The organism is Micromonospora sp. NPDC048905, assembly GCF_040649655.1.
In the GTDB taxonomy this organism is placed as follows: Bacteria; Actinomycetota; Actinomycetes; order Mycobacteriales; family Micromonosporaceae; genus Micromonospora.
In genome coordinates, this window is record NZ_JBEZFV010000004.1 from 322,595 (window position 1) to 379,265 (window position 56,671).

Annotated in this window: 54 protein-coding genes (2 of these 54 cut by a window edge); 28 read left to right on the forward strand and 26 right to left on the reverse strand. The window is 70.9% G+C overall.

Annotated features, from left to right (window positions below; translation table 11 throughout):
• The 6 genes from AB0C01_RS12815 to AB0C01_RS12840 all read right to left on the reverse strand — a co-directional run.
• Window positions 1-177: the start of an aldehyde dehydrogenase (NADP(+)) gene (locus AB0C01_RS12815; protein ID WP_357571334.1), read on the reverse strand. Its footprint begins 1,347 nt before the window's first position; the window shows 177 of its 1,524 coding nt (coding positions 1-177); it begins with the start codon at window positions 175-177; the stop codon falls past the left edge of the window.
• Between the two features lie 2 nt (window positions 178-179).
• Window positions 180-1,391, reverse strand: a complete 1,212-nt coding sequence (locus AB0C01_RS12820; RefSeq protein ID WP_357255323.1) for a fumarylacetoacetate hydrolase family protein — start codon at window positions 1,389-1,391, stop codon at window positions 180-182.
• Window positions 1,388-2,572, reverse strand: a complete 1,185-nt coding sequence (locus AB0C01_RS12825; RefSeq protein WP_357255326.1) for a mandelate racemase/muconate lactonizing enzyme family protein — start codon at window positions 2,570-2,572, stop codon at window positions 1,388-1,390. The genes AB0C01_RS12820 and AB0C01_RS12825 overlap by 4 nt, the downstream gene beginning before the upstream one ends.
• Before the next feature lie 8 nt (window positions 2,573-2,580).
• On the reverse strand, window positions 2,581-3,411 hold the full coding sequence (locus AB0C01_RS12830) for a carbohydrate ABC transporter permease (RefSeq protein ID WP_355033267.1): 831 nt from the start codon (window positions 3,409-3,411) through the stop codon (window positions 2,581-2,583).
• A complete protein-coding gene (locus tag AB0C01_RS12835) occupies window positions 3,408-4,355 on the reverse strand; it encodes a sugar ABC transporter permease (protein WP_357255329.1) in 948 nt (315 codons plus the stop codon). Before AB0C01_RS12835 ends, AB0C01_RS12830 begins: the two co-directional genes overlap by 4 nt.
• 74 nt (window positions 4,356-4,429) lie before the next feature.
• Complete coding sequence (locus tag AB0C01_RS12840; RefSeq protein ID WP_357571151.1) at window positions 4,430-5,677, reverse strand: sugar ABC transporter substrate-binding protein; 1,248 nt, start codon at window positions 5,675-5,677, stop codon at window positions 4,430-4,432.
• 164 nt (window positions 5,678-5,841) lie between these two features.
• Here AB0C01_RS12840 and AB0C01_RS12845 point away from each other — a divergent pair, with 164 nt between their 5' ends.
• Window positions 5,842-6,642, forward strand: coding sequence for an IclR family transcriptional regulator (locus tag AB0C01_RS12845; protein ID WP_357571152.1), 801 nt, complete (start codon window positions 5,842-5,844; stop codon window positions 6,640-6,642).
• Between the two features lie 34 nt (window positions 6,643-6,676).
• Here AB0C01_RS12845 and AB0C01_RS12850 read toward each other — a convergent pair whose 3' ends face one another.
• A complete protein-coding gene (locus tag AB0C01_RS12850; protein WP_357571335.1) occupies window positions 6,677-7,669 on the reverse strand; it encodes a GNAT family N-acetyltransferase in 993 nt (330 codons plus the stop codon).
• Window positions 7,670-7,675: 6 nt separating this feature from the next.
• On the opposite strand from AB0C01_RS12850, the gene AB0C01_RS12855 reads away from it, so the two are divergent.
• Window positions 7,676-8,497: a hypothetical protein gene (locus AB0C01_RS12855; protein ID WP_357571154.1), complete on the forward strand. Its 822-nt coding sequence runs from the start codon at window positions 7,676-7,678 to the stop codon at window positions 8,495-8,497.
• 52 nt (window positions 8,498-8,549) lie between these two features.
• Here AB0C01_RS12855 and AB0C01_RS12860 read toward each other — a convergent pair whose 3' ends face one another.
• Both AB0C01_RS12860 and AB0C01_RS12865 read right to left on the reverse strand, forming a co-directional pair.
• Window positions 8,550-8,768 (reverse strand): hypothetical protein, encoded by a 219-nt coding sequence (locus AB0C01_RS12860; RefSeq protein WP_357255345.1) that lies wholly within the window; start codon window positions 8,766-8,768, stop codon window positions 8,550-8,552.
• 77 nt (window positions 8,769-8,845) lie between these two features.
• Entirely contained in the window at window positions 8,846-9,142 is a 297-nt protein-coding gene (locus AB0C01_RS12865) for a chorismate mutase (protein WP_357255348.1), read from the reverse strand.
• 100 nt (window positions 9,143-9,242) lie between these two features.
• On the opposite strand from AB0C01_RS12865, the gene AB0C01_RS12870 reads away from it, so the two are divergent.
• The gene (locus AB0C01_RS12870; RefSeq protein ID WP_357571155.1) at window positions 9,243-9,845 is read left to right on the forward strand and encodes a methyltransferase domain-containing protein; all 603 of its coding nucleotides are present in this window, start codon (window positions 9,243-9,245) and stop codon (window positions 9,843-9,845) included.
• Between the two features lie 40 nt (window positions 9,846-9,885).
• On the opposite strand, the gene AB0C01_RS12875 is transcribed toward AB0C01_RS12870, so the two are convergent.
• A complete protein-coding gene (locus AB0C01_RS12875) occupies window positions 9,886-10,632 on the reverse strand; it encodes a tetratricopeptide repeat protein (RefSeq protein WP_357571156.1) in 747 nt (248 codons plus the stop codon).
• Between the two features lie 142 nt (window positions 10,633-10,774).
• Window positions 10,775-11,374, reverse strand: a complete 600-nt coding sequence (wrbA, locus tag AB0C01_RS12880) for an NAD(P)H:quinone oxidoreductase (protein ID WP_357255357.1) — start codon at window positions 11,372-11,374, stop codon at window positions 10,775-10,777.
• Between the two features lie 221 nt (window positions 11,375-11,595).
• On the opposite strand from wrbA, the gene AB0C01_RS12885 reads away from it, so the two are divergent.
• On the forward strand, window positions 11,596-12,540 hold the full coding sequence (locus tag AB0C01_RS12885) for an acyltransferase domain-containing protein (protein ID WP_357571157.1): 945 nt from the start codon (window positions 11,596-11,598) through the stop codon (window positions 12,538-12,540).
• A gap of 20 nt (window positions 12,541-12,560) precedes the next feature.
• Here the strand turns inward: AB0C01_RS12885 and AB0C01_RS12890 are convergent, their stop codons facing one another.
• Together AB0C01_RS12890 and rph are read right to left on the reverse strand one after the other, a co-directional pair.
• Complete coding sequence (locus AB0C01_RS12890; protein WP_357255363.1) at window positions 12,561-12,893, reverse strand: VOC family protein; 333 nt, start codon at window positions 12,891-12,893, stop codon at window positions 12,561-12,563.
• Window positions 12,894-12,915: 22 nt separating this feature from the next.
• Window positions 12,916-15,513 carry a rifamycin-inactivating phosphotransferase gene (gene rph, locus AB0C01_RS12895; RefSeq protein ID WP_357571158.1) on the reverse strand — a complete coding sequence of 866 codons (2,598 nt, stop codon included), beginning with the start codon at window positions 15,511-15,513 and terminating at the stop codon, window positions 12,916-12,918.
• Between the two features lie 395 nt (window positions 15,514-15,908).
• Between rph and AB0C01_RS12900 the strand changes: the two genes are divergently transcribed.
• The 3 genes from AB0C01_RS12900 (at window position 15,909) to AB0C01_RS12910 (ending at window position 18,842) form a co-directional block, all read left to right on the forward strand.
• Window positions 15,909-16,535: a TetR/AcrR family transcriptional regulator gene (locus AB0C01_RS12900; protein ID WP_357571159.1), complete on the forward strand. Its 627-nt coding sequence runs from the start codon at window positions 15,909-15,911 to the stop codon at window positions 16,533-16,535.
• 26 nt (window positions 16,536-16,561) lie between these two features.
• Window positions 16,562-17,974: an acyl-CoA synthetase gene (locus AB0C01_RS12905; RefSeq protein ID WP_357571160.1), complete on the forward strand. Its 1,413-nt coding sequence runs from the start codon at window positions 16,562-16,564 to the stop codon at window positions 17,972-17,974.
• A 112-nt stretch (window positions 17,975-18,086) separates the two neighbouring features.
• Window positions 18,087-18,842 carry an MBL fold metallo-hydrolase gene (locus AB0C01_RS12910; protein WP_357255374.1) on the forward strand — a complete coding sequence of 252 codons (756 nt, stop codon included), beginning with the start codon at window positions 18,087-18,089 and terminating at the stop codon, window positions 18,840-18,842.
• 64 nt (window positions 18,843-18,906) lie between these two features.
• Here AB0C01_RS12910 and AB0C01_RS12915 read toward each other — a convergent pair whose 3' ends face one another.
• Window positions 18,907-21,279, reverse strand: a complete 2,373-nt coding sequence (locus AB0C01_RS12915) for an FtsX-like permease family protein (RefSeq protein WP_357571162.1) — start codon at window positions 21,277-21,279, stop codon at window positions 18,907-18,909.
• Entirely contained in the window at window positions 21,276-21,968 is a 693-nt protein-coding gene (locus tag AB0C01_RS12920; protein WP_357571163.1) for an ABC transporter ATP-binding protein, read from the reverse strand. The genes AB0C01_RS12915 and AB0C01_RS12920 overlap by 4 nt, the downstream gene beginning before the upstream one ends.
• A 205-nt stretch (window positions 21,969-22,173) precedes the next feature.
• On the opposite strand from AB0C01_RS12920, the gene AB0C01_RS12925 reads away from it, so the two are divergent.
• The 5 genes from AB0C01_RS12925 to AB0C01_RS12945 all read left to right on the forward strand — a co-directional run bounded on the left by AB0C01_RS12925 (window position 22,174) and on the right by AB0C01_RS12945 (window position 27,642).
• A complete protein-coding gene (locus AB0C01_RS12925; protein ID WP_357571164.1) occupies window positions 22,174-22,509 on the forward strand; it encodes a hypothetical protein in 336 nt (111 codons plus the stop codon).
• Window positions 22,510-22,530: 21 nt separating this feature from the next.
• Window positions 22,531-23,550: a histidine kinase gene (locus tag AB0C01_RS12930; protein WP_357571166.1), complete on the forward strand. Its 1,020-nt coding sequence runs from the start codon at window positions 22,531-22,533 to the stop codon at window positions 23,548-23,550.
• Window positions 23,547-24,206: a response regulator transcription factor gene (locus tag AB0C01_RS12935; protein ID WP_357255386.1), complete on the forward strand. Its 660-nt coding sequence runs from the start codon at window positions 23,547-23,549 to the stop codon at window positions 24,204-24,206. The genes AB0C01_RS12930 and AB0C01_RS12935 overlap by 4 nt, the downstream gene beginning before the upstream one ends.
• Window positions 24,207-24,403: 197 nt before the next feature.
• On the forward strand, window positions 24,404-25,918 hold the full coding sequence (locus tag AB0C01_RS12940; protein ID WP_357571167.1) for a family 43 glycosylhydrolase: 1,515 nt from the start codon (window positions 24,404-24,406) through the stop codon (window positions 25,916-25,918).
• Window positions 25,919-26,073: 155 nt separating this feature from the next.
• Entirely contained in the window at window positions 26,074-27,642 is a 1,569-nt protein-coding gene (locus AB0C01_RS12945; RefSeq protein ID WP_357255476.1) for an RICIN domain-containing protein, read from the forward strand.
• Window positions 27,643-27,690: 48 nt separating this feature from the next.
• On the opposite strand, the gene AB0C01_RS12950 is transcribed toward AB0C01_RS12945, so the two are convergent.
• Both AB0C01_RS12950 and AB0C01_RS12955 read right to left on the reverse strand, forming a co-directional pair.
• Window positions 27,691-28,956, reverse strand: a complete 1,266-nt coding sequence (locus AB0C01_RS12950) for a PHB depolymerase family esterase (protein ID WP_357571168.1) — start codon at window positions 28,954-28,956, stop codon at window positions 27,691-27,693.
• Between the two features lie 151 nt (window positions 28,957-29,107).
• Complete coding sequence (locus AB0C01_RS12955; protein ID WP_357571169.1) at window positions 29,108-30,016, reverse strand: oxidoreductase; 909 nt, start codon at window positions 30,014-30,016, stop codon at window positions 29,108-29,110.
• A gap of 78 nt (window positions 30,017-30,094) precedes the next feature.
• Between AB0C01_RS12955 and AB0C01_RS12960 the strand changes: the two genes are divergently transcribed.
• From AB0C01_RS12960 to AB0C01_RS12975, 4 genes are all read left to right on the forward strand, one after another.
• The gene (locus tag AB0C01_RS12960; protein WP_357571170.1) at window positions 30,095-30,595 is read left to right on the forward strand and encodes a helix-turn-helix domain-containing protein; all 501 of its coding nucleotides are present in this window, start codon (window positions 30,095-30,097) and stop codon (window positions 30,593-30,595) included.
• A gap of 124 nt (window positions 30,596-30,719) precedes the next feature.
• A complete protein-coding gene (locus tag AB0C01_RS12965) occupies window positions 30,720-31,958 on the forward strand; it encodes an MFS transporter (RefSeq protein WP_357571171.1) in 1,239 nt (412 codons plus the stop codon).
• Window positions 31,959-32,180: 222 nt separating this feature from the next.
• Entirely contained in the window at window positions 32,181-32,999 is an 819-nt protein-coding gene (locus AB0C01_RS12970) for a hypothetical protein (protein WP_357571172.1), read from the forward strand.
• A 13-nt stretch (window positions 33,000-33,012) separates the two neighbouring features.
• Window positions 33,013-33,291, forward strand: coding sequence for a hypothetical protein (locus AB0C01_RS12975; RefSeq protein ID WP_357255405.1), 279 nt, complete (start codon window positions 33,013-33,015; stop codon window positions 33,289-33,291).
• Between the two features lie 88 nt (window positions 33,292-33,379).
• Here the strand turns inward: AB0C01_RS12975 and AB0C01_RS12980 are convergent, their stop codons facing one another.
• On the reverse strand, window positions 33,380-34,384 hold the full coding sequence (locus tag AB0C01_RS12980; protein WP_357571173.1) for a hypothetical protein: 1,005 nt from the start codon (window positions 34,382-34,384) through the stop codon (window positions 33,380-33,382).
• 72 nt (window positions 34,385-34,456) lie between these two features.
• Entirely contained in the window at window positions 34,457-35,350 is an 894-nt protein-coding gene (murQ, locus tag AB0C01_RS12985) for an N-acetylmuramic acid 6-phosphate etherase (RefSeq protein ID WP_357255410.1), read from the reverse strand.
• 264 nt (window positions 35,351-35,614) lie between these two features.
• Here murQ and AB0C01_RS12990 point away from each other — a divergent pair, with 264 nt between their 5' ends.
• From AB0C01_RS12990 to AB0C01_RS13000, 3 genes are read left to right on the forward strand one after another with little or no spacing between them, the layout of a single operon-like run.
• Window positions 35,615-37,174, forward strand: a complete 1,560-nt coding sequence (locus tag AB0C01_RS12990) for a sodium:solute symporter (protein ID WP_357255411.1) — start codon at window positions 35,615-35,617, stop codon at window positions 37,172-37,174.
• Window positions 37,175-37,185: 11 nt separating this feature from the next.
• On the forward strand, window positions 37,186-38,355 hold the full coding sequence (locus AB0C01_RS12995) for an anhydro-N-acetylmuramic acid kinase (RefSeq protein WP_357255413.1): 1,170 nt from the start codon (window positions 37,186-37,188) through the stop codon (window positions 38,353-38,355).
• Window positions 38,356-38,380: 25 nt separating this feature from the next.
• On the forward strand, window positions 38,381-41,254 hold the full coding sequence (locus AB0C01_RS13000) for an FAD-binding and (Fe-S)-binding domain-containing protein (protein WP_357571174.1): 2,874 nt from the start codon (window positions 38,381-38,383) through the stop codon (window positions 41,252-41,254).
• Between the two features lie 11 nt (window positions 41,255-41,265).
• Here the strand turns inward: AB0C01_RS13000 and AB0C01_RS13005 are convergent, their stop codons facing one another.
• The 4 genes from AB0C01_RS13005 to AB0C01_RS13020 form a co-directional block, all read right to left on the reverse strand.
• Entirely contained in the window at window positions 41,266-41,982 is a 717-nt protein-coding gene (locus AB0C01_RS13005; protein WP_357571175.1) for an alpha/beta hydrolase, read from the reverse strand.
• A gap of 94 nt (window positions 41,983-42,076) precedes the next feature.
• On the reverse strand, window positions 42,077-42,427 hold the full coding sequence (locus AB0C01_RS13010; RefSeq protein WP_357255422.1) for a DNA polymerase ligase N-terminal domain-containing protein: 351 nt from the start codon (window positions 42,425-42,427) through the stop codon (window positions 42,077-42,079).
• A gap of 117 nt (window positions 42,428-42,544) precedes the next feature.
• On the reverse strand, window positions 42,545-43,222 hold the full coding sequence (locus AB0C01_RS13015) for a response regulator transcription factor (protein ID WP_357571176.1): 678 nt from the start codon (window positions 43,220-43,222) through the stop codon (window positions 42,545-42,547).
• Window positions 43,210-44,349 (reverse strand): histidine kinase, encoded by a 1,140-nt coding sequence (locus AB0C01_RS13020; protein ID WP_357571177.1) that lies wholly within the window; start codon window positions 44,347-44,349, stop codon window positions 43,210-43,212. Before AB0C01_RS13020 ends, AB0C01_RS13015 begins: the two co-directional genes overlap by 13 nt.
• 280 nt (window positions 44,350-44,629) lie before the next feature.
• Between AB0C01_RS13020 and AB0C01_RS13025 the strand changes: the two genes are divergently transcribed.
• Window positions 44,630-45,442 carry an ABC transporter ATP-binding protein gene (locus AB0C01_RS13025; RefSeq protein WP_357571178.1) on the forward strand — a complete coding sequence of 271 codons (813 nt, stop codon included), beginning with the start codon at window positions 44,630-44,632 and terminating at the stop codon, window positions 45,440-45,442.
• The gene (locus AB0C01_RS13030) at window positions 45,439-47,964 is read left to right on the forward strand and encodes an FtsX-like permease family protein (protein WP_357571179.1); all 2,526 of its coding nucleotides are present in this window, start codon (window positions 45,439-45,441) and stop codon (window positions 47,962-47,964) included. The genes AB0C01_RS13025 and AB0C01_RS13030 overlap by 4 nt, the downstream gene beginning before the upstream one ends.
• 115 nt (window positions 47,965-48,079) lie before the next feature.
• Here AB0C01_RS13030 and AB0C01_RS13035 read toward each other — a convergent pair whose 3' ends face one another.
• Together AB0C01_RS13035 and AB0C01_RS13040 are read right to left on the reverse strand one after the other, a co-directional pair.
• Window positions 48,080-49,261 carry a MalY/PatB family protein gene (locus AB0C01_RS13035; protein ID WP_357571180.1) on the reverse strand — a complete coding sequence of 394 codons (1,182 nt, stop codon included), beginning with the start codon at window positions 49,259-49,261 and terminating at the stop codon, window positions 48,080-48,082.
• Between the two features lie 9 nt (window positions 49,262-49,270).
• Window positions 49,271-50,068, reverse strand: coding sequence for an antibiotic biosynthesis monooxygenase (locus tag AB0C01_RS13040; protein WP_357571181.1), 798 nt, complete (start codon window positions 50,066-50,068; stop codon window positions 49,271-49,273).
• Window positions 50,069-50,141: 73 nt separating this feature from the next.
• Here AB0C01_RS13040 and AB0C01_RS13045 point away from each other — a divergent pair, with 73 nt between their 5' ends.
• A complete protein-coding gene (locus AB0C01_RS13045) occupies window positions 50,142-50,498 on the forward strand; it encodes a helix-turn-helix domain-containing protein (RefSeq protein WP_357255431.1) in 357 nt (118 codons plus the stop codon).
• Here AB0C01_RS13045 and AB0C01_RS13050 read toward each other — a convergent pair.
• Entirely contained in the window at window positions 50,488-50,985 is a 498-nt protein-coding gene (locus AB0C01_RS13050) for a hypothetical protein (RefSeq protein WP_357571182.1), read from the reverse strand. The two genes, AB0C01_RS13045 and AB0C01_RS13050, sit on opposite strands and share 11 nt — an antisense overlap.
• A gap of 151 nt (window positions 50,986-51,136) precedes the next feature.
• Between AB0C01_RS13050 and AB0C01_RS13055 the strand changes: the two genes are divergently transcribed.
• From AB0C01_RS13055 to AB0C01_RS13080, 6 genes are all read left to right on the forward strand, one after another.
• Window positions 51,137-52,327 (forward strand): amidohydrolase family protein, encoded by a 1,191-nt coding sequence (locus tag AB0C01_RS13055; RefSeq protein ID WP_357571183.1) that lies wholly within the window; start codon window positions 51,137-51,139, stop codon window positions 52,325-52,327.
• Between the two features lie 270 nt (window positions 52,328-52,597).
• On the forward strand, window positions 52,598-52,771 hold the full coding sequence (locus AB0C01_RS13060) for a hypothetical protein (protein ID WP_357255439.1): 174 nt from the start codon (window positions 52,598-52,600) through the stop codon (window positions 52,769-52,771).
• Window positions 52,768-53,832 carry an ABC transporter substrate-binding protein gene (locus AB0C01_RS13065; protein WP_357255441.1) on the forward strand — a complete coding sequence of 355 codons (1,065 nt, stop codon included), beginning with the start codon at window positions 52,768-52,770 and terminating at the stop codon, window positions 53,830-53,832. The genes AB0C01_RS13060 and AB0C01_RS13065 overlap by 4 nt, the downstream gene beginning before the upstream one ends.
• Window positions 53,829-54,665 (forward strand): ABC transporter permease, encoded by an 837-nt coding sequence (locus tag AB0C01_RS13070; protein ID WP_357571184.1) that lies wholly within the window; start codon window positions 53,829-53,831, stop codon window positions 54,663-54,665. Before AB0C01_RS13065 ends, AB0C01_RS13070 begins: the two co-directional genes overlap by 4 nt.
• Before the next feature lie 29 nt (window positions 54,666-54,694).
• A complete protein-coding gene (locus AB0C01_RS13075; protein ID WP_357255478.1) occupies window positions 54,695-55,378 on the forward strand; it encodes an ABC transporter ATP-binding protein in 684 nt (227 codons plus the stop codon).
• Window positions 55,375-56,671: the 5' portion of an LLM class flavin-dependent oxidoreductase gene (locus tag AB0C01_RS13080; RefSeq protein ID WP_357255447.1), read on the forward strand. It continues 41 nt past the right edge of the window; the window shows 1,297 of its 1,338 coding nt (coding positions 1-1,297); its start codon is at window positions 55,375-55,377; the stop codon falls past the right edge of the window. Before AB0C01_RS13075 ends, AB0C01_RS13080 begins: the two co-directional genes overlap by 4 nt.

The window sequence follows — 56,671 nt, forward strand, 5'->3', positions numbered from 1 at the left end:
CTCCAGGGACGCGGCGATGGCGTCCAGCAGGTCCGCTCGGCCGAGTCTGCCCAGGCCGGACAACCACTGCGTGGCGTTGACCGCCTGGCTGGTGATCGCCTCCAGCCGCGGCTCGTCGGTCTCGCGGAGATCCGTCGTACGAGTGTGACCGTCGCGCGGGTCGACCGTGCTGACCATGTTCACAGCAGTCCTCTCCTCACCAGATTGCCCATCAGATCCCGGACGCCGAACTGCCAGGGCTCACACTCCTGGGCGTGTCGCACCCGGTTGACCAGGGTGCCCAGAGCCGGGCAGCCGATCCGTACCACATCATCGATCTTGTGGGTGAAGCCCTCGTCGGGGCGGTCCCGGTCCTGGGTGGGCGCGAACATCGTGCCGAGCATCAGGGCGGCGCCGTCGGGATAGCGGTGGTGCGGCCCGATCAACTGCCGCACCAGTTCCGCCGGGTCGCGCGACATCCGCGTCATCTCCGAGACCGCCTCCAGGTGGAAGCCGTCCACGCCCTCGATGTCCAGGCTCACCTCAAGCTCGCGCACCCGGTCCAGGTCGAACCGTTCGTCGAACAGCCGGATCAGGGGACCGAGGGCGCACGAGGCGTTGTTGTCCTTCGCCAGGGGAAGCAGAAGTGCCGAGCGGCCCTCGACGTCCCGCAGGTTCACGTCGTTGCCGAGGGTGGCGCCGACGATCCGGCCGCTGGACTGGATGATCAGCGTGACCTCGGGTTCCGGGTTGTTCCAGGTCGACGAGGCGAGCACCCCCACCGGGACGGCGGTGCCGACGGCGGAGAGGACCTGGCCCTTGGTGAAGATCTCCGCGTCCGGCCCGATCCCCACCTCCAGGTACTGGCTCCAGATGCCCTCGGCGACGAGCAGGCTCTTGAGCCGGTCGGCCTCGGCCGAACCCGGGGTCAGGCTGTGCAGGTCGGCACCGATGTCGGCGAGCATTCGTTGCCGGATGTCCGCCGCGAGCGCCAGGTCTCCACGGGCCCGTTCCTCGATGACGCGCTCGATGAGCGAGACGGCGAAGGTCACGCCGGCGGCCTTGAGCGCCTGAAGGTCGACCGGGGCGAGCAACCAGGGTCGGCTGTGGTCGCGGGTCGTGGCCGCCGTGTTGGCGAGTATCTCGCCGAAGTCGCCCAGCCGCGGCCCGTCGAGCCCGGCCACCGTCGCGGCGGGGTCGGGCAGCTCGCAGATGTCCCGGACGGTGGGGAACCGCTGGCTGAGGTCGATGACCTGACCGTCTCGGACGGTAACGGGTGACGGGCCGTCGCCGGCCGGATCCCAGATCCGGCCGATGAGGACACTGTCGTCGACGTCGTCGGGCAGCGCCTCGGCGGCGGTCCCGAACCAGTCCGCGCCGTCGGGCTGTCGCCGGGGCTGGGGCACCGTCATGAGCCGCTCTCCAGGTTGAAGAAGGATCGCTCGTCTCGCGGACGGATGTCGTACACGGCGTCCTGGAACATGCGCAGCGGGTGCGGTGTGAACGGGTGCCGCTCGATCGCGGCGAGATCCAACTCGATGCCGAGTCCGACGATGCCGGTCGGGATGAGCACGTCGCCGTCGGCGGTCAGCACCAGCCGTTCGTTGGTGATCTCGGGTCGCCACGGCACGTCCGTCGCCATGATCTCCAGGTAGCGGAAGCTGGGCAGTGTCGCACCGAGTTGCAGCGTGGCGGCCGTACTGAGGGGGCCGCTCGGGTTGTGCGGCGCGAACCCCACGTAACTTGTCGCCGCGAGCGTCGCGATGAAGGCCAGCTCGGCGATCCCGCCGGCATGGGTCACATCGGGTTGGACGAAGTCGACGGCCTGCCGGGCGAGGGCGGGCGCGAAGCCCTGGCGGCCGTACCACCGCTCCCCCGCCGCGATGGGCACCGGCGACGCGCGGCGGATGTCCACAAGCGCGTCGAGGTTGTCCGGCGGGCACGGCTCCTCGAACCACACCGGGTCGAACTGGGCGATCTCCTTCGCGACCTTGATCGCGTGGCGGACGTCGAAGCGACCGTGGCCCTCGACGAACAGCTCGACGTCCCGGCCCACCGCGCCCCGGACAGCGTCGATCTGGGCGAGCACCCGATCCAACTGCGCGGTGGTGATGGTCAGGTCGTAGTTCTCGAACGGATCCCACTTGAGGCCGCGGAAGCCGGACTCCACAGTCCGGCGCGCCGCCGCCGCGTAGTCCTCCGGCGTGACGGCACCGGAGAACCAGCCGTTGGCGTACGCGCGCACCCGGTCCCGGGTCGCACCGCCGAGGAGCCGCGAGACGGGGACGCCGAGGTCGCGCGCCGAGATGTCCCACAGGGCCATCTCCAGCGAGCTCAACGCGGTCATGATGACCGGCCCGCCACGCCAGTACCAGTCCCGCGCCAGGTCGTAGAGGATCTTCGAGATGCGTGTGGGGTCCAGGCCCACGACCGCCTCGGCCAGCTCGGCGATGGCCCCCTGGACGGCCCGTTCCTTGCCCTCCAGGGTGGCCTCACCGAGCCCGATGATCCCCGCGTCGGTGTGCACGCGCACGATGACGAGGTTCGTACGGTAGAAGTCGACGACGAGCGTGTCGATGGAGACGATCTTCATTCTTCGGCTCAACCCTTCACCGCGCCGGCGGTCATGCCGGACACCACGTACTTCTGCACCAGCAGGTAGAAGGCGACGGCGGGCAGCGTGAACAGGAATGCGACGGCCATCACCGTCTGGATCGGCGTACCCAGCTCACCGATGAAGTTCGCGATGCCCACGGAGGCCGGTTGCAGGTCCGGGTTGAAGATGAACGTCACCGCGAACACGTACTCGTTCCAGGCGTGGAAGAAGGCGATGACCGCGGTCGCCGCGATCGACGGCGCGATCAGCGGCACGTTGATCCGGGTCAGGGTGGTGAAGGGCCGCGCTCCGTCGGCGCGCGCCGCCTCCTCCAGCTCCTTCGGGATGCCGTCGATCGCGCCCTTGAGGATCAGCGCCACGATCGGCAGGACGAACGCGGAGTTCACCAGGATGAGACCGGTCAGCGAGTCGAGCAACTCGAATCGGCGGAACAGCGCGAACAGCGGCACGACCATGAGCGCCTCGGGAAGCATCTGCGTGAACAGCAGCACGACGGTCAGCACGGCCTTGCCCCCGAACGAGAACCGGGACAGCGCATAACCGAGCGGGATGCCCAGGCCGACCGAGAGGACCATCGTGCCCACGGCGATGATCAGGCTGTTCAGCAGCCACCCGGCTGCCTTGCCCTCGGCCAGCGCGTCGACGAACACCCCGAACTGGCCGAGGTCCGGCGTGAGGCGGGGCTGGTCGGCGAAGAGGTCGCTGTTGCTCGACAGCGCCGTGACGAACATCCAGTACAGCGGGAACACCGCGACACCGAGTACGACGAGCACGGCGACGATCCGTGCGGTGACACCGAAACGGAAGCGCCTCATCGGGCGTGCTCCTTCTCCACGGCACGGGCGACCAGTCGGCTGCCGATGACGACGATGAGTGAGATGACGACGCCGACCATCCCGATGGCCGCCGCCGATCCGAGTTCCTTCGAGTCGAACGCCTGCGAGTAGAGGTCGATGACGAGCGTCTCGGTGGCGCCGACCGGCCCACCCTTGGTCATCAACCAGATCAGCTCGAACCGCCGCAGCGACCAGATCGTCATGAGCAGCGCCAGGAGCCCCACGGTGGGCTTGATGACCTGCCAGGTGACGGCCCGGAAGGTGGCCCATCGCCCCGCGCCGTCCACGGTCGCGGCCTCGTTGAGGTCCTGCGGGACGGACTGCAACGCGGAGAGCAGCACCACCGAGGTGAACGGGAACAGCTGCCAGATGGTCGTGGCGAGCACCGCCGGGAGCGCGTAGCGCGAGCTGTCCAGGATCGCGCCGCCCGGCACACCGAGTCCCACCGCGTCGAGGAACCGGTTCACGATCCCGTACTGGGCGTTGAGCATCCAGGTGGCGATGAGCGCGACCGCGATGCCAGGAGCGGCCCACGGGACGGTGATCAGCGCCCGCGCCACACCGCGGCCCCGGAACTTCCCGTTGAGCAGGAGCGCGACGCCGAGCCCGGCGCCGATCGCGACGACGACGCAGGTGATCACGTAGACGACGGTGATCAGCAGGGTGTGGCGGAATTCCGGATCGCCGAAGATCCGGTTGAAGTTGTCGAACCCGACCCACTCGCTTCTGGTCGGGTTGAGCAGTCTCGTCCGGGTGAAGCTGAGGTACACCTCCTGGACGAGAGGCACCGCCTGGAAGACGAGGATGAACAGTGCGGCGGGTGCCAGGAACAGGTACGGCGTCCACTTGCTCCCCAGTGGGCTGGGTCGACGCCGCGCTCGGGGTGTTGTCTTCGGTGCTCCGGTCTGCTCGACCACAGTCATCGGGTTCGATCCTTCTGAGGAAGGACGCTGCCGGCGCATGTCCGTCGCGCCGGCAGCGTCGCCGTGTCGAGCGGTCAGCGGACCAGGTCGGTCGCCTGCTGCTGGGCGCGGTCCAGTGCCGACCTCAGGTCGGTCTTACCCTGTAGGGCCGCGACCACGTTCTGCACGACCACCTTGCGGATGTCCGGCGTCTTGGCTTCGAACCCGAGGACGATCTGCGGCAGGCTGGTCTCGGTGAGCCCGTCGAAGACGGGCAGGAACGGGGTCGCCTTGAGCGTCTCCGGGCTGCGCTGCGTGGTGGTGGCGACGCTGCTCGCGCCGAGGATCTCCTGCAACTTGACCTGGTTCTGCGGCTCCAGCGCCCACGTGATGAAGGTGCCGGCCTCGTCCTTGCCCTCGCTCGCCTCGTTGATCACGATCGGCGCGAGGATCGCGCCCTGCTTGCGGACCGGGAACGGGATGGGCGCGACGCTGAAATTCAGCTTGGCGTTCTGGCCGCGCGTGGCGGTCACGTACCCCCCGTTGTTCAGCTCCATCCCGACCTTGCCCTCGGCGAACATCCGCCGGAACGTCGCCGCGTCCGCGCCGCGCGGGATCACGTTCGCGTCGTACAGGTCCTTGAACGCCTGGAGGCCCTTGAGGTTCTCCGGCGAGTTGATCGTCAGGTTCTTGCCGTCGGACCACGCGCCGCCGAAGCCGTAGACGTAGTTGAAGATGTCCTGCCACACGCCGGCCTCCTCGGCCTCCGTCTGGCGGAACGCCAGACCGAAGACGTCGCCCTTGGTCAGCGACTTCGCGGTGGAGGTGAACTGCTCGTACGTCGTCGGCGGAGTCGGGATCAGGTCCGCGTTGTAGAACATCGCGTAGTTCGACGCCTCGAAGATGACGCCGTGCCGGACACCGTCGTGGACCATGAACTGGTCCGGCTGCTTGAGCAAGTCGTACTTGCCGGCGTCGATCACCTTGTCCAGTGGTGCGACCAGACCGGCGTCCGAGGCGGCCTCGAACTCGGGCATGTCGAAACGGACCAGGTCGGGCCCCTTGCCACTGCCCATCTGCGTGAGCACCGTCTGACCGAAGGTCGGGTACGGGACCGCGGCGGCGGTGACCTGGACCTTGGTCTGGCTCTGGTTGAACTCGTCGAGCCACTTGGTCAGCAGAGGCCCGCGGCCCGGGTCGCCGAAGGTCGAGGCGGCGAACGTCAGTTTGGTGACGCCGTCGCCCGAATCGCCGTCGGAGCCACAGCCGGCCAGAAGAGCGGCGACCACGCCGAAGGCACATGTCGCCCTGGCGATGCCGAAGCGAGCGCGCTGGTTACCCATCGTTACTCCAGTGTTACGAGTCAGAGTCTTCGGGATGAAATTGCAACGATCGTAGCGCCATGCGCAACGGTGTCAAGTGGCGGTTGCGCATGGCGTCGTCTACATTGCACATATTGCAACGCTAGCGACGGGCTCCCCGTCGCTTCGAGGGGGAAGGCACAGCCTTGGCGCAATCGATTCGCCGTGCGATCGACCTCATCCGTCGATCGGCGGAGCACCCGCTGTCGCTCACCGAGGCGGCGGACGTGCTCGGCGTGCACAAGTCCACGGCCCTGCGGATCCTGCAGACGCTGGAATCCGCGCGCTTCGTCCGCCGGACCGGCGCGGGCACCTACGTGCTCGGTAGCGGACTGATCGAGCTGTCCGAACTCGCGCTCGGCTCGATGGACCTGCGTCAGTTCGCGGCCGCGCACCTACGCGCACTCCAGCGCGAGACCAGCCACACCGTGCACCTGGCACAGCTGACCGGCGACGAGATCATCTACATCGACAAGGTCGACAGTCCGGCGTTCGATGCCGTCAAGCTGCCCTCACGGGTGGGGCGGGCCGTGTCGATCTACGCGAGCGCCGTCGGCAAGACGATCCTGGCGTACCTGCCGTCCGAGGAACGCGACCGCCTGCTCTCCCCCGTCGTCTTCGAGAGATTCACCGACACCACCTTCGCCGACCACGAGTCTCTCGAAGCCGAACTCGTGCGGATTCGCGAAAACGGCTGGGCCACGGACAACGGCGAGCACGACGCCTACGTGATGTGCGTCGCCGCGCCGATCAGGGACTCCCGGGGCCAGGTCATCGCCGCCGTCTCGATCACGGCGATCGAGGTCATCGCCAACCTCGACCAACTGAGGAGCAACCTGCCGCGCCTGCTGGAGACCGCGAACCAGATCTCGCGCGAACTTGGCTACACACCGCCGTCCGTCCCGAGCCCGGCCGCGCCGGAGGACGGCCGATCGCTCGACGAGTGAGCCATGGACAACCGGGGGCGTCGGACCGCGTCGGTCAGCGTCCGGTCGCCCCGGGCGCGGTCCACCACCACGTCTCGAGCAGCTTCGACTCCCCCAGCCCGTTCACCCTCTCGACCAGGGCGTCGTCGCCGCGGACGTATCCGGCGGACCGGGCGACCCCCTGCGAGGGCACATTGCTCCGCACGATGGCGAGGCGCAGCCGGGAAAGACCGAGATCTTCGTGGCAGAACTCGGTCATCCGGCGCAGCGACCGCGACGCCAGACCCTGACCACGATGCGCCGGGCCGACGGCGTACCCCAGGACACCGCCTGCCACGTGCAGGGCGACGAGGCCGAGCGGCTCCCCGCCGTCGCGCGTCACGGCCAGGTCGACGATGCGCTGCGTGCGACGCCGCCGGATCCTGGCCAGGAAGGCATCCGCGTCGAACGGAGAGGGAATGTCGGTGTTCGCGGCCACGTCGGCCGCGTCGAAGAGCCCGCGAAGGTACGGCAGATCGGAGTCGGCCCATTCCCGTAACACCACCTCCTCCCCGGTCAGCAGGAGAGGAGAACCGGTCGGATCGACGGCGGACGAAATTGTCGATGCGCAGGTCACACGACATCCTGGCACGGGTGCGACCGCATCCGGCAACGGGTCGGCTCCGTCGATGACTCCGCGCGAGCTTTCGCCAGTGGTGTCTTTTTCCAGCACTGCGTAGAGGTCGCCGACGATGCGGAGGCTCGCCGACAGTGGGATCTTGTACGGGTGATGGAGGCCGCGCGACGTGAACTCGAACGGGCACGACGCTCCTCGGCCGTGTGGCACGAGCTTCGCTACGAGCGCGGCACCGACGCCGACGGCCAGGCCTGCGACACGAATGCGGGCCGGCGGGCGAGCGTGTTGTGGGCACTGCAGTACGGCCGCCGGGCCACGGACCTTCCGCTGGTGCGGTGGCTGGCCAGGCAGGAGGCCCAGTGTCGACGCGAGGCGCCGTTTCAGGGCCTGACTGACGAGACCGAACTGGCTGGCTTTCTGCTCGCAGAGCATCACCAGGTGGAGGACGTGTGGCTGCACTGGGAACTCAAGCGGGCCAACTTCGACACCTGGTGCGGCTACGACGGTGAGCACCTGTTCGCCGCCGGCGCGCCGACCACCGTTGCCTACGTGCGGGACAGCGGGCACGCCGAGCGGGACGACGTGCTGGCGTACCTGTTGGACGAGGAGGGCCAGCCGTGGGTCTCCGAGGAAACGCTTGCGGAATGGTGGCGCGGGAAACGATCGTTCTTCCCGGGTGACCCGAGCGCCGAGGACCCGCTCACCTGGATCGCACGCGCCAAACTGGTCGGTGATCAGGGGCTGGCACGCGAGTGGTTGGACCGGTGGGCGGTGGACCGGCCTCGGGACAAGGCCACCCTGAGCCGGCTGCGATATGAGTTGGCCGATCTCGGGGCGTTCACTGAGGCCGCTTCGGCTCAGCGGGAGAGCCTCGTGTTCGCCGACAACGCGTGGGATGCGGCGTCGGCCTGGCAGTCCCTTGCCGGGCTGGAACGCCAGGCCGGCAACCACGGCGCCGCCTGGGAGGCGTTACGTGAGTGTCGCCGAGCCCTGCACGACGTGTCCGGCTGGACCGAGGTCGGCCTGGGTCGGATGTATGTGGAGGAGCTTTTCCTCCTGGCCGGTTCCGCCGGCGCCGAGCTTGCCGCCGTGGTGTTCGCCGAGGCCGACCGGCAGGCGCGCCAGGTCCCCCGGTTGCCCCTGGTGGTGCTGCGAGTCGCCGCCGAGGCGGCGGACCGGGTCGGTGACCAGGATGCGGCGAGGCTCTACCGGCGACTGCGCGATGCCGAACAGCGGCGCATCGACGGCGAGCGGGGTTAGGGCCGGACACCCCGCGCCCTCGTGCGGGAGCCGGTGGCGCCGCTGTGGAGGGTCACGCGGGGCCGCGTTCTCTCCGACCCGCTCGGCCGAGGTCTGGCGACCGCTTGAGCAGGACGACACCGCCCACGACGAAGATGATGCTGAGGACCAGCCCGGTGACGTTGCCCTGGGCCAGGGTCGCGAAGAGGCCCAGCAGGCCCACGATGACCGCCACCCCGCCGACAAGCCGCATGAAGTAGCCGCCGACGGACTTGACTCGTTCATTCGCCATGGTGATTCTGTGCCCGACGGGCCGGCGCCACAAACACGGGTCGCCGTGGCCTGCACCAAACCTCGCGGCCGGAGCGCTCAGGCGCCGTTGAGCCGATGGTGTTCGTCGGTCTCCATGTCGATGAAGGCCTGGATCATGCCGCGGTAGATCCGCTCGATCAGGTCCGGGTCCGCGCCGGCGTCGTCCGCCAGCGTGCGGACCCTGGCCACCACCTGTGCCACCCGGTCCGGGGCACGGACCGCCTGCCTGTCGCTCTTGAGCGGGGCCGCCCGCCGGACCAGGGCCTCCCGGCGGGCGAGCAGCCCGACGAGCGCCGCGTCCAACTCGTCGATCTGGGCGCGGATGTCGGTGAGCGCCGATGCGGTGTCTGTCATGCCGGAGATCGTCGCACGGTGGGGCCGGCTGCTCGGACCGTCGACATCCGAGCCCGCTCGCCGCTGCGTGGCGACGCCCGGGCCTCGTATAGTCCCGACGGTGCAGAGCGAGACGGTTCGGCAGGCGTACGGGTCCATCGCAGGTCTCTACATCGACCTGTTCGGCACGACCCGAAAGATGAATCCCGAAGACCCGGCCTTCATCGGTCGACACCTGGCCGGTCATCTCGGCCCGGTGCTCGACCTGGGCTGCGGCCCTGGCCACCTCACCGGTTACCTCCGTTCGCTGGGCCTCGACGTCAGGGGGATCGACCTGGTCCCCGAGTTCGTCACCCATGCGCGGGCCGCCTACCCGGACGTCGAGTTCCACCTCGGGTCGTTCGAACACCTCGATGTCGCCACCGGCTCCGTCGACGGCATCCTGGCCTGGTACTCGCTGATCCACCTGCCGCCGGAGGAGTTCGACGGCGTACTCGGTGAGTTCCGCCGGGCAATGGCCCCGGGCGGAAGGCTGGTGCTGGGGTTCTTCGACGCCGACGAGGTCGGTCCCTTCGCGCACAAGGTGGTGACCGCCTACCGTTGGCCACCCGACGAGGTCTCCGAGCGACTCCGCCGGGCCGGCTTCCGAGAGGTCGAACGCGTACAGCGGCCCAGGGAAGGCAGTCAGCGGCCACACGCCGCCATGGCGGCGGTCGCGGAGTAGCGGCGAGCCGGGGCCGTCCGCGCCATGGGTGCCGATCGCGTCAGTCGGCGTCCTCGACGAATGCCGCACGCGGTTCGAGATGCTGGCCCCGCGCGTACTGCGCGGCGAAGCCGGTCGCGCCGAGCGCCTCGACCGCGGCCGCCCGCACGGCGGCCAGGTCGGCCGCGTCATCGGGATCGGGCACCTGGCCCAGCGCCGCGAACGCGGCGTCCGTGACGGCCACCATTCGACCGGCCCGCGCGTGGTCACCGTTGGCCGAGGCGAGCGCGGCGCCCGCCAGGCAGACGTACGGGACGAACTCCGCCCAATCCTCGCGGAAAACCCTCTCCCGACTCGCGGCGAACAACGCCCGCGCCGCGTCGAGGTTGCCGAGACCCAACTCGCAGAACCCGAGGTTGTGGGTCTCCGAGTTGACGAGCTTGGGCTGGCCCAGGGCCTCGTTCAGCGCGATGCTCTCCCGGTAGAGCTGCCGAGCCCGGGTCAGGTCGCCGGACATCCGGGCCACCGCGGCCAGCACGTGGCGGGGCCGCTCCTCCAGACTCCGGTCGCCGGAGCGAAGGGCGACCGCGAGCGCTTCTTGGGCGCGCGCCTCCCCGCCCGGGAGGTCACCGCCACGGATGGCGACCCGGGCGAGGCTGTACCGGGCCTCCACCTCGCCCGACGGATCGCCGGCCGCCCGTGCCCTGTCGATCTCGGCCTCGCTCATGCGCACCACCGCGTCGGTCTCGCCCCGGCGGAAGGCCGCGCGAACGTCGTCGCTGAAACCCACCTCTGTCGTCCCCTCCACTCCCCCAGCAATTATCACGTGGAAGGCCGCAGCCATCGCCCCCGTGGCGGTCGAGCAGACCTGGGCCGGTTTCCACAGCCGGGAAACCGGCCCCAGGTCTGTCGCTCGTGTTCGCTCGGCCCGGTCAAGGCCTCGCGCGTGGTCAGGCGGCGAGCTTGCCGGCGATCGTGACCACCCGCTGAGCCAGGTGGTCGAGGGCGTTGAGCTGCGCGTCACCCAGCGGCGCGTCGTTGCTTCCGCCGGTGACGTGCGAGACGCCGTACGGGTTGCCGTCGGCGAACTTCACCGGGTCGGTGTAGCCGGGGGCGGCGACCAGGCCGCCGAAGTGGTGGATCGTGTTGTAGAGCGCCAGGAGCGTCGACTCCTGCCCACCGTGGGCGGTCATGGTTGCGGTGAAGCCGGCGTACACCTTGTCGGCCAGCAGGCCCTGCCCCCACTGCGGGCCGAGGGTGTCGATGAACTGCTTGAGCTGGCTGGCGACGTTGCCGAACCGGGTGGGGGTGCCGAACAGCACCGCGTCGGCCCAGACGACGTCGTCGGCTGTCGCCTTCGCCTCGTTCTTCGTGGCGTCGAAGTGCTGGCTCCAGGCGGCGTTGGAGGCGATGGCCTCCTGCGGGGCAAGCTCCGGAACCTGGCGCAGCCGTACCTCGGCGCCGGCCTTCTCGCCGGCCTCGGCGAGCCGCTTGGCCATGGCGTGGATGGTGCCGGTCGAGGAGTAGTAGATGACGGCGAGCTTGGTCATCGGAGGGGTCCTTTCGTCGAAGTAGTTGCTGGCGATAAATTTGCGGCAGCAACAATCTGACTCTAGCAACAGCGGCGAGCAGCTGCCACCGGGGCCGTGAGCGCGGCTCGGAACCCGACAAACGGTGCTGCGGGGCGCAGAACCACCGAGGGATTGGTGTTGCCCCGGACCGGGACAGCTCACACCGGACCGGACGTGCCATCGCCGGTACGATCGGCCGCGTGGATCTGGACGCCATCGCCGACCGGCTCGGGGTGCCCGTCGAGGACATCGATCGCGTACACCTCCTGGCGGACGGCAGGCCGTCGACTCCGCTACCCGCCAAGGCCGACGCGCCCGCGATCCTCGACCGGCTCCAGGTACGGCCGGACGACGCCGCCGAGGTCATGGCGGGCTGGCCCGACCCCGACTCACCTCTGTGGACCGCCGAGCTGCGCTGGCTGCTCGACCGCTCGACCGCTCTGGTCCTCGCCGATCTCGGGGGCCACGGCTGGCTGCCGCCCGGCCCGGAGCTGCCGCGCGACCGAGGCCCCGCCTGGCGGCACCTCTACGTGTACGCGTACCTGGCCCTGGTCGACCGCGTCCGGAGCTACCACCGCGACCACGGCATCACCGACGAGGTGTCCTGGGCAACCCTCGCGGACCTGGGCCGCAACCTCGCGATCGACAGGCGGATGCACCGCGAGGGTTGGCCGGTCATGCAGAGCTGGCTGACGCTGCACGCGCGCGGCGGCCTCTACGAGTTGGGCCGATTGCAGTACCAGCGCGGCGGCACCGCCATCGACCTGCACATCCCCGAGGCGGGGCCGCTCACCCCGGAGGCCGTCGACGCATCGCTCGACGAGGCCCGCGCGTTCTTCCCACGCCACTTTCCCGACGAGCACTACACCGCGTTCGCCTGCGGCTCCTGGCTGCTGGATCCGCAGTTGCGGGAGTACCTGCCCGCGGATTCCAACATCATCAAGTTCCAGCAGCGCTTCGAGTTGGACCCCTACGAGGAACCGGAAGGGGTGGACGCCGATGTCGAGGTGCGGCGATTCGCGTTCCGCACCCTGACCACACCGCTCGACGAGTTGCCGCGCGGCACCGTGCTCCAGCGTGCGATCGTCGACCACCTGAAGGCCGGCCGGCACTGGCGCTGGCGCCGGGGCCGATTCCCGACCTAGGACGACGGTCGCGTGGCACCTCAGTCGAGGTCGAACTCGTTGCCCTCCACGTCCTGCATCACGAGGCAGGACTCGTTGTCCTCGTCGGCGGTCAGCAGCCGCACGCGGGTCGCACCGAGCGCGACCAGTCGCGTGCATTCGGCCTCCAACGCGGCCAGTCGCTCATCACCCACGAGCCCGGTGCCGACCCGCACGTCGAGGTGCAGCCGGTTCTTGACGACCTTGCCTTCGGGCACGCGCTGGAAGAACAGACGCGGTCCCACCCCGGTGGGATCGGCGCAGGCGAACGCCGAACCCCGTTGCTCAGGCGGCCGGGCCGACTCGAAATCGTCCCAGGTGGCGAAGCCCTCCACCCGCCGGCGGGCGACCGCTCAGTCAGGGCAGTATCTCGACGTAGCCGTCGCTGCCGTGCACGAGGATCCGCTGTCCGTCGGCGATCAGCCGGGTGGCGTCCACCACGCTGACGACGGCCGGCAGGCCGTACTCCCGGGCGATCACCGCGCCGTGTGTCATCGATCCGCCGACCTCCGTCACCAGGCCTGCGATGCCGACGAAGAGCGGCGTCCAGCTCGGATCCGTGTGCGCCGTGACGAGGATGTCACCCGGTTCGAGGTGAGCCTGTGCCAGGTCGAGGATGACGCGGGCGCGCCCTTCGATGGTCCCGGCGGAGACCGGTAGGCCGACCAGAGCACCGGCCGGCACGTCGTCGCGTCGGTACGCCCCGTTGATGGCGTCGCCCTCGGAGGTCAACACCCGGGGCGGCGTGAGCCCCTGGTACGACCGGAACGCGTCCTTGCGTCGCTGGATCAGCGTGTCGTCCACCCGGTTCGCGCGCACGACGTCGTGCAACTCCTGGAACGTCAGGTAGAAGGCGTCCTCCCGTTCGCGGAGCACGTTGGCCCGCACGAGGCGCTCGGCCTCTCCGAGCAGGGCCTGCTTGTAGAGGAAGTAGCGGCTGATGATGCCGTACTTCGGGTACTCCCGGTAGCCGATGAAGGTCCGGACCCGGTCGATCATGCGCTCGGTCTCGTCGGCCTTCTGCTCCCCGTCCGGCAGTGCCCGCAGGCGCGTCAACACCTCGTGCGCCTTGCGCTGCGCCTCCTGCTGCCCCTGATCGAAGCGCCGCCGGGCGGCACCCGGCGCGAAGTTCGCGACGTTGTCGAGGAGCACGGGCAGGAGCGTGGCGGGTCGCTCGCGCCACCGCGGTCTCGTGATGTCGATCTCGCCGACGCAGCGCATGCCGTACCGGTCGAGGTAGGCCTCGATGGCGTCGCGCGCCTCGGCCCCACCCGCGATCTTCGGCAGCTCGTCCAGGAAGCCGTCGTCCTCGACGCCCCGCAGGAACGCCACCACCTCCGGATGCGGACGGATCACGTCCGCGACGTCGAGCAGCGCGAGCCCCATCTCCGACGTGACGTTGCCGGGGGCGGACAGCGTGAGGGTGTCGGCGGCGTTCGTCTCGCCGAGCCACTCCCCCAGTCGGTCGTTGAGCCACCAGGTGGCCTGCATCCCCGCCATGATCGCCTGCATGCTCAACGGATCACCGAGATCCCGCTTGTGCTGCGCGAAGGCCTCCAGCAGGAAGTCGAACAGCGCTGGTCCGGCCAACGGGGCGATGTCGCGTCGCAGGGCGGCGATGGACGCCTCGCTGCGCTCGATCAGTTGGGTGACGATGGCCGGATCGGTCTCGATCGGGGTGGGCGCGGCACCGCCCGGCGGCCCAACGGGGCCGCTGTCCGGCAGCGCCGGGACGAAGCCGGGGCGGTCGAGGACGGTCTGCAGCGCGTCCCGGGTCAACGGATCGGTCCGGCCGGCCATCTCCAGGAAGCGGGCGCGGCTCGCCGGCGCGGCCAGCATCCGGGTCGCGTCGACGAAGAGTCTGCCGCCGGCCTCGTGCATCGGCGCCATGGCCGTCAGCTGCCACATGGAGAGACCCAGTGGCCGCATGGCGTCGGTCATCATCTGCTGGTGGCCGACGGAGAGGTAGACGTGGTTCTCCGGGTCGTGGGCCGTGGGGATGGGGAAGAGCGTGGTGATCGGCCGGCTCTGCACGATCTGGAAGTCATCGTCGACCAGGCACCACTCGATGTCCTGCGGGCAGCCGAACCGCGCCTCGATCTGTCGCCCGAGTCGCACGAGCCGGACGACCTGCGCGTCCGTCAGCGCCGGCTGCTCCCGCCGCGGCGAGTCGATCACCACCTCGTGCGTTCCGCCACCGGGGAGGGCGTGCACGGCGAGCTGTTTTGCGGCGACCGCCCGGCCGACGACCACACCGTCACGCACCGTGAAGACGTCCGGGTTCACCCGGCCGGAGACCAGGGCCTCGCCGAGGCCGAAGCTGGCGTCCACGGTGGCGACCTTGCGGTTGCCGGTGACGGGGTCGGCCGTGAACAGGACGCCCGCCGACCGCGGGAAGACCATCTGCTGTACGACCACGGCCATGCCGACCTTCCGGTGGTCGATACCGTTGCGGAGGCGGTAGGTCACGGCCCGCTCGGTGAACAGCGACGCCCAGCACCGGCTGACGTGGGCCAGGACCGCCGCCGGACCCACGACGTTCAGGTAGGTGTCCTGCTGGCCCGCGAAGGAGGCCGTCGGCAGGTCCTCCGCTGTCGCGCTGGACCGTACGGCGTAGGCGGACTGCTCGCCGCGCACGAGGAGCGCGCGGGTGATCGCGGCCGCGACATCGCCCGGGATGGCGGCCCCCTCGATGCGCTGGCGGACCTCGGCGCTGAGCGCGCGGATCGCCTCCCGGTCCTCCGGACCCGGGCGCGACAGCCGGTCGAGCAGATCGCCGATCGCCGGCCCTTCCGTCACCACCCGCCGGAAGGCGGCCGTCGTGACGCAGAAGCCGGCCGGCACGCGGAGGCCGTCGATCCGGAACAGCCCGCCCAGGTTCGCGCCCTTGCCGCCGACGAGTGCGACCTGGGTCTGGTCCACCTCTCGAAGATCTACGACGTACTGCTCGATCATCGCCCCACCTCTCCGGCAGCCGCGCTCCGGCGCACCGCTGACCCCACCCGCGGATCGCGGTGGACCCGCCCCCCGTACAACGACCACACACCCACGTCCCGCCCCCGATTTGTCGTCGCCGCCGCGTCCGGCCGCCGATTCTGCGGCACGACCCGGGTCTTGCCGCAAGCCCCCCGGTACGGTATAAGTTAGAAGTGGCAGGGAGTCTGATCTCCCTGCCTTTTGTTGTACTCGCCCGTCGCAGACCCAGGGTCCCGGGCCACACCAACACAGCCATCGACGCCGGGCCCTCGACCGCGAATGCACAACGCCTCGCCGTGCACGAAGAGTCCGAAGAGGACGACAGCGAACGTAAGATTGCATTGGCTGCAACGTCCAGGTTGTAAGATGCAGCGATGACGGGCAACATGGGCCTTCGCGAGCGGAAGAAGGCGCGCACCAGACAGGCGCTCGTCGACGCGGCGATCGCCCTGTTCGCCAGCAGGGGATACGACGAGACCACCATCGCCGACGTGACGGCCGCCGCCGACGTCTCGCCCCGCACCTTCTTCGTCCACTTCGCCAGCAAAGAGGACGTGCTGTTCGACGACCCCCCGCTCAAGCTGGAGCTGCTCACCACCGTGCTGGCGCACCCCGGTCCGGACGAGACCCCCGCGCAACTGCTGATCCGGGCGTTCCACTCGGTGCTGCACTCCGACAGCGACCTCATGCGCCAGTCCGAGCGCGTTCGCGCCGACCTGATCCTCCAGACGCCGGCACTGCGGGCCGGTGCCGTACGCAAGGTGTTGGAGGGTCAACACGAGATCGTCCGGGCGCTGCTCGACGCCTATCCCGACACACTGGACCCGGTAGCCGCCTCGGCGCTTGTCGGCGCCATGGTGGGCACCCTGATCGGCGCGGTCACCATGCTCTACTCCGATGCCACGGTCGCGGCCCGGCTGGCCGCCGATCCGCAGCAGATGCGCGCCGAGCTGGAAACCGCCATCACGTCGACCTGGCGACACATCGGCGCCACCGGCTGACCCGCGAGGTACGACGAGAAGGGTCCATGCTTGTGCTGCTGCGGTGGTTGCTCTCGTCCGGCGACGAGCGTCCGGATGCGATCCGGATCGACGACCAGGCGACGTCGTGGGTCCGGTTGCGGCGGCTCGCCGCCGCGGTGGCCGACGACCTGCGCGGGGTGGACCGTGTCGCCATCGACGCGACCGCCAGCCTGCACACGGTGGTCGGTGTCGTCGGCGCGCTGCTGGCCGGGTCGGCGGTGATACCGGTGCCGCCGGACGCCGGCCCGATGGAACGTGAGCACATCCTGCGTGACTCGGCGCCCGGAGCGATGCTCGTGCCGGCTCCTGGTGAGCGCCGGGACCCACCCGGCGGGCTACCGACCATTCCAATCGACCTGGGACGAGGCTCGGACACCGCCCATCCGGAGCCGGATCCGGCCGGCATCGCGCTGATTCTCTACACCAGCGGCACCACCGGCGCACCGAAGGGCGTGACGCTCTCCCGCCGCGCCATTGCCGCCTGCCTCGACGGGCTCGCCGCGGCCTGGCAGTGGACACCCGACGACCTGCTCGTGCACGGCCTGCCGCTGTTCCACGTACACGGTCTGGTGCTCGGGGTGCTCGGCCCCCTGCGGGTGGGCAGCCGACTGCACCACGTGGGCCAACCCCGCCCCCAGCGGTACGCGGCGGCGGGCGGCTCCCTCTATTTCGGCGTCCCCACCATCTGGTCCCGGATCGCCGCCGACGAGACCTCGGCCCGAGCCCTACGCGGCGCGCGGCTGCTGGTGTCGGGCAGCGCCGCCCTGCCAGCGACCGTCTTCGCCGACCTGACCAGGCTCACCGGCCACCAGATCGTCGAGCGCTACGGGATGACCGAAACGTTGATCACGGTGAGCGCCACCGCCGACGGCCCCCGTCGCCCCGGCGCCGTCGGTCTGCCGTTGCCGGGAGTACGCACCCGGATCGTGGACGAGCAGGGCCGCTCCCTGCCCACCGACGGGGTGGCGATGGGCGAGCTGGAGGTGTGCGGCCCGACCCTCTTCGACGGGTACCTGAACCGGCCCGACGCGGATGCCGCCACCCGTACCGCGGACGGCTGGTTCCGCACCGGCGACGTGGCCACGATCGGTCCGGACGGCTGGCATCGCATCGTCGGCCGGGCGGCCACCGACCTGATCAAGAGCGGCGGCTACCGGATCGGCGCCGGGGAGGTGGAGGACGCGCTGCTGGCGCATCCGGGGGTCCGGGAGGCCGCGGTGGTGGGCACTCCGCACCCCGACCTCGGCCAACAGGTGACGGCGTACGTCGTGGGTGACGGGATCGACGAGGCGCAACTGATCGAGTTCGTGGCCCGCCAGCTGTCGACCCACAAGCGTCCCCGGCAGGTGCGGGTGGTCGAGGCCCTGCCCCGCAACGCGCTCGGCAAGGTGCAGAAGAGCCGGCTCCGGGCGGACTGATCCCCCACCGGCCGCCGCGAGATCGAGGCGTTCCCGGCCGAAAAGTGGGAACGCCGAGTCGCGCACCTCGCGCGGACGACCGCGGGTGCCACCGGAGACCAGGGAGAGCACCATGAACGAGCTGACCGTACGCGCCATTGGCGGGCCGACGGCCGTCCTCGACTACGCGGGCTCGCGCGTCGTGCTGGATCCGACCTTCGACGATCCGCAGACGTACCACTACGGGACGGTCACCGCGACCAAGCTTGTCGGCCCGAGCGTCTCGCCCGCGGACCTCGGCCAGGCCGACCTGGTGCTCGTGTCGCACGAGCACCACCTCGACAACCTCGACATCTCCGGCCGGGAGTACGCGCGGCAGGCCCGCCGGGTGCTCACCACGGCCGCGGGGGCGCCGAAGCTCGGCCCCGACGCGGTCGGTCTTCGGCCGTTCGAGCACGCCGACGTCGGCGACCTGCGCGTCACGGCGGTTCCGGCGCTGCACGGCACGCCGGAGATCGGTGTGGTCAACGGCCCGGTGATCGGCTTCGTGCTGGAGGCGAGTGGCTGGCCGACGGTCTACGTCAGCGGTGACAACGCGTCGGTGGACGTCGTGGCGGTGATCGCGGAGCGGTTCCCGGCGATCGAGGTCGCGATCCTCAACCTGGGCGCGGCCTACATCGCGGCCCGCGGCGAGGGGTTCCTCACCCTGACCGCGGAACTGGCGGCCCGGGCGGCGGCCCTGCTCGGTGTGCGGGCGGTGGTCCCGGTCCACCAGCACGGCTGGGCGCACTACACCCAGGGCGCCGACGACGTGGTGCGTGCCTTCGAGGAGGCGGGGTCGCGCCAACTGCTCGTCGACCTGCGACCCGGCGACACGGCCACCATCTGAGTTCCCGGCGTGGGCGGGTGACCGCCGCTCACGGACGGGTTCCGTGAGCGGCGGCTTGTTTCCGTCACTCGGTCCGCAGCGCCACCGCGACCCGGGTCCTCGCCGCCCAGCCGGCCGGCAGCAGGGCACCGATCACGGCGATGACCAGCCCGCCGAGCCCGAAGAGCAGCAGGTCGACCGACCCGTACACGTCCAGGACCGCGCCCGGCAGGCGGAAGCCCACGCTGCTCGCCATCTCGGTGATGACCGTGCGTTGCAGCAGCACGCCGACCCCCGCACCGACCGCGCCGCCGACCAGGCCGGTGACCACGACCGAGGCGATGACCATCGCCGTGGTCTGCCGGGGCGTCATCCCGAGCGCCTTGTGTACGCCCAGGTCGTGGACGCGTTCCCGGGTCTCCAGGACGACCGTGTTCAGCACGCCGAGACCGGCGACGACCATCAGTAGGAGGCTGAGCAGTCCGGTCAACGCGTTGATGATGATGATCATCTCGTCGGGCTCGTGGCTGAGGCCGTCCGCCACCGCGCCGAGCGGCTCCAGAGCCGCCGTCAACGCCGTGGCGTACGCCCGGGCGTCGGTGCCGGACGTCACCGTGACGTAGTACATCGACGGCGCCAGCTCCGGCTCGGCCGCCCACAGGGTGGCGATATCGGTGACGACCTGCATACCGTCGTCGTCGATGTTGAACGCCTCACCGACGATCGTGACGGGGATGTCGACGCCCTTGTCGGTCAGCACGATGCGGTCACCCACCTGTTTGCCGGCAGCGGTCAGGAACGGCGTCGAGACGACGATCTGCGCCGGGCCGGTCAGCCAGGTGCCCGACACCATCCGGTAGTAGCGCGCCGCGTCCGGCCCGGTGACGGCGACCGCCTCCAGCTCACCGGTGATCCCCCCGGCGGTGATGTCGCTGCGGGCCATGCCCAGGTACCCGTCGGTGCCCGTCTGGTCGGTGATCACCCGCTCGATGGCGGCCGGGTCGCCGAACGACTGCGGCTGCACCGGACCCCGCGGTTGCCCCGGACCCGGCGGCCCTCCCCTCGGCCCTTGGTGCGGCTGCCCGACCTGGACGTCGGCGATGTCCTCGACCTCCTGGATCCGGTTGAGCGACGTACCGAGACCGACCGCGAAGGTGACCGCGGCCGCGCCGAACGCGATCGCGGCGACGATGCTCACCGCCCGTACCGGTCGGGCGAAGGGGTGGGCCAGGCCGAGTGACACCGGCCGGGAGATCGGCAGCCGGCTGGTCAGGCGGGCCGCCCATCGACCGCGGCCGGGCCGGGGGGTACGCCCGACGGCGAGCGCGTCGACGCTGCGCAACCGGCCGGCCCGCGCCGCGGCGGCCAGGGCGGTCACCGCCACGAGGGCGAGCGCGCCGCCGGCCACGACCGCGTCGACCCAGAGCGCGACCCCGTTGTCGCTCGTGCCGTAGATCTGATTGGTCTGGGCGAGGATCGGCACGGTCAGGAGGTTGCCGGCGACCACACCGAGCGCCGCACCGACCGTGGCCGGAATGAGCGCCTGCCCCACGTACGCCCGGACCACCTGGGCTGGCGTGAAGCCGAGCGCCTTGAGGATGCCGATCCGGCGGGTGGCGGTGGAGACCGCGCCGGCGATGACGTTGCCGATGATCAGCACCGCCATGACCACGCCCAGCATGCCGAAGGCGATCAGGAACGGCACCAGCAGGACGGTCTCGCCGGTCGCCTCCCGGCGGATGTCGAGCCACGACACGGCGCTGTCGAGCGCGGCGGCCGGGACGGACGCCTGCACCGCGGTCCGACCGGCCTGGACCTGTGCCGCCGTGCCGGCCTCGGTGAAGCGGTAGAGCATCTGGTAGGCGCGGGGGCCGTCGGGACCGGTCCAGGCCGCCAGCTGCGCCGGGGTGGTCCAGGCGTCGGCGGTCTGGCTGGCCGACCGGGCGAGCCCGACGACGGTCACCGTCGGGCTGCCCGGCGCGTCGGACACCGTCCACCGCTGGCCGAGCACCTGCGGTGGCAACCGCAGGCGCTCCCCCGTGGCCAGCACGATCTCCCCCGGCCCGGTCGCCCACCGGCCGTCGATGACGTCGACCCGGTCGACCGCGCCGCCCGGCTCGGCACGCCCGACGACGGTCAGCGGCGGCACCGGGTTACCCATCGGGCTGCTCAGGTTCAGCTCCGCGTTCGGGAACGGTCCCGCCGACCCGGCGACCCCGGCGGCGCTCGCGGAGGCGGCCAACTGCGCCTCGGTGACCGCGTCCGCGTCGAACTGGGCGGCGAGGTGCGCCCCCTGCTGCTGGCTGAAGGCCCGGTCGAAGGGTCCCCGGGAGGCCACCATCAGCGAACCGCCGAGGACGGCCGAGGTCACCGCGATCATCACCACCAGACCGATCACGACCGTCTGTACGCGTCGCCGCCCAACCCCGGCGCGGACCACCCGAGCCAGCGCGCTCATCGGGTCCGCTCCAGCGCGGTGTCGGCGGCGACCTGCCCGTCGAGGAGCTGGACGGTCCGGGTGGCGCACCTCTCGGCGAGGACCAGGTCGTGGGTGACCAGGATGATGGTCTGGCCGTCGGCGTGCAGTTCGGTCAGCAGCCGCATGACCTCCTCGCCGGAGGCGGTGTCCAACGCCCCGGTCGGCTCGTCGGCCAGCAGCAGCGGCGGCCGGTTCATCAGCGCGCGGGCGACGGCGACGCGCTGCCGTTCACCGCCGGAGAGCCTCCCGGGGTACGCCCCGGCGTGTCGGTCGACGCCGAGCCGGCCGAGCAGCTCGGTCGCCCGACGCTGGGCGGTGCCACGGCCCATTCCGGCGAGCTGTGCCGGCAGCACGACGTTGTCGGCGACGGTCAGGTCGTCGAGGAGGTTGAAGAACTGGAACACCAGGCCGATCCGGGTCCTCCGGTACCGGGCGGAGGCCGCCTCGCCGAGCTGGTCGACGCGCACCCCGTCGACGGTGACCGTGCCGGCGCTCGGCCGGTCCAGCCCGGCCACCAGGTTCAACATCGTCGACTTGCCGCTGCCGGACGGGCCGAGGATCGCCACCGCCTCGCCGGGCGCGACGCTCAACGACACCTCGCGCAGCGCCGGTGGCCCTTCGTCGTACCGGCGTGTCACCTCGTGCAACTCGATAAGCGGTGTGGTCATGTCCCCGTCTCCTCAGGTGATGGTGAGCTGGCGAGGCTGACGCTAGGGGCGGGGACGAGTCGGACACATCGGCAGCGAGAGGCATCTTCGGTACCGCGTCGGGATGAGCGGCGGCGGCGTCATCCCTGCGACGTAGGCGTGCGATGTAGCGACACCGCTCGCCAGGCGGATAGGCAGCGGCGCGGTCGGCACCGAGAATGAACCGATGACGTGGCGTGCGGTGGTGATCCGGCTGTGGTCGCACATCCGGTCCCTGGCGCGTCCGGTCGGCCAGCTGCCGCTGTTGTCGCGCCGGGGGCAGCTGTTCGACGCGCTGTTGGCGCTCGGGCTCGGTCTCCTCGCCATCCAGGCGGACAGGGGTGTCGATGACCGGCCGGCGGAGCACCGCATCGTGTTCGAGCGGGGCGAGCTCTGGCCGGGTCCGCCGGTGCCACCCGACCCGGTGTGGCCACCCTTCCTGCCGGTCGAGGACGACGGCACCGGCTGGACGGCGGCGCTGCTCATGCTCGTCGTCCTGCCGTTGCTGTTTCGCCGCCGGTAACCGCTGGGGACGCTCTGGGTGGTGCTGGCCAGCGCCGGGCTGGTCGACGACAATCCGGCCGCGCTGCGGCTGTCCTTCTTCGCCTGCGTGGTGGCCGGCTACAGCGCCGCGGTCTTCAGTCCGTACAAGATCCTGGCGTTGGCCAGCCTGCCGGCGGCCGCGATTCTGCACGCCGGGTTGCAGTCGGACGCCAGCTCGGTGTCCGACAGCGCCGTGCCGTTTCTGATCCTGCTGCCGATCGCGGTGGCGGCCGACGGGCTACGCCGGTGGAAGGAGCACGCCGACGAGGGCCGGGCGCGGATGTCGGCCATGGAGCATGAGCAGGTCGAGGCGCTGCGCCGGGCGACGGAGGTCGAACGTGCCCGGATCGCCCGGGAGCTGCACGACGTGGTGACCCACAACGTCAGCGTGATGGTGATCCAGGCCGGCGCGGCCCGCAAGGTGATGGAGTCCAGGCCCGAGGACGCCCGGGCGGCGCTGCTCGCGGTCGAAGCCGGCGGCCGGGCGGCGATGACCGAGCTGCGGCACGTGATGGGGCTGCTCACGATGGACGGCGACGTCCTGGGGCAGGAGGGCGCCGCCGACCTGGCTCCGCAGCCCGGCCTCGATGGGCTGGACGCACTGGTGCGGCGGGTGCGCGACTCGGGTGTCGAGGTCGAGCTGGTGGTGCGCGGGCAGCGGGGGCCGCTGCCGTCCGGCATCGAGCTGACCGTGTACCGACTGGTGCAGGAGGCGTTGACGAACGCCGTCAAACACGCTGCCGGCGCATCCGTGCGCGTGCTCGTCGACTATGCCGGGACGCACCTGCGGGTCGAGGTGACCGACACCGGCGGCCGAGCCGGCGTGACCGCCGGCACCGGCACCGGGCGCGGGCTGATCGGTCTGCGCGAGCGACTGGCGGTCTACGGGGGCACGGTGCAGGCGGGTCCACGACTCACCGGCGGATACCGGGTCCAGGCCCTGATCCCGGTGGACAATGCCCTGATCGACGACGTCGCGGGCGACGGCCGGGCGGGCACACCTCTGGGGGGCACGGCATGACCGCAGCGCTGCGGGTGGTGGTCGCTGACGACCAGGCGTTGGTCCGGGCCGGGTTCCGGATGATCCTGACCGCCGACGGGATCGACGTGGTCGCCGAGGCGACGACCGGGGTCGAGGCCGTCGAGGCGGTCCACCGGCACCGGCCCGACGTGGTCCTGATGGACATCCGGATGCCCGACCTGGACGGTCTCGCGGCCGCCCGCCAGATCCTCGCCGGCGTCGGCGAGGCACCGCGCATCATCATGCTCACGACATTCGACCTCGACCAGTACGTGTACGCGGCCCTCACCGCGGGAGCGAGCGGCTTCCTGCTCAAGGACGTCACCCCGGAGCATCTGGTGGGTGCGGTCCGGCTGGTCCGCACCGGTGACGCGCTGCTGGCGCCGGCGATCACCAGGCGGCTGGTGCAACGGTTCGCCCAGCGCGACACCGACCCGCCGGCCATCCACCGGGACCTGGCCGCTCTGACCCCGCGTGAGATGGAGGTGCTGGGTCTGCTGGCGCACGGCCTGAGCAACGCCGAACTCGCCGGCCGCCTGCACCTGTCGGAGGCGACAGTGAAGACGCATGTCGCCCGGATCCTGGCCAAGTTGGGCCTCCGCGACCGGGTCCAGGCCGTCGTCGTGGCGTACCGGACCGGCCTGGTCGCCCCCTGACCGTGGCCGCCCGGTCGACGCTCGATCGACCCGGTGGGACGGACACCGTCCGACTCTCGGCGGGACGCTGGGCAGGTCAACGGCACGGTTTCCTTGACACTCATCAATGTTAACGCCAACATTATGGCGCTACCTGGACGCAACACCACCGTCACGCCGCCGACACACGGGTCGCTCACGAACCGCACGGAGGACAGATGCCGCTGCCACTCCCCCGCACCGAGCCGGCGACCCACTGCGCCATCGGTCCGGCGCGCGCCGACCGCCGGGGCCGCCGACGCCGACGGTCGGTCGTGGCCGCCGTGCTGGTGCTGCTCGCCGTCTCCGCCGGACTGCCGGCCGCGGGGCCGGCGCAGGCCGCGCCGGCCGTCAACTACACCAACCCACTGGTGAACCAGCGGGCCGACCCGCACATCTTCCGGCACACCGACGGCTACTACTACCTGACCGCCACGGTGCCGCAGTACGACCGGATCGTGCTGCGACGTGCGACCACCCTGCCGGGGCTGGCGACGGCGGCGGAGACGACGATCTGGAGTCGCCACACCAGCGGAGAGATGGGCGCCCACATCTGGGCACCGGAGATCCACTTCATCAACAACAGGTGGTACATCTACTTCGCCGCGGGCCGCACCGACGACGTGTGGCGGATCCGGATGTACGCGCTGGAGAACGCCAACGCCAATCCGCTCACCGGCTCGTGGACCGAACGGGGACGGATCACGACCCCCTGGGACACCTTCAGCCTGGACGCGTCGACATTCGTCGCGAACGGGGTGCGCTATCTGACCTGGGCCCAGCAGGAACCGGGCATCTCCAACAACTCCAACGTGTACCTGGCCCGGATGGGTGCCAACCCCTGGCAGATCACGGGCACCGTGACCCGGCTGGTCGTGCCGACGTACGACTGGGAGACCCGCGGCTACCGGGTCGCCGAGGGACCGGCGGTGGTCCAACGCAACGGCCGGATCTTCCTGACCTACTCGGCCAGCGCCACGGACGCCAACTACTGCCTGGGGATGTTGAGCGCCTCCGCCACCGCGAACCTGCTCGACGCCGCCTCCTGGAGCAAGAGCCCCAACCCGGTGTTCGTCAGCAACGCGGCCACCGGCCAGTACGGCCCCGGCCACAACTCGTTCACCGTCTCCGAGGATGGGCAGAGCGACATCCTGGTCTATCACGACCGCAACTACCGCGACATCAGCGGTGATCCGCTCAACGACCCGAACCGGCGGACCCGGCTCCAGAAGGTGTACTGGAACGCCGACGGCACCCCGAACTTCGGCATTCCCGTGCCCGACGGGGCCACCCCGGTCCGGCTGCGCTCCCACGACCTGGCCACCAGCTACATCCGGCACTGGGAGTACCGGGCCCGGATCGAGCCGAACGTGACAAATCTGGCCGACTCGCAGTTCCGGATCGTCACCGGGCTCGCCGGCGGTGGATCGGTGTCGCTGGAGTCGACGAACTTCCCCGGGTACTACCTGCGCCACCGGGGCTACGCCCTGTACGTCGAGAAGAACGACGGCTCCGCCCTCTTCGGCGGCGACGCGAGCTTCCGCCGCCAGTCCGGCCTCGCCGACAGCGCCGGGATCTCTCTGGAGTCCCACAACTTCCCGGGCCGACACGTGCGCCACCGCGGCGGACTGCTCTACGTCGAGCCGGTGAGTTCGAGCGCCGACCGCGCCACGGCCACCTTCCACCTGGAATAGCCGCCCACCGGCTGCGACGACCGCGGCCGTCGACACCGTCCCGGCTCGCCCGGAGCCGATCCAGCCCAGGAGGAGCGATGCGCTTCACTCTCAGGACAAGACCGTCCGGCGGCGGATCGATCCGTCGGGGCCGGCGTACGGCCCTGGTCCTCGCCATGATCACCACGCTGGTCGGCGCGGCCGCCGCCGTCCTGGTCGGCGCACCGCCGGCGACGGCGGCGAGCATCGACACCAACGCCTCCTACGTCCTGGTCAACCGATACAGCGGCAAGGTGCTCGACGTGCGGGACACCTCGACGGCGGACGGCGCGGTGCTCCAGCAGTGGTCCCGTAACGACGGCGCGTGGCAGCAGTTCCAGTTCGTCTCCTCCGGCGGCGGTTACTACCGGCTCAAGGCCCGGCACAGCGGCAAGGTCGTCGACCTCTGGGAGTGGAACACCGCCGACGGCGCGGAGTACCGCCAGTGGTCCGACGTCAATGGCACCAACCAGCAGTTCCAGGTACTCGACTCCGACGGTGGCCACGTCCGGCTGATCAACCGTCACTCCGCCAAGGCCCTCGAGGTCTGGGAACGGTCCACGGTCGACGGCGGCCGGATCAGTCAGTACGCCGACGTCAACGGACCCAACCAGCAGTGGCAGTTGGTGCAGATGGGCGGCGGGGGTACCGGGTGTGGCAGCGGGTCGAGCAACGCCGAGGCCGTGCTGAGCGGGGGCACCTGGACATCCCGTAACGGCTCGTCGACCGTCTACTCGGGCGCGGACATGCTGTCGGCGATGCAGGCGGCGGTCAACTCGCTCTCGGCGGGTCGAACGTCGAAGCAGCGGGTGGTGGTTCGCGGCTCCGGTTCGATGAGCGCGGGGTCCCGGTTGTCGCTGCCGTCGTACACGACCCTGGCCGTGTGCGGCACGATAAACGTGACCGGGTCGGGCTCGGGCGACCAGGCGCCGGTGTACTCGCGGGGGACAACTGACGTCGAGGTGCAGAACCTCACGCTCACCGGCTCCCCGTTGTACGGGATCTTCATGCGCAACGTGAACAACCTGACCCTCGGGCAGATCGACATGCGACTCTCCGCCGGTCTGGGCGTCCGCATCGACAACCACGGTGGAGATCGAGCGGTCAAGGTGCGCAACGTCCGCATCGACACCGTGTACGTGTCCGGGACCGGCACCCACGGGGTGGAGACGTACGGCGTGGACGGTCTCACGATCGGCACGGTCACGGCCCGGAACACCCGCGACTCCGGCCTGCTGCTCAACGACACGATCAACGCCACGGTGGGCACCGTCGACGCGCAGGGCGCCGGGGCCGGCACCGGGTACGCGGCGTTCCGGATGGCCAACCGCAACGGCCGGGTGGGCAACGCGTACCCGACGAACATCCGGGTCGGCACCGTGCTCGCGTCCGGGGGTGGCCGGGGGATCTTCTGCGTGTCCGAGTCCGGCGGCGCGGTCATCGACCGGGTCACGATCTCGAACACCGGCAACAACGCGATCCTGGTGGAGAACTGCTACAACGTCGTCATCGCCGGGGTCTCCGGGACGGTGACGGGCGGCGGTGAGATACGGATCGCGGCGCGGAGCGAGTTTCCGATCTCGTCCGGCATCCGGTTCCAGAATCTGACGGTCAGCGGCACCAACATCACCCAGAGCCCCTGCGGTGGAGCGAGCAACACGATCAGCAACGTCACGCGGGTCAACTCGACTCTCACCTGGTGTTGAGCCGAGGGGGTGCGGCCGCCCGGGTTCGGACGGCCGCACTCGCCGCGCTCACCGACGGCGGCGGGCCATCCACTGCCAGATGTGGGTGCCGTTGCGGCTCGGGTCGTTGCGGGCCACGTAGATCCAGGACCAGTGGCCGGGGAACCGGTAGCCGTTCCAGACGACCTGGTCGTACAGGGTGATCAGCGATCCCGGGATGAGGTCGTGGGCGTGGATCGTGTTGGTCTCCGGTGGCACGGTGTCGTCGTCACGCGAGGTGACCAGCCAGGTCGGGGTCCGAATCGCCGCCAGTTCCGCGTCGGTGATCAGCGGCGGGCCGTCCCCGCCGAGCGGCTCGACGACGCCGCAGATCGGCACCGACGCGGCGAACAGGTCGGGATAGGTGACGGTCATCTCCAGGGACATGTAGCCGCCGTTGCTGCAACCGACCACGTAGATCCGGTCGGGGTCGACGCGCTTGCGGCGCACGAGGTCCTGGACGATCTCGCGGATCAGCGGGGCGAACCGGGGGCCGTCCTCCATCCAGTAGGAGGTGCTCTGCGGAGCCACGACGTACGCGCCGGAGAAGATCCGCTGCGCCTGGGGAGTGGCGAAGCCGAGCGCCCCGCGGTTGGCGCGCAGGGTGGTCTCGTTGTCGTAGTAGTCGTCCGGCAACGAGGCGCCCTCGCCGGCGCCGTGCAGCCAGACGATCAGCGGTCGTCGACCGTGCCCGGCCGAGTGGTCGGGTGAATACAGCCGGTACTTCATACCCGAGCCCGAGACGTGGTGGCTGAAGGCGTCCACCTCGGGGTTCGACAGCCGTCCCTGCACGAAGCGCGTGATGGTGACCGGCGAGCCGTGGCGCCGGGCGATCGGGGCGTTCTGCGTGATGGTGTAGACGAGGTCCAGCCGCACGTTACGGCCCTTGCTCAGGATGTAGCCCAGGGTGCCACCGCCGGGTTGACCTTCGGCGTGGCTCAACTCCAGCACGATGTTGCCGTGGCGGTCGAGGCGGGCCGCGGTGACCGTGCGGTCCAGGTCGTACTCGCTGAAGATCTGGTCGCCGGGAGCGATCGGGAGTGGACTCGTGGCCTTGGCGTGCACGCTGAACGTGCCGGGGGTCAGCCCGGCCGGGTCGATCGGCCCGAGTCGGCCGGTGTCGAGGGTGACCGAGGTGACCTGCTCACCACCGTCGAGCGTTGTCGCGTCGAGGGTGAAGCGCACGGTCGTGGGATGGCGGCCGCCGGCGTGGGCGGCGAGGCCGGGCACCGCCAGGCCGATGGCCGCACCGGCTCCACCGGCCAGAACAGTGCGACGAGTGACAGGCGTGGACATGCGGCCCCCGTACGTTGCGACGTCGACGTGCGTCGATGAGATCTCAACGTAACGCCGCCGAGATCCGCTGGCAACCGTCGCCGGCACGAGCGATCCGGGCATTCCACGCGTGGGTCCGGACCGTTGCGGAGGTGGAGTTCGAGCGATCGTCTCAGCGCACGGGTCCGGCGCGCAGGGGGTAGATCACGCCTGTCGCCTCCTCGGACATCGTCCACAGCTGACGTCGCGCGGCCGGGTCACCGGCGCGTCGTGGGGCCTGTTGCCGCTTCGGGGCGCCCCTGAAGCGGCCGGGACCGCCCGGCCCGTAGTACTCACCGCCGGTGACCTGTGGGTCGGTGGCGGCCCGTAGCACTGGCAACGCGCCAGCCTGAGGCGACTGGGTGAACAGCCGTCCGATCGTCGCGTTGGCCACCCGGAATCCCGGCGACGCGTCGCGAAACAGGTCGGTGCGCGCCGCGCCGGGGTGGGCCGCCAGGCTGATCGTCGAGGCGCCGGCCGCGGTGAGCTGATGGTGCAGCTCGAACGCGAAGAGCAGATTCGCGAGCTTCGAGGTGTTGTAGGCGGTGGTTGGCCGATATCCGTCGAGACTTCTCAGGTCGAGACGAGTGATGGAGCCTGCGCCTGCTGCGATGCTGCTGACGGTGACGACCCGACCGGCCGGCGATCGCTCGACCAGGTCGAGGAGCAGTCCGGTCAACGCGAAGTGGCCAAGGTGGTTGACGCCGATCTGGGACTCGAAGCCGTCCTTGGTGCGCCGGGCCGGCTGCCACCACAGACCGGCGTTGTTGATCAGAATGTCGAGTCGATCGACGCGTTCGTGGAGGTCGGTTGCCGCCTGCCGCACCGATTCGAGGCAGGCCAGGTCGAGTGAGAGCACGCTGCCCCTGCCGGGCAACTGGCGTATGGCGTCCGCGCCGCGCTCCGTGTCGCGTGCGCCGATCACGACGTGGACTCCGTGCGCGCTCAGGGCTTTCGCTGTTTCCAGGCCGATGCCGCCGGTGGCTCCGGTCACCAACGCGGTGGCGCCATCGAGGCGGGACATGTCGCGCGTGCTCCACATGACGTCTCCTATAATCGGAACGGTCGCCCCGTTTAACTATACGGAACGACCGCCCCGCTTGTCGACAGGGAGGGTTTCGTGCGCGCCGACGCTCGCCGCAATCGCCAACGCATCCTGGACACCGCCTACGTGGTCCTGGCCACCGAAGGGGCGGGCGTACCCGTCGACGACATCGCCCGGCGCGCAGGCGTCGGCGCGGGAACCATGTATCGGCACTTCCCGACAAAGGAATCGCTGATCGAGGCCGTGGTGCTCGACCGCGTCCAGGCGCTGACCGCCAAGGCCCGATCCGGTATCGACTTCACCGAGTTCTTCACCGTCATGGTCGACGCCGGCCTCGCCAACCGCGCCGTCGCCGACGCACTGTCCAGCGGCGGCTACCAGATTCCCGCCGACGCCGACGCCGCCCTCAACACCGCCTTCGCCGAACTCCTACACGAAGCGCAGCAACGCGGATCCGTACGCCCGGACATCACACCCGACGACGTCCAGTCCCTCGTCGTCGGCTGCGTCGCGACCGCACGACACCGCGGCGACGCCGACCTCGTTCAGATCGTCGTCACCGGCCTACGACCCTGACACCACCGCCCGACGGTTCGGCAGCAAGCGGGCTCCGGCGCCCGACTCGCCCGCGACGGTGCCGTCGCGGGCAGGGCCTGCGGGGTCGACCGTCCGCACTCCCATCCCTATAGTGAGTTCCATCATGGAACTCACTGCTTTCTGGCGTTGGTGGTTGGCCAGCACGACCAGCCACCTCGGTTCGGCCGTCGGCGGGCTGGCCCTGCCGATGACCGCGCTGGTCGTGCTGCACGCGTCAGCCTTCGACATGGGTCTGATCACGGCGGCCGGCTATCTCGCGTATCTCTTGATCAGCCTGCCGGCGGGGGTGATCGTGCAGCGCCTGCCGCTGCGCGGCATGCAGGTCGTCCTGGACCTGATCCGGGCCCTCGCCATCGCGTCCGTCCCCCTGGCCTGGTGGTACGACACCCTGACGGTGGCCCAACTGGTCGTGGTCGCCCTGGTCGTGAGCTTCGCCAACGTGCTGTTCGACGTGGCGAACCAGACCTTCCTGCCCGAGATCGTGCCGGCCGCGCAGTTGCAGGCGCGCAACAGTCTCAACTCCGGCACCCTCGCCGCCACCCAGTTGGGCGGGCCGTCCCTGGGCGGGCTCGTGGTGCAACTGCTGGGTGCGGTGCCGACGCTCTTCGTGGACGCCGTCAGTTATCTGGTCTCCGCCGTGCTGCTGCGCACCCTGCCGGCCCGGCGGGTGCGGCAACCGGACCAGCGGCCACCGATGGTCACGATGATCCGCGAGGGCTGGCACTACGTGCTGCGCCACCCGATCATCGGACCGGCCATGTGGGACGCCACCGCGACGAACTTCGTCAACGGCGCCATGCTGGCTCTCTTCCAGTTCTACCTGGTGCGCGAGCTGCACGCACCGCCGCTCCTGGTCGGGCTGCTGATCGCCGCCGACGGGCTCGGCACGCTCATCGGCGCCGCGCTGACCACCCGCTTCACCCGCCGGTTCGGCACCGCACGTGGTCTGATCATCGCGGCCTTCGTCGGCGTGGTCGGCGCGCTCATCATCCCGCTGGGCACCGGCACCGCCGGCTACCTCGCCTTCGCCGTCGGGAATCTCATCTTCGCCGGGTCCACGGTGGTGCTCAGCGTGACCACCCGCACGTACCGGATGCTCGCCAGCCCGCCGGAGCTGCTGTCGCGGGTGATCGCCACGGTCAAGTTCGTCTCCTGGGGTGCCATCCCCCTCGGCGGTCTGCTCGCCGGCGTCCTGGCCGGGCCGCTCGGCGCCCGCACCACCCTGCTGATCTTCGGGGCGCTCACCGTGCTCTCCCCGATCATCTATCTCTCGACGCCGATCCGCCGGATGCGTGACCTGCCGCTCGACCTCGCTCCGGCGCCCGCGGAAGCCCGGGTGTGATCCGCCCGCTCGATCATTGACGTCGATCGCCCGGGTCCAGGTCGTTCACGCGAGCCAACCACCCAGACATCGACGAAAGGTGTAGCCCGGGGATTCCCGGGGCAAGAACCCGCACATGGAGGGAACGGCAGGACGCGACGGGCATCCGCTCGGCCAGCGGCAGCGCACCGGTGAATCGCACCGGGCCGGGCTCGCGGCGCACCTGTCGACGGCCTCCGTCTGATGCGGTGGAGGCACAGCCTTCCAGCGGCGGCGTTCGGGGCCGCGGCGCTCGGGGCGACCCTGGGCGCCAACCCCGCCCACGCCGACACGCCGCTACCGTTGCCGACGAGTCTCCAGCCGGTGGAGGTCAACTCCTCGCCAGGCACCATCACGGTACGGGTGCCCGACCTCGTCGAGGTGCAGGTGTCCGTCCCCCTGCCGTTGCCGACCGCACTCCCCCTGCCCCTGCCGTCGGCAATTCCCCTGCCACTGCCGTCGGCCGTCCCTCTGCCGACCCTGCCGGCCGATCCGCTGCCGACCCTGCCGGCCGATCCGCTGCCGACGTTGTCGGGTGATCCCTCTGCCGTCGTACCGACGCGGCCGGCCCGTACGTCGTCGTCGTCTTCGCCGCAGGCCACGCCCCCACCCCCGAACTCGGCCTCCACCGAGGCACGCGCCGCCTCGCGGTCGGCGCCGGCACCGTCGACGCCCGTGCCGGCGACGGTGTTCCGCGTCGGGCACCACACCTCCGACGGCCGAACACCGGATCGGGCGCGGGTGGCGACGGCCGCGGGCATCGACGAGCCGTCCCGACCACCCGTCCGTCCGGCGTCGGGGCCACCGGCGCTCGTGCTGGCGCTCGCGTCGGCGCCCGCCGGTGTCGGCACCGGCGGTGCCGATCCGCCCACGTCGGCAGCTGAGGCGGTGCCGCCCAGCGCGCCGCTGGGTCCAGGGCGCACCGTCACCGCGGTCGACAGGCGCGCTGCCAGCCGACCGGTGGAGCGGGGTCCCCCGCCACCACAGCAACTCCTGATCACCCACTCGCGTCCACGACGTTGATCAGGAGAAGACCATGGAGATAGCCGTCATCTGGATTCCCGCCCACATCGAGCCGGCGGAGCACGCCGTCGCGACGTGTCTTGCGCACCTTCGCCGACACTCGTACCGATTCGCGGGAATCATGCGGGCATCGTGGGAGACCATCGAGCAGGCCATGATCGACGGAGAGGTGGACGTCGTCGTCATCGCCGACCGTGCCCACCTCCCGCCGGACCGGTCCCCCCGGATCGAGCTGGCCACCGCGACCGACGCCGACGGGGACCGCACGGTTTCCTACCCACCGCTCGGCTGACACCACGAAGCGCCCCGTCCGACGCGGACGGGGCGCTTCGTCGACTCTCGACCGAGCCGGAGGAGCACTCACGGGCCACGATGGAGAGCTACTGCGCCGTCGCGTCGTCGTACGGGTCCCAGTGCGCCGCGTAGCGCAGCAACGAACGGGCCAGGGCCGGGTGTGCCGCCGCCCACCTGGTGTCGAAGAGGAACCACTGGTCGAACCCGAAGAAGTCGTCGATGTATCGGGCGACCTGCGCGATGTGCGGATCCGACCGGACCAGCGACCCGACGGACGGTTGGGGGGCCAGCAGCCGCACCACCTCCGGGTGGATCGCGTGGTGTGCCGATGCCAGCTCGAGGCTGGCGGGCGACGGGTCGTACCCGGACAGCCGAACGTAGCGCTCCAGCGCCGCGCCGGCGTCCGTCTCGTCGGGCGCGACCAGGGCCCGCAACAGCTGGGCATCGTGGGGCCATCGGCGGGTGCCGGGCGCGTCGACGGCACGCAGACGAGTGGCGAGGTCCGGCAGGGTGAGCCCGGGAAAGGCGATGGCGCCAGCCAGGTCCAGGGTCCGGTCGGCGTCGTGCGAGCCCCAACCCAGACGGACCGAGAACACGGCCTCCGGCCCGGGTGGGGCGATGCGCACGGTACGGACCGGCAGCCCGTGGTCGAAGATCGCGCCCGGCGCGGCGGCGACGGCCGGCAGTGGCCAGGTGTCGTGCAGCAGGAAGGCGAGCCGGTCCGGCGACGCGACGGCGGCGGCCTCCTCGACGAAGTAGTAGGCCAGATCCACCTCGTCGTCGTCGGTACGCACGCGCAGGGCGCCCTCGCCGAGCCGGATGAACGTGCCGTCGTCGTCGCCCTCCACGTAGAGGTGCTCGTTCAGCAGCTCGCGTAGGTCGTCGAGGGTCTCCGGCAGCGGCAGGTGCCGCTCTCCCTCGAAGATCGAGTCCAGGCCGTACACGTCATCGCCCAGCTCGCTCTCGATCCAGCCCTGCGGATTGGCACGGCCCCAGCCCCGGCGGAACCAGTCGAGAATCGTCGCGTCGGGCAGGGTGACCACCCGCTTGCTGAACGGCGATTCCTCGCGCCACCGGCACACGAAGTACATGCGGCGAACCCTAGGCGAGCGGCCCGACATAAAGTCCGTGCCCGGATCTGTCCCCGTGCCAGGGCGGGACGGTCAGGCCGCGACGGCCGCCCGCACGTCGTCGTCGGCGGCGCGCAGTCGCGCAGCGGCCTCCTCGGCGGTGCAGTTCGCGAGCAGCAGCACGATTGCCGTCTTGGCGTGCCCGTGCGCCGCCGCGAGGGCCCGCGCGGCGCTGTCGAGATCCGTGTCGGCGGCCTCGGCGACGATCCGCCGCGCCCGGTCGACGAGCTTCTCGTTCGTGGCGTTCATGTCCACCATCAGATTGCCGTAGACCTTGCCGAGCCGGGCCATCGTGGCGGTCGAGAGCATGTTGCAGACGAGCTTCTCGGCGGTGCCGGCCTTGAGCCGGGTGGAGCCGGTGAGCACCTCGGGACCGGTGGGCACCTCGATGGCGACGTCGGCGTACCTGCTGATCACCGCGTCGGAGTTGCAGGCCACCGAGACTGTCGACGCGCCGAGCGCGCGGGCGTGCTCCAGCCCGCCCACCACGTACGGGGTGCGGCCGCTGGCGGCGAGCCCGACCACCGTGTCGCGGGCGGTCAGGCCGACCGCGTCGAGATCGGCGACGGCACGTTTCGGGTCGTCCTCCGCGCCCTCGACGGCGACACCGAAGGCTCGCGCTCCCCCGGCGAGCAGGCCGAGAACCCGGTCGGGCGACGTACCGAAGGTGGGTGGGATCTCGACGGCGTCGAGCATGCCGATCCGGCCGCTGGTGCCGGCACCGAGGTAGATGAGTCGCCCGCCCTGACGGAGCGACGCCACGACGACGTCGACGGCGGCCGCGATGTCCGGCACGGCCCGCCGGACCGCCTGGGCCACCGTCTGGTCCTCGTCGTTCATCGCGAGGAGCAGCTCGGTGGGGGACATCAGGTCGAGGTCGCTGGTCTTGTCGTTGCGGGTCTCGGTGCCGAGGGTGCTGAGGTCCACGGGGTTACTCGTTCCTCTCGCTGTGTTCAGTCGCCGGTCGAACGACGGGCTGCGGCTCGTCGAGCGCCGCGTCCGCAATGTGCCGTTCCGGCCGTGCCAGCCTGGTCGGCACGGTGGGGGGCGGGCCACTCCGCTCGACCCCCCGCCTCCCCGTATCCGCAGGCCGGGACCACAGCGTAGCCAGCCCGGACGCGGACTGGCAAAAAGTTTCGCGATACGCTAGACATGCGTCACTTATTGACAACCCCTGGTTGGGAGCGAGCCGTGCGTCAACTCGACCTTGTCGTGATCGTGCTGTACCTCGTGGTGATCGCCTACGTGGGACTACGCCTGTCCGGCAAACAGAAGTCCGCCAAGGACTACTTCGTGGGCGAGGGTCGACTGCCGTGGTGGACCGTCTCGTTCTCCGTCGTCGCCACCGAAACCAGCGTCCTGACCGTGATCAGCGTGCCCGGCGGCGCCTACAGCGGGCAGGGGTTCGGCAACGTCGAACTGGCCCTCGGCTACGTGATCGGTCGCGTCATCGTGGCGGCGGTGCTCATCCCGCTCTACAAGCGGGGCGGCTTCGTCAGCGCCTACCAGTACCTCGGTGAGCGGTTCGGCCTGAAACTCCAGGGTCTGGCGTCGGTCACGTTCGTCTTCACCCGCCTGCTCGCCGAGGGCGTACGGCTGTTCGCCTCGGCCATCCCCATCAAGCTGCTCCTCGACGAGTTCGGGCTGAATGTCGGCTATCAGGCGATCATCATCGTCCTGACGCTGATCACGGTGGTGTACACCTACCTCGGTGGCATCAAGGCGGTCATCTGGACCGACGCCATCCAGATGGGGCTCTACCTGGGCGGGGCGATCCTGGCCATCGGGGTGCTCAGCCACGCCGTCGGCTTCGACGGCTACTCGCAGGCGCTGGACGCCGGCAAGTTCCAGCTCTTCGACACCAACTTCACGCTCGCGCACGTGCTCACCAGCCCGTTCGCCCTGCCGACGGCGATCATCGGTGGTGCGATCTTCGCGATGGCCAGCCACGGGTCGGACCAGCTGATCGTCCAGCGCATCCTGTCCACCCGCACGCTGCGCGAAGGACAGAAGGCGATGATCTCCTCGGGCATCTTCGTGGTCATCCAGTTCGCGGCGTTCTCCCTGGTCGGCGCGCTGCTGTGGTCGTACAACAAGGGTCAGACCTTCAAGGAGCTCGGCCTGGCCAGCAGCGACAACCTCTACCCGAGCTTCATCCTGCACGCCCTGCCGGTGGGCATCTCGGGCCTGCTGGTCGCCGGCATCCTCGGCGCCGCGATGGGGTCGCTGTCCTCGGCGCTGAACTCGATGTCGAACTCCACGGTCGCGGACTTCATCCACAGCTTCTTCCGGAAGGTCCCCTCCGACGACGCGATGCTGCGGCTCGCCCGGGTGATGACCCTGGTCTGGGCGGTGCTGATGGCGGTCTTCGCCTGCGCGTTCAGCTCCAGCACCGGAAACGTCTACCTGACCGGTCTGACCATCGCCGGCTACACCTACGGGGCGCTGCTCGGCGCCTTCCTGCTCGGCCGCCTGGTCAGCCGGGCCAACCAGGTCGACGCGTTCATCGCCTTCCTCGTCACCGTGGCGGTGATGACCTACATCGTCCGCTACGTCAAGATCGACGTCACGACGGCCGGGCACACCGTCCCCACCGCCATCGCCGCGCAGTGGCTGGTGCCGATCGGCGTCCTGATCACCCTGCTGGTCGGCGCGGTGTCGAGCCGGTTCCACGCGGCCCCGGCGACGCCGTACGACCATGGACGCGCCGACGAGATCGACGACGCGGCAGAGCCCGCCGCCCGGGCCTGAAGGAGGACGTGATGCGTGTCATCGGCCTGATGTCCGGCACCTCCTACGACGGCATCGAAGCCGCCGCCGCCGAGTTCGACCTCAGCGGCGACACCCTGCGGATGCGGCCACTGGGCCGGCTCAGCCACCCGTACCCGGAGGAGCTGCGCACCCGGATCGCCGCCGCCCTACCGCCCGCGCCGACCAGCACCGAGGCGATCACGGTGTTGGACACCGGTATCGGCCAGGCCTTCGCCGAGGCCGCTGCGCGGGCGCTCGTGGAGCTGTGCGGCGGAGACGCCGACCTGGTCGTCTCGCACGGGCAGACCATGCACCACTGGGTCGACGGCGGTGTGGTCCGGGGCACCCTGCAACTGGGTCAGCCGGCCTGGATCGCGGAGGCCACCGGCCTTCCGGTCGTGGCCGACCTGCGTACCCGTGACGTCGCGGCGGGCGGCCAGGGCGCTCCCCTGGTCGCCCTCTTCGACACGCTGCTGCTGCGGGGCCTGCCCGGCGTCCCCGCCGCGCTCAACCTGGGCGGCATCGCCAACATCACCGTCGTGGCGCCGGACGCGGACCCGCTCGCGTTCGACACCGGCCCGGCCAACGCGCTCCTCGACGCCGCCGCGCGCCACTTCAGCGGCGGCACCGAGGAGTACGACCGGGACGGGCGCGGGGCGGCGGCCGGGCAGGTGGACCAGGCCCTGCTGCGGCGGCTGCTCGACGAGCCGTACTACCGGCAGCCCGGCCCGAAGAGCACCGGCAAGGAGCTGTTCCACCTGCCGTACCTGCTCGCCGCACTCGCCGACGCGCCCACGCCGGATCCGCAGGACGTCCTGGCCACGCTCACCCGGCTGACGGCGGTCACGGTGGCCGGCGCCTGCCGCGACCACGGCGTCACCCGGCTCGTCGTCTCCGGCGGCGGCGCACACAACCCGACGCTGATGCGCATGATCGCCGAGGAGCTGTCGGACGTCGACCTGTCGTCCAGCGACGACCTGGGTGTCGCGTCGGACGCCAAGGAGGCACTGGCCTTCGCGCTGCTCGGCTACCTGACCGTGCACGGGCTGCCGGGCACCCTGCCCTCGGGCACCGGCGCGCGGCACGCCTCCGTGCTCGGCAGCATCACGCCCGGCCGGCAGGCGCTGCGGCTGCCGGCGCCTGTCGACACCGCTCCGGACCGGCTGATCGTCGCCTACTGACCGCCCCTCCCGGGAGGATCCGCCCATGAGACCCGTCGTAGGAGTACCCGCGCCGACCACGGCCGGCGTCCGCGCCCGCGAGGTCGCCGAGCTGTTGCGCTCACGCCTCGATGATCCGAGCCGGGCCAGCACCGAGCTGCCCCGCAGGCTGGCGGCGGCGCACGACGCCTCGCCGTACCTGTTCGAGCCGCAGGCCGTGGTGCGCGCCGCCTCGGCGGCCGAGGTGGGGGCGCTGATGGCGGGTGCCCGGGAGGCTGGTGTCCCGCTGACCCTGCGCGGCGGCGGCACCAGCCTCGCCGGGCAGGCCGGCGGGGCGGGCGTGCTCGTCGACGTCCGGACCGACTGGCGGCACGCCGAGGTGCTCGACGACGGCCGCCGCATCCGGCTCCAGCCGGGCCTCACGATCCGGCAGGCCAACGCCCGGCTGGCCCGCTACGGCCGCCGGCTCGGCCCGGACCCGGCCAGCGAGGCCGCCTGCACGGTGGGTGGCATGGTGGCCAACAACTCCAGCGGGATGACCTGCGGCACCACCGACAACGCGTACCGCACCATGGAGTCGTTGCGCTTCGTCCTGCCCTCCGGCACCGTCGTCGACTCCGCCGCGCGCGACGCCGACGACCGGCTGCGGGCCGACGAGCCGGAGCTGTACGCCGGGCTGCTGCGCCTGCGCGACCGGGTGCGCTCGGCGCCGGACTCCCGCGCCACGATCGAGCGGCTGTTCGCCATGAAGAACACCATGGGGTACGGGCTGAACTCCCTGCTCGACCACGACAGCCCGGCCGACATGCTCGCCCACCTGATGATCGGCAGCGAGGGCACCCTGGGCTTCGTGGCCGAGGCCGTCTTCCGGACCGTCGAGATCCACAAACACGCCGCCACCGGACTGCTGATCCTGCCGGGTCTCAGCGCCGCCACCGACGCGCTGCCCGCCCTGCTCGCCGTGGGTGCGCGTACCGCCGAACTGCTCGACGCGGCCGCGTTGCGGGTCAGCCAGCGCGACCCCGACGCGAGCGCGGCCCTGCGCGGGCTGACGGTCGCCGGGCATGCCGCGCTGCTCGTGGAGTTCGCCGAGGACAGCGCGGAACGCCTGGCCGCGACCCTTGCCGAGGCCCAGCCCGTGCTCGACCGGCTGCCCGCCGTCACCGGCACCGCACTGACCCACGACCCCCGCGAACGGGCCAAGCTCTGGCACCTGCGCAAGGGCCTCTACACGGCGGTCGCCGGTGCCCGCGCGCCCGGCACCACGGCCCTGCTGGAGGACATCGCGGTGCCGATGCCGCGCCTGACCGGCACCTGCGACGGGCTGATCGACCTGTTCGACAGGCACGGCTACCCGGACGCGGTGATCTTCGGACACGCCCGCGACGGCAACCTGCACTTCATGCTGACCCAGTCCTTCGACACACCTGCCGAGATCGACCGCTACGCCCGGTTCACCGACGACATGGTCGACCTCGTGCTCGGCGAGGGGGGCACCCTCAAGGCCGAGCACGGCACCGGCCGGGCCATGGCCCCCTTCGTCCGCCGCCAGTACGGCGACGAGCTGTACGACGTGATGCGCGACCTCAAGCGGCTGTGCGACCCCAGCGGCCTGCTCAACCCCGGTGTGCTGCTCAACGACGACCCGACCGTGCACCTGCGGCAGCTCAAGGCCGTCCCGACGGTCGACCCCGAGCTGGACGCCTGCGTCGAGTGCGGCTACTGCGAGCCGGTCTGCCCCACCGCCGACGTCACCACCACGCCCCGGCAGCGCATCGTCCTGCAACGGCAGATCGCCCTCGCCACCGCCGCCGGCGACGAGGAGCGCCGCCGGGAGTTGACGGCCGACTACGCGTACGCGGCGGTGGACAGTTGCGCCGCGGACAGCCTCTGCGTCACCGCCTGCCCGGTCGGCATCGACACCGGCGCGGCGATGAAGCGGCTGCGCGCCGAACGGCACAGCCCTGCCGCCCAGCGCACCGCCCGCGGCGTCGCCCGGCACTGGAAGGGTGCCGTGACCGGTGTCCGCCTGGGGCTGACCGCCGCACACGCCGTGCCGACACCGTTGACCCGCGCCGCCACCGGGGTGATCCGTGGGCTCGGCGCCACTGAGCTGGTGCCACAGTGGAGCGACGACATGCCGCGTGCCGGCGCTCCCCGCCCCCGACCCCGCAACGCGCCGGACGCCCAGGCGGTGTTCTTCGCGGCCTGCGTGGGCAGCCTCTTCGCGCCGGAGGACGGTCCGGCTGGCGGCGCGGCGGCGGCGTTCCTGCGCCTGTGCGAGCTGGCCGGCGTGCCGGTCGTCGTGCCGGCCGGCACGGCGGGCCTGTGCTGCGGAACGCCGTGGCAGTCCAAGGGCTATCCGGCCGGTCACCGCGAGATGGCCGAGCGGACCCTCGCCACGCTGTGGGAGGCCAGCGACCAGGGCCGCCTGCCCGTCGTGTGTGACGCGTCGTCCTGCACGCACGGGCTGACGCAGCTGACCGCCGCCCTGGCCGAGGAGGACCGGGCGCGGTACGACGCCCTGCGGTTCGTCGACAGCGTCACGTTCACCGCCGAGCACCTCTTGCCAGCGCTGCCGGAACCCCGCCGGCTGGGCTCGCTGGCCCTGCACCCCACCTGCTCCACGGTGCACCTGGGCGGCAGCGACGACCTGCACACGGTGGCCCAGGCCGTCGCCGACACGGTGACCGTGCCGGACAGTTGGGGATGCTGTGCCTTCGCCGGCGACCGGGGAATGCTGCATCCCGAGGTGACCGCGAGCGCCACCGCCGCCCAGGCCGCCGAGGTCAACGAGCGCGACCACGACGCGTACGCCTCCTGCAACCGCACCTGCGAGATGGGCATGAGCCGGGCCACCGGGCAGCCGTACCGGCACGTGCTCCAGGTCCTCGTCGAGGCGGTCGAGCCGCCCGCGTAGCCGCGGTCGGGTCAGCCGCCCACGCCCCGGACCGCCTCGATGATCGTCTCGGTGACCTCGCTCGGCCGGGCCACCACCATGGCGTGCGAACCGCCGGCGACCTCACGCTGGCCCCGCGGTTGGGCGCGCTCGGCCATGAACCGGTGCGCGGCGACCGGGATGTTGTTGTCGGAGTCCCCGAACACGAACCAGCTGGGCAGCGATCGCCACGCCGGGTCGCCGGTGAGCCCGTCACCCAGCGCCTTCTCGGTGATCGGCCGCTGCGTGCGGGCCATCTGCGCGGCGACGTCGGCCGACACGTCCGCGACGAACTGCTGGTGGTAGGCGTCCTGGCCGATCGCCACCTCGTTGCCGCCGGACGAGAGCGGGTACTTCACCAGCGTGTCCGCGAGCGTGCTGCCGGGGAACTGCCCGGACAGCGACAGCCCCGACTCGCCGGTGTCCGGGGCGAACGCGTTGACGTACACGAGGGCTCGCACCAGTGGTTCGTCGGCAGCGGCCTGCGTGATCACCATGCCACCGTAGGAGTGTCCGACGAGGATGACCGGGCCGCCGATCCCGCGTACCACGTCCCGTAGGTAGGCGGCGTCGCCGGCGACCTCCCGCAGCGGGACGGCGGCGGCCACCGAGTCGTACGCGGCACCCAGCCGCTCGATCACGCCGTTCCAGCTCGCCGACTCGGCGAACGCCCCGTGGGCGAGAACGATTGTGGGCTGCGGATCAGACATAACACGCACTCCCTTACTCCGTGACGCTGTTCCACCCACGGCCGCGCCGGTGCGCCTGAATACCCGTCCCGCGAGGCCGAAACATCCGGCCCTCTCACCCGTCCGCGGGCTGCTCCTTCGTCAGGTGCAGCAGCCACCCCTCGGCCGTGCGGATGAGCGCGTACCGCCGTCGACCGGCGCGGCCGTGCAACGTGAACAGCAGTCGGCGGTCGTCGCGGTCGTGCTCCTCCCAGGTGCCGATGTCGGCGATCGACTTGTCCGCGTCCTCGTAGGTGAGGTGATCAAGGTGGTGGTCCGCCACGGCGATCGCGAGCCGGTTGGCGCGGGGACTGTCCGGCAGGCCGCGGGGCACCGCCCAGGAACGCAGCACGCCGGCCTCCTCGAGCCGCAGGTCGAAGTGCGGTCGGGGCCGGCGGTGGTGGTGCAGCACGAAGGCAGGTGGCACGCCGACAATTGTCTCCGGGTGCGACTCCGGGCAGCCTGCGAACCAGGACGGCACGTCCCGGAATGAGCACGATCAGGCGGGCGCGGCGCAGCGATCGCAGGAAATCTGCGCGAGACGTCAACCTCTGGACTCATAGACCAGGATGGCAACCTGAACCCGGTTCGTGCACCGCAGCTTGGCGAGGATGCGCGACACGTAGGCCTTCACCGTGGTGACGCTCATGTACAGCGTGGCGCTGATCTCCGCGTTCGACCGGCCCTCACCGATGGCGTCGGCGACCTCGCGCTCGCGGTCGGTCAGCCGTGCCAACGCCGCACGGGCACGGCTCGCCGGATCGTCGGCGGACGACCGGCCGGCGTCCGCGCCGGTACGCACCACGTGGTCGATCAGTCGGCCGATGACCGGCGGGGACAGCATCGACTCCCCGGCGGCGACTCGGCGAACCGACTCGATGATCTCCAATGGTGGAGTGTCCTTCAGGAGGAATCCGACGGCACCGGCCCGAAGTGCCCGAAGAATATGCTCGTCGGTATCGAAGGTGGTGAGCACGACGACGGCGGCAGGGCTGCCGGATGCCCGCAGCGCCTCGGCTGCCGACAGGCCATCCATCCCCGCCATCCGGATGTCCATCAACACCAGGTCGGGTGCGAGTCTTTCCACCACCTCGATCGCCTGGGCACCATCGCTCGCCTCGCCGACCACCTCGATGTCAGCGCTGGCCCTGAGTACCAATGACAAACCCATTCGCACAAGCGGGTCGTCGTCCACGATCAGCACCCGGATCACGTCTGCCACGGCAGCCAGACTTCCAGACGGAACGACAGCCGTCCCGCCGGGTCCTGCTGGATGCCGTGCCGCGATCGGCCGCCGGCGAGGCCCACCCGCTCGGCGAGCCCGACCAGACCGGTACCGGCGCCGGGAATGACAGTGGCTCCGCCGGTCAGCCGGTTGCACATCTCCACGTGCAACTCGTCCTTCGGGGTCCCGGCCAGACGCAGGTGCACCTCGATACCCGTTGCGTGCTTGCGCGCATTGGTCAGCCCTTCCTGCACCACCCGGTAGGCGGTGCGGCTCATCGACGCGGATATCGGCCGGTCCGGCCGTTCGTCGGTGACGGCGATCTCGGCGCCGGCTTCCCGACACTCCGCGACCAGGGCGTCGAGGTCACCCAGGTCCGGCTGAGGACGCAGGCCCACGGGGCCGCCGTCGACGGCCAGGCCACCACCCCGAAGCACACCCAGGATCTCCCGCAGGTCGTCGAGGGCCTCGTGCGCGGTGAACCGGATCGTCCCGGCCAGCTTCGACACGTCGGCCGCGGGCAGGTCGGCACGGATCTCCAACGCTCCCGCGTGCAGGCTCACCAGCGAGATCCGATGCGCGAGGACGTCGTGCATCTCGCGAGCGATGCGAGCACGTTCGACTGCTTTGATCTGCTCGGTGCGCAGCTCAGCCTGGGCCTTGGCCCGCTGTGCCCGGTCCCGCACCGCCGCTGCGGCGTCGCGCCGCCCCCGAACGACGGTGCCCAGCATTGCCGCCATCACCAGCAGGAACGCGTTAACCGTGCTGGTGGTCAGCGCGGACTGGTGTGGGTCCGGCCGGACCAGCAGGTACGGAATGTGCGCCACGAGATAGGTCGCCATGAACGCCGCGGTGACCGGCCACCGGCGGTACTCGGCGAGCGTGAACACGGTGATCAGAAGCGCGCCGCCGACCATGTCGGTGAGCATCACCAGCGGGGCAAGCGCGAGAGCCACCCTGACCGGGTAACGCCGCCGCCACCAAAGCATGATCGACCCGATGACACCTGGCACGAGCGCCCAGAACAATGCCCGTCCGGTGATCTGACCGGTTCCCTCGGCCTCACCGGCGAGCGCTACCGCGATGACCAACGCGGCGCTGACGCAGCAGACATCGGCAACCACCTCGCGGGTCCCGCGCCGCCGCGACTCGACGCTCACGAGTGCCCGGCCGTGGCGACCAGCGGCACCGGGTGCCCCCGTGCGGGCCGCGGGGCGGCCGGATGGGTCCCGCTCATGAGCGCAGACTACCGACCGGGCGACGGCTGGGGCAGCCGACCAAAGTCGAGGACCATCGGACCGGGATCGGGTACTTTCGCCAGCCTAGGCAGGACCTCCTTGAGGGCAGGATTGGATCGTCCGGCGTGCATCGGCACGCCCCCAGATCGCCGAACCCGGAGCAGCCATGACCGACACCACGGCGCGAACCGCGCAGCCGGTCCCCCCCGAAAATGGCGGTCGGACGGCCGCGGTCCGTGCCGATGGCGTCACCAAGAAGTACGGGCTGGGCGAGAACGCCGTAGTCGCGCTGGACGACGTGACCATCGGCCTCCCCCGGGGGGAATTCACCGCGATCATGGGACCGTCCGGCTCCGGCAAGTCGACGCTGATGCACTGCCTGGCCGGACTGGACACGGTCAGCGCCGGACGGGTGTTCGTCGGCGACGACGAGCTGACCGAGATGAACGACAAGCAGCTCACCAGGCTGCGGCGGGACCGGATCGGCTTCATCTTCCAGGCGTTCAACCTGGTTCCCACGTTGTCGGCGCTGGAGAACATCCTCCTGCCGATGAGCGTTGCCGGTCGGCAGCCGGACGCGGAGTGGCTGGACACCGTCGTCGACACGACCGGCTTGCGCAACCGACTCGACCACCGGCCCAGTCAGCTCTCCGGCGGCCAGCAACAGCGGGTGGCGTGTGCGCGCTCTCTGGTCGGCCGGCCGGACGTCATCTTCGCCGACGAACCGACCGGCAACCTGGACTCCCGCTCCGGCGGTGAGGTGCTCGAACTCCTGCGTGAATCGGTGCGCGGCAGTGGGCAGACGATCGTGATGGTCACCCACGACCCGGTCGCGGCCGGGTACACCGACCACGTGGTGTTCCTCGCCGACGGGCGACTGATCGACCGCCTGCGGGAGCCGACCCCGGCGACCGTGCTGGAACGGATGAAGGATCTGGACACCCGAGTGGCAGCGGCCGTGAAGGGGCCTCGCGCATGATCGCCAAGCTGGCGGTGCGTAACCTGCTCGCCCACCGGGCCCGGTTCCTGCTCACCGCGATGGCCGTGACGCTCGGGGTCGCGTTCGTGGCCGGAACGATGATCTTTCGGGACACCGCGAGTCAGAGCTTCGGGCCGCTCTTCGAGAAACGGGCACAGGCCGAGACGGTGACCGTTCGCGGTGTGGAGACTGTCTCCGGTGCTGGCGCCCCGCCGTCGACCGTGCCCTCCGGCCTGCTCACCACTCTCAACGAGAAGGTCACCGACGCCGAGGTGTACGGGCAGATCGAGGGCTACTCCGCACTGGTGCGCGACAACGGCTCGATCATCGGTGAGGACGTCAACGCCAACCTTGGCGGGGCGTTCACGCCCCGACCCGGCGTCACCCTGACCCTGCTCAGTGGCCGGGAACCGACAGGTGCGGACGAGATAGTGGTGGAGACCAGGACCGCGACCGAAGGCCAGGTCAAGGTCGGCGACTCGTACACCGTGGTCGCCCAGCGCGACACCCGCAGGATGAAGGTCGTCGGCATCTTCGAGCTCCAGGACGAAGACGTCGGCCGGGTCGTGACGTACGTCGGGTACTCCCCGGCGGCCGCCCACGACCTGCTCACCGGGCCAGGCAACTACTCCGCGATCCTCCTCAAACCGCGTCAGGGCGTCTCCCAAGAGGAGGTCCTCGGGCAGGTCCGGCCGCTGCTGTCGCAGCAGTACGAGGCGACGACACCGGCCGAACAGGCCGAGCAGTTCGAGGCGGAGCTCAAGGACCTCTTCGCACTGCTGAGCCGCTTCCTGCTGGCCTTCGCCGGCGTCTCAGTGGTGGTGGGCTCATTTATCATCTTCAACACATTCACCATGCTGATCGCGCAGCGCACCCGGGAGCTCGCGCTGCTGCGCGCACTGGGGGCCGGGCGCGCCCAGGTGACCAGGGCCGTCCTCGCCGAAGGGCTGGGTGTCGGCATACTCGGCGCCACCCTGGGCCTGATCGCCGGGGTGGGGGTGTCGTTCCTGCTGCGGCTGCTGTTCACCCAGTTCGCGGGCACCCAACTGCCGATCCGCGCGCCGGTCATCGCATCGGCGACGGTGTTCTGGTCGTACCTCGTGGGCGTGCTGGTAACGGTGGTGGCGGCGTACGTGCCGGCCCGGCGCGCGTCGCGAATCCCCCCGATGGCGGCGCTTCGTGACGACGTCGTGGAGGCGCGTCGAGCCCGGTTGGTCCGACTGATCCTCGGGCTTACGGTGGCGCTGTTGGGCGGCGCGGGACTGGCCGGCGGGGTCGGGGACCGCGGTGCTGACGGCGCCGCGCTGGTGGTGATCAGCGGGGTGATCCTGCTGCTGGCCGCCGCGATGGTCAGTCCCTACCTGGGTCGTCCGGTGATTCGCGTGCTCGGCTGGCCGATCGCGAGGCTGACCGGTGCGGTGGGCCGGATGAGTCGGGAGAACGCCCGCCGGGAGCCTCGCCGCTCGGCGGCGACGGCTTCCGCGCTGATGGTTGGACTGGCCCTGGTGTCGGTGGCGACGGTGCTGGCCAGCTCGCTGAGTGCGTCCGCCGAGGCGGACGTCGACCGGCAGTTCGGCGCGGACTACACAATCGAGCCGCGCGGGCTGACCGGGTTCAAGCGCGAGGTTGTCGACCGGGTGGCTGCCGTGCCGGGCGTCCACAGTGTCACGCCGTTACAGATCGGATCGCTGGAGATCGGCCGTGAGGAGATGGCCGCTGTGGTCGCCGACGCCCAGGCCCTGTCGGTGCCGGCCAACCTGACGATACTGGAGGGCTCCGCGACGTTGGGAACCGACGACATCCTGGCGCAGCGCACGCTCGCCGAGTCGAAGGGCTGGCAGGTGGGCAGCACGGTGGCCGGGAAGTACCCGGATGGCAAGGCGGCCACCTTCCGGGTTGGCGGGATCTTCGCCGACAACAGGATGGTGGGTCGCTCGATCATGATCCATCCGGACGGCTACACCAGCCACACGCCTACCACGCTGATCCAGAAGGCATTCATCGACATCGACGATGCTCGGGCCGCGACGGCGCTCGCCGGTGTGCGGGACACGCTCCGGGCGTATCCGAACGTCGACCTCCAGGACCGGGAGGATGCCAAAGCCGCGGCCCGTCAGGGTATCGATCAGATCCTTACCATTGTGGTGGTGCTGCTCGTTCTCTCGATCGCGATCGCGACCCTGGGAATCGTGAACACCCTCGGCCTGTCGGTCATCGAACGGACTCGGGAGATCGGTCTACTGCGCGCGGTCGGGATGGCGCGGTCGCAGGTCGCTGCCATGATCACCTACGAAGCAGTAATGATTGCGTTGTTCGGTGCGGTCCTCGGAGTGGGGCTCGGCACGGCCGTCGGATGGGCACTCCAGCGGGCGATGGCCGACGAAGTAGGCACACTGCATATTCCCCTGGATCGCCTGGGTCTCTATCTGCTGGCAGCGATCGCCATTGCGGTCGTCGCCGCGACGTGGCCCGCCCGCCGAGCATCCAAGATGAACATTCTCCGAGCAATTCACCATAGTTAGGCGAGACAGAGCCCGTGCGGTACCCGCAGGTGTATCGCACGGGTCCGTGCCGCAAGCCGGTCTGGCCGGGCTGCGACGACCCTGAACTGTGGCGGGTTGGTGCGCGCCACCGGGATCATCCGGCGACCGCGGTCGCCATCCGGCGTACCGCCTCGGTGATCAGCTCCGGTGCGGTGGCCAGGTTCAGCCGGACGTGCCCGTCGCCGCCGCTGCCGAAGGCCGGACCCGAGTTGAGCGCCACCCGGCCACGGTCGAGGAACACGGCGGCGGGATCGTCGCCGAGGCCGAGGGCGCGGCAGTCCAGCCAGGCGAGGTACGTGGCCTGCCCGGGTCGGTAACGGATGGCCGGCAGGTGCTCGCTGAGCAGCGCGGCGAGAAGCCGGCGGTTGTCGTCCAGGCCGGTCAGCAGGGCGTCGAGCCACTCGCCGCCGTCGCGGAAGGCGGCGGTGTGCGCGATCACGCCGAGGTGGCTGGTGCTGACGCTGGCATCGAACGGGACGCGGACGAGATCGGTGGCCGCGGCCGGGCCGGCGATGAGCAGCGCACCGCGCAGGCCGGCCAGGTTCCATCCCTTGGAGGCCGACATGAGCGACAGGCCGTTCTCCGCGCCGGGCACCGAGAGGTACGGCACGAACCGCGCTCCCCCACCCACCACGGGAGCGTGGATCTCGTCGGCGACCACCCGCACCCCGTGTCGCTCGGCCAGGCTGGCGACGGCGGCCATCTCGTCGGCGGTGTGCAGGACGCCGGTCGGGTTGTGCGGGCTGCACAGCAGGTACGCGGCCGGTCGCCCACCGGCCCGGGCCTGGCGGAACGCGTCCTCCAGCGTGCCGAGGTCGAGCCGCAGGTCCGCGCCGAGCGGCGCCTCCACGATCCGACGGTCGGCGTGCGCCACGAACTCGTAGAACGGCGGGTAGACCGGGCAGTTGACGACCACGGCGTCGCCCGGCCCGGTGACCAGCCGCAGCGCCTCCACGACACCGTGCATCACGTCGGGCACCAGCGCGGTGCGCTCCACCGCCAGCCCGTCCCACCCCCACCGCCGTCGGGCGAACTCCGCCAGCGCCTGCGGGTACGCCGTCCCGGCGGTGTAGCCGGTGTCGCCGCGCGCGACCGCGTCGGTGATCGCCGCCGCGACCGGCTCGGCCAGTGGCACGTCCATCTCCGCGACCCAGAGCGGCAGCACGTCGTCGGGGTACTCCCGCCACTTGAGGCTCGTCCGTTCGCGGAGCTGATCGATCGTGAGCTGGCGAAGGGGGTTCATCGAGTCTCGGGTACCGCTCAGCACGCCGCTCATCGCCGAAGCCTATTCCGCTCCCCGCGTGCCGGCGGGCCGCGGACCCTCCTGGTAGGGCGGAGCGACCCCCCAGCCCCAGCGTGGTACCGGTGCCTGCCGGATCGGGTCCGCGCCCGGTTGGGAGTTGCGTACCGCCAACCGGGTTCCCCATTCGAGGTAGCCCGTGAAGGCGGCGCGGAACTCCGGGTCGTCGGGCAGGCCGACCTCGTCGGCGGCGTCCATCATGAGGTTGACCCACCGCCGACGCTGCGCCTCGCTGATCGCCCGGCCCAGGTGCTGGCCGAGCATGTGGCGGTAGCCGCCGCGCTCGGCGGTGTAGGTGGCCGGGCCGCCGAAGACCTCGGCCAGCCACATCGCCACATGGTGGGCGTGCGCCGGATCCATGCGCGCGAAGATCGGTGCGAGCAGGTCGTCGGAGCGGACCAGGCGGTAGAAGGCAGCGCAGAGCCGCCCGAACGCGTCGACACCACCGGCCCACTCGTACAGGCTCGGCGGTGCGGCGCCACCAGACCCGGAAATCCCGGTCGGGCGGTAGTGCCGCATCTCCTCGATGTCCTCGACGTACGGCCTGATCGCGGCGAAGAACCGCCCGAACACCGGGCCACCCCGAAACCCCCTGAGGTGCTCGTCCACCGACGTCCAGCGGATGCGCAGCACGTAGGTGGCGGGGTCGTCCAGGCAGCGGCTCAACTCGTAGTCCACGCACTGCGGCGCGGCGCGGAGCGCGTCCGCGGCCCGCTCGTACGCCGCCTCGAAGCCGTCCAGCCGCTCCTGCGGCACGCGGTACCTGATGTACTCGATGACCATGGGCACAGCCCAACACCCGCAGCGACGGCGATCAAGTACGCACCATCTGGTGCGTGCCCCGAGGGAGGCCACGATGCCCAAGCGTTACCACTGCCCGGTGGAGTTCGCCGTCGACGTCATCGGCGGCAAGTGGCGGCCGGTGATCCTGGCCCACCTCAAGGAGGGCGTACACCGCTACGGCGAGCTGCGCCGCCGGATGCCGGGGGTCAGCGAGAAGATGCTGACCCAGCGTCTGCGCGAGTTGGAGGCCGACGGGCTCATCCTGCGGCACGACCGCGAGACCAACCCGCCGCACGTCGAGTACCGGCTCACCGAGGAAGGACTCAGCCTCGCCCCGGTGTTGCAGGCCCTCTACGACTGGGGCACCGCACGGGCCGCCCGCACCGGCACCGCCATCGACGAACCCGCTGCCGGTGCCGTCAGTCGCTGAGACCGAGGTGCAGCAGCCACACCCGGTCGTCGCGGCGGACGACGAGGTCGACGTAGACACCTTCGTACCACTGTCTGGTGTCGACGGTCAGCTCCCAGGACTGCACGGAGCCCGGCCAGAGTCGCCGCAACAGCGCCACGACCCAGCCGGCGACCGCCTCGGCCAACTGCCGGGCCGGCATCTTCTCGGCCCACGCGTACGCCGGCTCCCCGGGGAGGAACAGTCCGGGTAGCGCCGCGTCGACAAGCGCGGGCCAGGAGCTGACCGGCGCCAGCCGGGATACCGCGCAGTCCTTCGGCAACAGCGCGTTCACCCCGGTGGTCAGGTCGCCCAGCAGCGGTCCGCTGGTGAGGGTGAACGTGCAGACGTGGTTGATCCCGACCAGCAGATCCTCCAGAAACCGCAACGCGCGGTCGACCATCTCCGGGATCTCGTCCGCTGTCGCGTCCCTCGCCGCCTGGAGCGCGGTCCAGTCGAATGCCGTCACGTCGGCCAAGGTTAGTGAATCCGACACCGGTCCTCGATCCGAAGTGGCCGAGCCTTCGCACGTGCCACGGTTCCGCCCGTCGGAGCGGGTACTCGCGCGGCGTCGTCAGCTGAGAGCCTGACCGGGATGGTGCAACCCACGGGGAGGGTCAATGGCACGGCACGCGGTCCGGGCGGCGCGGATGTTCGATGGTGAGCGGCTCGTGGACGGAGGGGTGCTCGTCCTGCTGGACGACGGCTACGTCGTCGACGTGCACCGGGGTTGGGCCGAGGCGCCGGAAGGCTGGCCGGTGCGTGAGGAGCCGGACGCCACGGTGCTGCCCGGCCTGATCGACGCGCACGTGCACCTGTGCGCCGACGCCGGGCCCGACGCGCTCGGCCGGCTCGCCGAGCGTCCCGAGCCGGACCTCGACGGGGTCGTCGAGGCATCCCTGCGTGCGCACCTGGCGGCGGGCGTCACCACCGTCCGCGACCTGGGTGACCGCCGGGACGCCGTGCTGCGCTGGCGGGACCGGGAGGGACGCGACGACCTGCCGACGGTGGTGGGGTCGGGCGCGCCCGTCACCAGCGTCGGCGGACACTGCTGGTCACTGGGAGGCGAAGCGAGCGGCGTCGACGGGATCCGCGAGGCCGTGCGCCTGCGGGCGGAGGCCGGCGCCGACCTGGTGAAGGTCATGGCCAGCGGCGGGGTGTTCACTCCCGGCACCGACACGACCCGGCCGCAGTTCAGCGACCAGGAGCTGACCGCCGCGCTGACCCAGGCACACGATCTCGGCCTGCCGGTGACCGCGCACGCCCACGCGCTCGGCGCGGTCGAGCAGGCGGTGCGCGTCGGCGTCGACGGCATCGAGCACTGCACGTGCGTCACCACGACCGGCGCCCACGTCCCCGACGAGCTCGCGGACCGCCTGGCCGCGTCCGGCGTGGCGGTCTGCGCCACGCTCGGCACGGACCCGGCCGTGGTGACACCGCCGGAGGTGGTGGCGATGGCGGCGCGCGCCGGGCTCAGCGAGGCCATACTGCGCGACGGCGTCGCCACCCTGCATCGGGCCGGGGTCCGCCTGGTGGCCGGCTCGGACGCGGGTCTCGGCCCCGCCAAGCCGCACGGGATCCTCCCGGAGACGCTCATCGAGTACGTCGGGTGCGGCATCCCCGCCGCCACCGCACTGACCGCGGCCACCTCGGTCGGCGCCGAGGTGTGTGGCCTGGGGCGGCGCAAGGGCCGTATCCGCGTCGGATTCGAGGCTGATCTGCTGGTCGTGGACGGCGATCCGACGGACGACATCACCGTGCTGCGCCGCCCGCTGGCCGTGTACCGCGCCGGCGTTCCGCTGGGCGGCTGAGCGAATCCGTCGATGGGTTGGCGTCGCAGCCGTCGTGTCCCAGCGCGTGAAATCCTAGTTGACACATAGGAATTGTGGGTTAGCGTCGTATCCATGACCAGCCAGCACACCCTGCTTCGGGGCACCGCCATCGCGGTGTCGCGGGGATGCTGCCGTGGCTGGACCGCCGCCTGCGGCTGCTGCCGCTGAGCGAGCGTTACCCGCTTCTTCCATCCGCGGCGCCGCCGGCTCGACGACGACCGGCAGCCGTTCCCTCCACCCGATCAACGGATGCGCGCCGAGCCGGTCACCTGGCTTCTGTCGCGTCACCCAGCGCTGCCCGCTGGTGGCCACGCGATCGTGCTCGCCGAGCCGCTGATCGGCAGTCCCGGCGACGACGCCGCCCCTCGAGCACGTGGGGTGCTGCCCCCGTCCCGCAACCAGCCACGAAGGAGTCGTACGTGAGATCACCATCCCTCCTGGATCGACGGGCGTTCCTGTCCGCCACCCTCGGCGCGGTCACGCTGGGCCTGACCGCCTGCGCCGGCGACGAGACACCCGCCGTGGCCCTGGCCGCCGGCGAGCCACTGCCGGAGGTCGTGCCGAAGGGCACCAAGCTCGTCATCGGGGACAAGGAGCACCAGAAGGCGATCGAGTTCTCCGGGGAGGCGGAGAAGCTGTCCTTCACCGTGGAGTGGGCGAACATCAGCGGCGGCCCCCAGACCCTGGAGGCGTTCCGCGCGAAGGCGGTGGACCTCGGCTCGGTGGCGGACATCCCCCCGATCCACTCGCACTGGACCGGCATCCCCACGAAGATCGTCGCCTCGAAGTACCGCCAGGACCCGCTCAACCACGCCATCTACCGCCTCGGCATCGCACCCGGCGTCACGGTCGCCACCCTCGCTGACCTCCGTGGGAAGAAGATCGCGTACAGCCCGGGGCAGGCACAGGGAGCGCTGGTGCTGCGGGTACTCCACAAGGCCGGCCTCAGCAAGAAGGACGTCAAGCTGGTCGAGCTGCCGAGCACGGGCGACGTCTACGGGACAGCGCTCGCCAGCCGCCAGGTCGAGGTGGCCCCGATCGGCGGCGTGCAGATCAAACGCTACGAAAGCAAGTACGGCCGGGACGGCGCGACCGCGATCTCGCACGGACTGCGCGACGACCCCGGACACCTGTACGCGCCGGTCACCGTGCTCGGCGACCCGGCCAAGGCGGCGGCGATCCGCGAGTACGTGCAGGCGTGGGCGCGGGCCTGGCGGTGGCGCGAGGCCAACCCGGACGAGTGGATCGAGCGGTACTACGTCAAGGACCAGGGCCTGACCACCGACGACGGCAGGTGGCTGGTCGAGAACGGCGGCGTGGCCGACATCCCGTCCAGCTGGACGGAGGCCATCGGCCGGCACCAGGAAACCATCGATCTGCTGGCCAAGGAGACGGGCAACAAGCCCCTCCGGGCCGAGGACCTGTACGACCGACGGTACGAAGCCGTGGGCGCGCAGGCACTGACCGTGGGAGGTGCCAAGTGACAGTCCTGACACTGATCCGGCCTCGGCCGCCCGCCACCGTCGCCGCCCGGCGCCCGCGGCGTCGGCTGAAGCCGGGTCGCCCCATCCCGTACGGGGCGGCGATCGGTCCGTTCCTGCTCCTGGCGGTGTGGGCGGCCGGTTCGGCAGGCGGGTGGATCGATCCCCGTACCCTCTCGGCGCCCTGGACCGTGGTGACGACGGCGGGTGACCTCATCGCCGACGGGCGTCTTCAGGACAACCTGGTCGTCTCGGCGCAGCGCGCCGGCCTGGGCCTCGCCCTCGGCACCGTCATCGGCACCGTGCTGGCGGTGCTCGCGGGCCTGAGCCGGTGGGGTGAGGCCATCCTCGACGGCCCGATCCAGATCAAGCGGGCCATCCCGGCCCTCGCGCTGATCCCGCTGCTCGTCCTCTGGTTCGGCATCGGCGAGCAGATGAAGGTCATCACCATCACGCTCGGCGTGTTCGTCCCCGTCTACATACATACCCACAACGGGCTGCGCACCATCGACAGCCGGTACGTCGAGCTGGGCGAGTCGCTGCGACTGCGGCGGACCGCCTTCATCCGCCGGATCGTGCTGCCCGGAGCGCTGCCCGGCTTCCTGCTGGGCATGCGGTTCGCGGTCGTCGGGGCGTGGCTGTCCCTGGTGGTCGTCGAGCAGATCAACTCGACGAGCGGCATCGGCTACATGATGGAACTGGCCCGCGAGTACGGCCAGACCGACGTGATCATCGTCGGACTCGTGCTGTACGGACTGCTCGGGTTGCTGTCCGACGGTGCCGTCCGACTCGTGCAGAGGAGGGTCCTGTCGTGGCGACGCACCATGGCGGACTGACCGCCACCCGTACCGTCCGGGTCGAGGGGTTGATCCGCGGCTTCGGGGATCGGGCCGTCCTGGACGGGTTCGACCTGGAGATCGAAGAGGGCGAGTTCGTCGCGCTGCTGGGCCGCAGCGGCTCGGGCAAGAGCACCCTGCTGCGGGCGCTCGCCGGCCTGGACGGCGACGCCACCGGCACGGGCCTGGTCGACGTACCGGAGAACTCCTCGGTCGTCTTCCAGGACGCCCGGCTGCTGCCCTGGCAGCGGGTGCTGGACAACGTCGTGCTCGGCCTGCGCGGGCCGGACGCCCACCAGCGCGGCCAGGCGGCACTGGCCGAGGTCGGCCTGGCGGGGCGGGAGCGGGCCTGGCCGAACGAGCTTTCCGGTGGCGAGCAGCAGCGGGTGGCCCTGGCCCGGGCGCTGGTGTCCGAGCCGAACCTGCTGCTCGCCGACGAGCCGTTCGGTGCGCTGGACGCGCTGACCCGCCTACGCATGCACGGACTGCTGCGTGAGTTGTGCGCCCGGCACCGGCCCACGGTCCTGCTCGTCACCCACGACGTGGACGAGGCGATCACGCTGGCCGACCGGGTGCTGCTGCTCGACGCCGGCCGGATCGCCGTCGACCTCGCCATCGACCTGCCGGCGCCCCGCTCCTACCGGCAACCGCAATTCCTCGCGTACCGCGAGACCCTGCTCCGCGCACTCGGCGTCGACCCGACGGAGGGATGACCATGCTGCACCTCAACGCGTTCCTGATGGGCGTCGGCCACCACGAGGCCGCCTGGCGGCTGCCGGAGAGCGACCCGTTCGCGCAGACCGACGTCGAACACTTCACCCGCCTGGCGCGCATCGCCGAGCGCGGCAAACTCGACTCGCTCTTCCTCGCCGACAGCCCGGTGCTCTGGAACAGCATCGGCCGGCGGCCGGCGGGCACGCTCGAACCGACCGTGCTGCTCACCGCGCTGGCCGGCGCGACCCGCCACATCGGGCTGATCGCGACCGCCTCGACGACGTACAACGAGCCGTTCAACCTGGCCCGCCGGTTCGCGTCGCTGGACCACATCAGCGGCGGCCGCGCGGGGTGGAACGTCGTCACCACCGCCGGCGTGGATGCCGCCCGCAACTTCAACCTGGACGAGCTGCCCGCCCACCGGGACCGGTACGAGCGAGCCGCCGAGTTCCTGGAGGTCTCGCTGAAACTCTGGGACAGCTGGGACGACGACGCCCCACTCGGCGACAAGGACGCCGGCCGGTGGGGCGACGACGACCTGCTCTACCCGCCCCGCCACGTCGGACGGCACTTCCGGGTGGCCGGCCCGCTCAACGTGCCCCGCTCACCGCAGGGCTACCCGCTGCTGGTGCAGGCCGGGTCGTCCGAGGACGGCAAGGAGTTGGCCGCCCGGTATGCCGAGGCCGTCTTCACCGCCCAGCAGACACTCGCTGAGGCGCAGGAGTTCTACCGCGACCTCAAGCGACGTGCCGCGCAGGTCGGCCGCGACCCGGACAGCGTCAAGATCCTGCCCGGCATCGTGCCGGCGGTCGCCCCCACCGAGGCAGAGGCCCGCGCGCTGGAGGAGGAGCTGGATCGGCTGATCAGACCCGAGTACGCGAGAGCCCAGCTCGCCACCACGCTGCGGGTCGCCCCGGAGGACCTCGACCTGGACAAGGAACTGCCCGCCGACCTGCCCAGCGAGGACGAGATCCAGGGTGCCAAGAGCAGGTACACGCTCATCGTCACCCTGGCCCGGCGGGAACGCCTGACCGTACGCCAGCTCATCGGCCGACTCGGCGGCGGACGCGGGCACCGCACCTTCGCCGGCACGCCGGAGCAGGTCGCCGACGCCATCGAGGAGTGGTACCGCAGCGGCGCCGCCGACGGCTTCAACATCATGCCGCCGGTGCTGCCGTCCGGGCTGGAGACGTTCGTCGACCACGTCGTGCCGATCCTCCAGCGCCGGGGCCTGTTCCGCACCGAGTACACCGGCACCACCCTGCGCGACCACTACGGGCTGCCCCGCCCGG

Coding starts and splice junctions, on each gene's coding strand:
- AB0C01_RS12820 (WP_357255323.1), bottom strand. CDS start 1,391: ATGACGGTGCCCCAGCCCCGGCGACAGCCCGACGGCGCGGACTGGTTC.
- AB0C01_RS12825 (WP_357255326.1), bottom strand. CDS start 2,572: ATGAAGATCGTCTCCATCGACACGCTCGTCGTCGACTTCTACCGTACG.
- AB0C01_RS12830 (WP_355033267.1), bottom strand. CDS start 3,411: ATGAGGCGCTTCCGTTTCGGTGTCACCGCACGGATCGTCGCCGTGCTC.
- AB0C01_RS12835 (WP_357255329.1), bottom strand. CDS start 4,355: ATGACTGTGGTCGAGCAGACCGGAGCACCGAAGACAACACCCCGAGCG.
- AB0C01_RS12840 (WP_357571151.1), bottom strand. CDS start 5,677: ATGGGTAACCAGCGCGCTCGCTTCGGCATCGCCAGGGCGACATGTGCC.
- AB0C01_RS12850 (WP_357571335.1), bottom strand. CDS start 7,669: ATGCTCTGCGAGCAGAAAGCCAGCCAGTTCGGTCTCGTCAGTCAGGCC.
- AB0C01_RS12860 (WP_357255345.1), bottom strand. CDS start 8,768: ATGGCGAATGAACGAGTCAAGTCCGTCGGCGGCTACTTCATGCGGCTT.
- AB0C01_RS12865 (WP_357255348.1), bottom strand. CDS start 9,142: ATGACAGACACCGCATCGGCGCTCACCGACATCCGCGCCCAGATCGAC.
- wrbA (WP_357255357.1), bottom strand. CDS start 11,374: ATGACCAAGCTCGCCGTCATCTACTACTCCTCGACCGGCACCATCCAC.
- rph (WP_357571158.1), bottom strand. CDS start 15,513: ATGATCGAGCAGTACGTCGTAGATCTTCGAGAGGTGGACCAGACCCAG.
- AB0C01_RS12900 (WP_357571159.1), top strand. CDS start 15,909: ATGACGGGCAACATGGGCCTTCGCGAGCGGAAGAAGGCGCGCACCAGA.
- AB0C01_RS12905 (WP_357571160.1), top strand. CDS start 16,562: ATGCTTGTGCTGCTGCGGTGGTTGCTCTCGTCCGGCGACGAGCGTCCG.
- AB0C01_RS12910 (WP_357255374.1), top strand. CDS start 18,087: ATGAACGAGCTGACCGTACGCGCCATTGGCGGGCCGACGGCCGTCCTC.
- AB0C01_RS12915 (WP_357571162.1), bottom strand. CDS start 21,279: ATGAGCGCGCTGGCTCGGGTGGTCCGCGCCGGGGTTGGGCGGCGACGC.
- AB0C01_RS12920 (WP_357571163.1), bottom strand. CDS start 21,968: ATGACCACACCGCTTATCGAGTTGCACGAGGTGACACGCCGGTACGAC.
- AB0C01_RS12925 (WP_357571164.1), top strand. CDS start 22,174: ATGACGTGGCGTGCGGTGGTGATCCGGCTGTGGTCGCACATCCGGTCC.
- AB0C01_RS12935 (WP_357255386.1), top strand. CDS start 23,547: ATGACCGCAGCGCTGCGGGTGGTGGTCGCTGACGACCAGGCGTTGGTC.
- AB0C01_RS12940 (WP_357571167.1), top strand. CDS start 24,404: ATGCCGCTGCCACTCCCCCGCACCGAGCCGGCGACCCACTGCGCCATC.
- AB0C01_RS12945 (WP_357255476.1), top strand. CDS start 26,074: ATGATCACCACGCTGGTCGGCGCGGCCGCCGCCGTCCTGGTCGGCGCA.
- AB0C01_RS12950 (WP_357571168.1), bottom strand. CDS start 28,956: ATGTCCACGCCTGTCACTCGTCGCACTGTTCTGGCCGGTGGAGCCGGT.
- AB0C01_RS12955 (WP_357571169.1), bottom strand. CDS start 30,016: ATGTGGAGCACGCGCGACATGTCCCGCCTCGATGGCGCCACCGCGTTG.
- AB0C01_RS12965 (WP_357571171.1), top strand. CDS start 30,720: ATGGAACTCACTGCTTTCTGGCGTTGGTGGTTGGCCAGCACGACCAGC.
- AB0C01_RS12970 (WP_357571172.1), top strand. CDS start 32,181: ATGCGGTGGAGGCACAGCCTTCCAGCGGCGGCGTTCGGGGCCGCGGCG.
- AB0C01_RS12975 (WP_357255405.1), top strand. CDS start 33,013: ATGGAGATAGCCGTCATCTGGATTCCCGCCCACATCGAGCCGGCGGAG.
- AB0C01_RS12980 (WP_357571173.1), bottom strand. CDS start 34,384: ATGTACTTCGTGTGCCGGTGGCGCGAGGAATCGCCGTTCAGCAAGCGG.
- AB0C01_RS12995 (WP_357255413.1), top strand. CDS start 37,186: ATGCGTGTCATCGGCCTGATGTCCGGCACCTCCTACGACGGCATCGAA.
- AB0C01_RS13000 (WP_357571174.1), top strand. CDS start 38,381: ATGAGACCCGTCGTAGGAGTACCCGCGCCGACCACGGCCGGCGTCCGC.
- AB0C01_RS13005 (WP_357571175.1), bottom strand. CDS start 41,982: ATGTCTGATCCGCAGCCCACAATCGTTCTCGCCCACGGGGCGTTCGCC.
- AB0C01_RS13025 (WP_357571178.1), top strand. CDS start 44,630: ATGACCGACACCACGGCGCGAACCGCGCAGCCGGTCCCCCCCGAAAAT.
- AB0C01_RS13030 (WP_357571179.1), top strand. CDS start 45,439: ATGATCGCCAAGCTGGCGGTGCGTAACCTGCTCGCCCACCGGGCCCGG.
- AB0C01_RS13035 (WP_357571180.1), bottom strand. CDS start 49,261: ATGAGCGGCGTGCTGAGCGGTACCCGAGACTCGATGAACCCCCTTCGC.
- AB0C01_RS13040 (WP_357571181.1), bottom strand. CDS start 50,068: ATGGTCATCGAGTACATCAGGTACCGCGTGCCGCAGGAGCGGCTGGAC.
- AB0C01_RS13045 (WP_357255431.1), top strand. CDS start 50,142: ATGCCCAAGCGTTACCACTGCCCGGTGGAGTTCGCCGTCGACGTCATC.
- AB0C01_RS13055 (WP_357571183.1), top strand. CDS start 51,137: ATGGCACGGCACGCGGTCCGGGCGGCGCGGATGTTCGATGGTGAGCGG.
- AB0C01_RS13060 (WP_357255439.1), top strand. CDS start 52,598: ATGCGCGCCGAGCCGGTCACCTGGCTTCTGTCGCGTCACCCAGCGCTG.